Below are 57671 nucleotides of genomic sequence, written 5' to 3'. Positions count from 1 at the left end.
CAAAGCTTTTTGTAAACGGAAAACCCTTGTCCTCGTATGGCGATTCAGAAATATTAACGTCCAATATATCCTATACTAAAGAAATTACTTTAGATGCCAAAAAGAACACTATAGGTTTAGAGTTTGCTTCTTTGCATTTACCCTATTCGTACAACAATTTTTATAAATGTAAACTTTTAGGGGTTGATGATGATTGGATTGACCTTAAACACAAGCGATCGATAAATTATGCGAATTTACCCAAGGGACAATACACGTTTAAACTCATGGGAACCAATAACGATGAGGTATGGAATACGCCTGAGTTAAATTTTGGAATAGAAATTTTACCGGCATGGTATGAAACCTGGTGGATGAAAACTGTGTGGTTTTTAAGTGGGTTGCTTATTTTAAGTACGTTTATTTGGATGCTATTAAAAAATAAGGATAATATAAATGCTTTAAAAATTAAGGATATAGAGCAACAGACATTACACGAAATTTATGAATCTAAATTAGTATTCTTTACAAATTTATCGCACGAGTTTAGAACACCTCTATCCCTTATTTTTGATCCAATACATAGCTTAATCAAACAAAAGAGTGTATACAATGCCAATAAAGAGTTATTCGACATCATTAAGAATAATGTTGATAGATTACGAAGACTCATAGATCAAATACTGGATTTTAGAAAGTTTGAGTATGGTAAGTTTTCTTTAAATATTATCGAAAATGATATAGTAGCCACGCTTCTTACGATTAGTAAATCGTTTACATACCATTCTGAAATTAAAAATATTGATTTTAAGATACAACTTCCAGAAAAGAGTATCAAGATGTTTTATGATAAAGACAGCATCGAGAAAATTGTTTATAATATTTTATCTAATGCCTTTAAAGCATCTGCTAATGGTGGTGTTGTAAAAATATCGGTAAAAGAGATGGGGCCTAAGGATGAAACCCCTAACTATAAGAAATATAAATTCATATGTGGAGAAAAAAAATATACAAACTTTAATGATCATGTTAGTATTAAGGTAGATGATGACGGAGTTGGAATTACAGAAGAAAATCTGGAACGGATTTTCACTCGTTTTTATCAAACTAATTCTGTAGATTCAGGAACTGGGATCGGATTGTATATGGTGAAACAATTTACAGAAATGCATTCCGGATCCATATTAATAAAAAGCAAAAGAAATAAAGGATCATCACTCATTATAATTCTGCCTAAAAACAATGAGTTGTACAAGGCTTCAGAAGAACCTACATTTATTAAACCTTATGTAGAAGAAGATCTGCAAGCGCCCAAGGTAGCAGTAAAAAAACTAACCGCAAAAGAAACTAAAACACATACCGTTGTAATTGTAGAGGATAATGATGAGTTAAGAACCTATTTAGAATTACTTCTAAATAATTATTATAATGTCTTTACGGCCAATAACGGCGAAGCAGGGTTTGAGCTAATACAAGAAAAAGTGCCAGATTTGGTGATAAGCGATATTGTAATGCCAGAAATTAGTGGCTTACAGTTATGTGCGAGGGTCAAGGGAAATTTTGAAACAAGTCATATTCCAATCATTCTGTTAACAGCAAGAGCTTTCGATAATCAAGTTGTGGAAGGTATTAATGCAGGAGCAGACGATTATATTGTAAAACCATTCAATAAAGAAATATTGGTATCTAAAATCAATAACTTAATTCAAAATAGAGAGAAATTACGATTAATGTTCCAATCGGCGAAACTATTGGAACCATCTAAAGTTACTGTAACTTCTATAGATGAGAAGTTTCTATATAAACTAAAGGAAACCGTAGAGAATAATATTCAGGATCAAAACCTAACACTTCAATCATTAGCCGAAGAAGTAAATGTAAGTAGGGGGCAGTTGTTTAGAAAAATAAAGGCGTTAACAGGATTAACGCCAAACAATTTTATTAAATCGATCCGTTTAAAACATGCCGTTCAGCTTCTGGATAATAAAAATTTCCGGGTATCGGAAGTGGCATTTCTATCAGGGTTTAAAGAAGCGAGTTATTTTTCCAGATGTTTTAAAGAAGAATATGGTTGTAGCCCTAAGGAATATAAGACAAAGGGTTAATGTTTTCTAGTTGTTTTATTGAGGCTTTATTACTTGAAAAAGGGAACCTTCAATTTTATAACCTAACTTACGATAATAATCGTCAACATCAGACATGACATAGATATCCCGATTTGGAAAATCTTCTGTTATACATTCGAGCAGTTGTTGCCCGATTGCATTTCCTCGGTATTGTTTGTTAACAAGGAGGTCGCAAACATATATGGTAAATCCGAAGTCGTCTATAGAACGGGAGTACCCGCATAGCGTATGGGATAAGTAAGCAACATATGTTATTGATTTAGCTAAAGATATCTTATATTTTTCTCTATTGGGGCGAGAAGAATATTCGCTCCATGCTTCGCCTTCAGATTCAATGACTGCCATTAACCTATCGAAGTCTAGTGAAGGATTATATTTTCTAATTTCGATATTGCTGCTTCCCATATTTCGTTTTTACTTTCTTGAAATAAACACATATGGAATCTTGTATTACTATTAATTCTATACCGTAATTACAAATATATACTTTTCCATTTATGTCTTCTCATTCTCTAAGTCATTATATAGATTATGAATGATGTTTAGGTTCCTGGCTAAGAAATAGGGTTAATAGTCTTTTGATTGGTATTTGTATTTAACAATGTTAAAGACAAACGCCCGTTTAGGGCGTTAATGTCTTAAATATTTTCAATACCTAGTCTTTCGTTATTTGGTAGATATAAATGGCTAAACCAATTATTATCAATCCAGCTATAACGGCTAATGCTATTTTAATTGTACTGTAAGGTCTTTCACCTTGAACTTCGCCTGTTCTGCCATTTACCAAAAATTTATATAATTTATCTTTAAATTTATAAGAACTAACAAAAACTGGTAATAGCAGGTGTTTAAAAGTAATATCGGTATAATTAACATTCATCGAGATGATACGTTGTTCGTCACCACCAATATGTCTTTCAATTAAGCGGCGTATTTCTGGATCTGCAACCTCTTTAGCCATTTGAAATCCTTCATCCAGTTCAATTTGATATTTTTCTGTAACGAATCCACTTAAATAGTTTTTATTAAAAGGTACCAGGTTTTCTAAATCCCATGGCTCTAAATTAAAAGCATATTTTTCGGGTATCGATTTTGTAGCAACGATTAAAAGGTCGTCAAAAAACTTCTGCACATTACCAGCTGCGGGATGCCATCTTGTTTTTCTAACCTGGCGTGTTTTGGTAACCGATTTGCCATCTACGGTCTCTGTATAGGTCTCGGTTACATAATAATACTCGCCACGTTGACCAATATAATTTGTATCCGTTTCAGTATCATAAGTCCAGTAAGGGATATAAATGCCCTTAAAGAAATCGAAATTTAATGAAGCTTTTTTTAAATCGTTGGGCGCAAACCATAAGTCCTTAATCCACTTTTCAAGTTCATCTTTGGCCGCGTTTTTATCTAGCTTAAAAGGAAGTATCGATTTTGGTTGAATCATTTTTTCGTCATGTGCCTGCTCAAGTACTAGAGGAGTTGAGCAATAGGGGCAATGAGACGATGTTACATTAGGTTCGAGTGTTGATGAGGCACCACAGTTTCCGCATTTAACAAAACTTTCAACAAAGGTTTCTTCCGATTCCGATTTTTTTGCCAAAAATTCGTAATAATCAAGTTCTTCAATGTCTCCTTCAATCTGTGGGATGTCGTTGTTTGCTCCACAATATTCGCAATTAAGATGTTCTGTGCCTGGTTTGTATTTTAAATCGGCACCACAATCCGTACAAGGAAAAGTGCCAACGGCCAATTTCTTTTCTTCAATATTTGCCATAACTATTGTCCGGGTATTGGAGGGGGAACACTACCAAAAAGGCTATTTAATTCGGGCAGTTTGCCTGCAGCGGTCCAGTTGGCCATGCCCTCACGCCAAACTAAAGTCTCTTTTGTTAATTGATTTTGTGTTATTAATTGCTTAAGGGTACTTATATCGTATGGCCCGGCTTGTTGTCCATTAACTACTGCATGAAAAGTTAATGCAGGGGGCACTGGTGGAGGTGTTGGGGGTGTTGCTTGCTGATTTTGTGATTGCTGTTGCTGGCCTCCTGTGAAAGCTTGTCCCATTTGATTTGCCATGGCAAATCCCATGCCCATGCCCATGCCTGCTCCGGCAGTACCACTGTCGTTTTCAGCAGCTTTTTCTAAAGCTTTAGCAGCTTTCATTTGGGTGAGTTTGTTTAAATCTATGGCGTTTAAACGGCTTAATTCAAATATCTCTTTTTTAATTTCTTCTGGCATTGATACGTTTTCAATAAGAAATTTGGTAACCTCAATGCCGTATTGTTCAAATTCGGGGGCAATCACGCCATGAACATATTCTGATATTTCATTTATATTAGATGCATAATTTTCAACAGGAAGGTTTGCTTCTCCAATGGCATCTGTAAACCTGGTAACAATCATGCTTTTTAATTGGGCAGCAATTTTATCGGTTGTAAAGTGCCCATCGGTGCCCACTATTTCTTTAATAAAAAGAGGCGCATCTTTTACTTTAATAACATAAGTTCCAAATGCCCGTATTTCAAGCATTCCAAATCTTTGGTCGCTTAATGTAATCGGGTTATTTGTTCCCCATTTTTGGGCTGTAATGTTTCTTGTGCTTATAAAATAAACTTCGGCTTTAAAAGGGCTTTTAAAACCATGTTTCCAGCCTTGTATGGTAGAAAGAATAGGTAAATTGGCTGTAAATAAATCGTACATGCCTGGTTCGAATACGTCGGCAATTTGCCCTTCGTTAATAAAAACGGCCATCTGTCCTTCGCGAACTGTGAGTTTTGCACCATTTTTTATTTCGTTTTGGTACCGTTCAAAACGGTAAACCATAGTGTCGTTAGATTCGTCGAGCCATTCTATAATGTCGACCAATTCACCACGTAGTTTGTCAAACAATCCCATCCGTAGTTTTTATATTAAAAGGTTAAAATTTGTTGTTATATATCAGATTAAGATAAAGCAAGCATTTTTCATATAAACCGTAAACAATATGTTTCAATTTTTAAGAAATTTTAAGCTATAAGTATTGTCTATAATGATAAAATATATTCCTTTTGATAAACTCGATATATTTATTTTATCATAAATATTTTTAATTTCCTTAATTTTCTTCCCATTTATATTATTGATAACACCTCTTTGATGCTGTTTCTTTAAACCTTTTATTTCTATGTTTTCTGAGGATGGGTTAGGGCTAATTATTATTTGTTTGTCATCATGTGTTAAATTATTTGTTTTCAATGTGCTGGAGTATTCTAATATAAAAGTTCCATTACAAGAAGCACCAGTCCAGCCAGTTTTTGGTGGGGTTAAATCGGATGAGGTATTTAAATTATTAAAAGCTCTTGCACCGTTCATTTGACCAGTTTGATATAACATCCATTGGGAACCATTATAACCTAGTGATGTGCTTGCTCTTTCGGAATGTTGGTAATGGTTTTTTCCATTCACAATTCCATTAAATTGATATGTGCCGGAACGATTTGAACAATCGCCTGTAATAATTGCGGTTAAATTTTCTTGAGAAAATAAGCTTAAACTTAATAAAAGCGCTAAAAGTAAAATTTTTGATTTCATATAATATCGTATAAATGATTATTAAAAATAAAGCTAAGAGCATCTTTTTATAATCTTAATTTTTAGATTTTTTAATTGTAAAATGATCGTTATAGCTAACGATTTCTTTAATAAAATAGATACATCTTTTGCTTTGGTAGTATTGATTTCGAATTTACATATTTCTAATATGCAGAAGCTTCTTCGTAATAAGATGAAAATTTATAAGTAGTTAAAATTGTTGATGTTAATAAGTGGGTTTTCTTCATAATAAAGTATTTGAGTCATTTTATTTGGGTAAAATCACTATACATTAAACATATGTCTTTTTAATACGCTTAAATAAATATTTTGAGTATATGTTTATACATAATGGTTTTTGTAAAAGTAAAAAAATAATTGTTATAATTTTATAACCTAGTAGTTTATTTAATTCTTTTGGTGAAGATGTTTGTTGTGTTCGTAAATTAGAAGTTTAATCTATTGATATTTAGGGTTTATTTTTAAGAGATTTTATGGGAATTCAACTTTGGTTTTAGTATATGGGATACTAAAGCTAAAGCTGAAAAAGTATATGCGATTATTCTTTATCTTAAATAAAATTCTCGTTTCGAGCTTAAGAACTTTAACTTGTTTCTAAAGGTGTGTATTTTATCATATGGCGCATAATCATATGGGTATTTTATCATTCTTTTTCCGTTAATCAATAATTTGAAATCGGTTTTTTTAAAACCGATTTCCCAACTCTATTTTAAACGAGATGAAACCATAAATACAAAGGCCATGCTCTTTTAATTAATTTTTAGGTTTTGTGTTAAGAATATTATTTTCTTGTTAATTTAACTATTTGACTTTGATTGTTTTGGGTGATAATCTTCAGTATGTAAATTCCCTGAGATTGATCCCGAATGTCTATGCTTTTTTCCTGATTGTAAGCTTTAGACCATATTAATTGCCCGGTAATTGAATATAATTCTAGCGTTTCAATTTTTTCTAACCCAGTATTATTAATATTAATGTAGCGTTCGGTTGGATTAGGGTAGGTAGAGATCTTATTTGAAGTATTACCAGTATCTGCAGCAGAGAGTACGGTGTTGCTTTCTCCGAAGAACATTTTTGTAGCATCTATATAACCACTATATAAGTCGGCATTAAAGCCTAAAAAATGAATAGCTCCATTAGAACTTAACGCAATATTTGTTATAGATGAATAGTCGGTAGATGGAAAGACTTTAGTCGCTACCCAATTGCCATTGGTTTTTAAAATAGATATAAACGCATTAGAATTAGTACCACTAGAATACGCCTTGTCACCAAATTGCACGTTCGAACCTTTATAATCACCACTAAATACCAAATAGCCACCGCGTAGTTTAATAGTTCTTGATCGGCTAGAAATACCACCAGAAATAGTGTTTAACCACTTTAACTTACCATTTGTGTCGTATTTAGCAACAAAGCCAGACCCTTTGCTTGTTGAGGTTTTAATATCAAAACTGTGGTTGTGGTCAATATCAAAGTCCATATTGCCATTAAAGAAGCCTGTAACATAAATGTTCTCATTGGCATCGATAACAAAACCGGAAGCACGACTGTATAAAGGATTACCTATGGTTTTTACCCATTGAATAGCCCCGGTAGAACTGCATTTCATTAAAAAAATGTCTTCATTTTGAGGTGACCATTCGTAGGATCCGTCACTAGTTATAAGCAGAGGATTTGTGTCTTCTAAAAATAATTCGGTGTTTTTTCCATTAAAACTACCAGCTATGTATATATTTCCAGTTGCCCCAATTTGAATATTAATATCGGAGAAAAAACCATTTCCAATACCTTTTACAGATATAAAATCCCCGTTGTTGTTATAATGAGCAATAAATCCTAAGTGGAAAAATTGTCCAGGGAGTATATCCTCTCCGTTGGGATGTATGTGCTCCCTATCAAAATCTATATTATTGGTTGTAAAGCCAATCATAGTACCCGTTATCCAAATATCATTATTCTTATCTAAAACCATTTTTAATGAATTATCTGTATCACTATCTCCAATTATTTTTAGCCATAATAAGGTGCCGTCTGGGGCATATTTGGCAAAAATAATTTCCTCTTGAAGATCAAATCCCGTATTCAGAATAGAATTAGTGTTTGTATGTTCTGGGTCAAAGTCTACAATGTCCTTAGAATTCAAATTAGCCGTACCTAAGACATAAATATTGTTATTGGTATCAATTTTTACGGAAGTAATTACGTCGTTAGCTATAGTATTTGGAGATCCAAAATCCTGTTCGATTTCTTTACCTCCAATATTCTTTATCCATAAAATGGTGTTGTTACGATCATATTTTGCAATGAAAATGTTTTTATTATTGTCGGATGAAATCTGGTTTGATACATCAAACGCAACATTTTCGCCATCAAAACCACCAACTATTATTTTATTGCCATCATGATCCAATACAAAATCCGATCGAAAATAGGTTTCAGTTACGACTGTTGTAGCATCAAAGTTAACGGTATGGGTATTTTGAACACTTATTTTTTGTGCTATTAATAATGAATGGTTCACTATTAATACGGTAAAAAGGAGTAAGCTATTTTTTTTCATTTTGTTATTAGGGTTTAATTGTACAATAATTAATTTTAGACAAAACAAAATGCTCATTTATTAATGAACTAAGTGTTATTACCCCAATACTAGGCTATGGGGTTTAGATACAGATTACATTACTAGTATTGGTCAATTTTAAATAAACTGCAATAATGGAACGTTTTTATTTAAAAATTCCCTCTCTTTATCTTATCTTTTTAAGTTGAACATTGGTGCAGAAATACCAGAAAGAGTGTTTTGAGTTTATATCTAGTGATAGATACGAGCTATTTAAACAAGTATAAAAAGGCAATATGAACCAAGTAGTTCCTAGTATTTAACATTTTTGATTCCAAAATTTATGTTTTGTGTTAAAATTATTTGATTGATATCAAAATATGTATATATTTGGTAAACCAAACTGGTAAACCAATTTGAGTTATTCATGAATAAAACCAGAAGAGACTTTATAAGGCAAGCGGCTATTGCTGCTGGCGTCATTCCTTTTTTAGGTTTTCGCCTTCCCTTGGATCTGGTGGATATGGATGAAAAACTTGATGTAAGTATATTTTCTAAGCATTTACAATTTTTGGATTATAGAGAGACCGGAGAAATGGCAGCGACTATGGGGTTTTCTGGTGTCGATTTAACAGTAAGACCAAAAGGGCATGTGTTGCCAGAACGTGTTGGTAAAGATTTACCTAAGGCTATTGCAGAAATTACAGAAGGCGGATCTAGCTGCCATATGATTACTACCAATATTAAGAGCGTTAATAATCGATTGGATGTAGATGTATTGGAAGCTGCATCAAAGTTGGCGGTGAAGTATTATAGAGCGAATTGGTATAAGTTTACAAAGGAAGCCTCAATGCTTGATACTTTAAAGAAGTGTCAGCAAGAAATAAAAGCATTGGGCGATTTAAATAAAAAGCTGGGAATAATTGGCTGTTATCAAAATCATGCAGGAACAGGTGTTGGGTCTTCGTTTTGGGAGGTAAAAGAGATATTAGATGCGGTTAATCCAGATTATTTTGGTGTGCAGTACGATATACGCCATGCGGTAGTGGAAGGCGGATATTCATGGAAAAACGGATTAAAACTTTTGCAACCACACATTAAAACCATTGTGTTAAAAGACTTTAAATGGACTAAAACCAATGGTAAATGGAAAATTGTAAATACCCCAATAGGTGAAGGTATGGTAAATTTTGATGCTTATTTTAAACTATTGAAACAATATAGGTTAAAACCGCCAGTATCACTTCATTTAGAATATCCTTTAGGAGGAGCAGAACATGGGAAAACCAATATCGCTGTTGATAAAAAAGTGGTGTTTGATGCCATGAAAAAAGATTTAAATTCCATACAGAAATTATGGAAGGCAGCCTGATTTAGATCTGTTCGTTATTGAAAATAAGACAACTTAATTATAAAGAAAAACACTATTATATGAATACTATTTTTAAAATTTTAACACCCTACAAAAACCTTAAAAGTATATTGGCTTTTTCGATGTTATGTTTGTTTATAACATCTTGTAATACGTCAGTAGAACAAACAAAAACAATTGATGTATCTAACATTGATGAATTAAATCAAGCCATTGAAAATTGTAAAGCAGGTGACGAAATTGTACTGGCAGATGGTATTTGGAAAGATGCGAAGATTGAATTTAAAGGAAAAGGAACAAAGCAGAAGCCTATCGTTTTAAGAGCACAAACTCCTGGAAAGGTTTTTATAGAAGGTGAGTCGTATTTAAGATTGGGTGGCGACTATCTTGAAGTTCGCAATTTATATTTTAGAAATGGGTACACACCAAGAAACACGGTTATTGATTTTAGAATTGATAAGAAAACCTTTGCGAATCATTGTAAAATAACACATTGTGTTATTGAGGACTTTACACAACCCGATCGAGATAGAACAGATCATTGGGTAGAATTTTGGGGAAGACATAACGAATTAAGTAACTGTTACATTGCAGGGAAATCTAATTTTGGACCTACCGTAATGGTAATGCTTAAAGGAAACGAGCATATTAAAAATTATCATCAAATAGTAAATAATCATTTTGGTCCCAGGCCTCGTAAAGGAGGGCCGCATGGAGAGACGATGCAAATTGGAGATAGCGGAACTTCTATGACGCCATCGCACACCCATGTAGCTAACAATTTTTTTGAACGCTGTAATGGTGAAGTAGAGATTATTTCAAGTAAATCCAACTACAATGAGTTTAGAAATAATGTGTTTTTCGAAAGTGAAGGTTCCTTGGTGCTAAGACACGGAAATTATGCAACCATAGATGGAAACGTATTTATAGGTAACGACAATTCGGAGTTTATAGGAGGAATACGCGTTATTAATACCGGACATTGGATTACAAATAACTATTTCTATAAGTTAAAAGGTTCCATATTTAGAGCGCCTTTGGCGGTAATGAATGGTATACCAAAATCGCCACAAAACAGATACAACCAGGTAACAGATGCTGTGATAGCGCATAATACCTATATAGATTGTAAAACACCTTTTCATTTTGGTGTAGGGTCTAACGTTAGTCAAAAGGATGTGCTACCAGCTTCCGAAATACGTTCTGCACAACCCATACGAACAACAGTTGCCAATAATTTAATATTTAGCAGCGAAGGCGATGCATATCCAATTAAGAACTACGATAGGGTTGATGGCGTTTTATTTAAAAATAACATGACTAACAGTGAGAATAATGGCGATGTGAAACCAGATGGGTTAATGACTAAAACATTTGAAGTTAATAACGTGTCGGATCTACTCTATGTGCCGGCTAAAAATCATGAAGATGTATTTGCCGGTTTTGATTTTGAAACGATTACAACAGACCTTTTTGGAAATAAAAGAGCATCTAATAACAGTATAGGAGCAATTACATTACCACTAAAAAAGAACCCTTTATTAATAGATAAAAGCTTGTACGGAACAGATTGGTTTTCTGCCGAAAAACCAAAATACGAAGCTAAAACAATTAAAGTAGCAGGCGTTAAGGCATTAACAGAAGCGCTTAAAAGTGCAAACTCGGGAGATATTTTAGCATTGCAATCTGGAACTTATGCCATAGCTTCCTCGATGGTGATCGATAAAAGAATTACAATTACATCTCAAGATAAAACGAATAAGGCGACATTAGAGTTTTCGTCAAGTAGTCCGGCATTCGAAATGAATCCAAGTGCTAATTTGGTTATAGAAGATGTTATTCTAAACGGTAATAAAAGCCAGGATGCTTTTGCAACGTTAGATAAAAATATGACCAAGGCTTATAATTTATGGATAGAGAATTCCGAAATAAGCAATTTTAAAAATGTATTACGAGTTTCTAAAGGATCTTTTGCCGATACTGTTTCGGTTTCTAATTCTATAATCAAAGATTGTATAAACGGTATTCAATTAAATAAAGAAACCAACGATAAGGGCGATTATAACGCAGAGTTTGTTTATATAACCAATTCGGAATTTAATAATGTAGGAAACAATGTTTTAAATTATTACCGTGGTGGTTACGATGAGTCTACCATAGGAGGAAATTTAGTGCTTCAGCATAATACGTTTACAAATTGTGGTAAAACAGACCAAGACCATATTTTAATAAATAATCGAGGAATTGTAAATGTAAACTTCTCTAATAATACGTTTAAAAACAATCCAGTAAAGTTAATAGCTGTTTTATGGGGAGAAAAAGGACAAAAACCTGTAGACAATACTTTAGTAAACTCTGGTAAGATAGAAGTAGTACAAAATTTAAAGTTAAAACTCATGTATTAATATAGATAAACATGGAAGCCATTAAAAGATTACCGGTTTTAGTTTTTTTTTGGAGTGTATGTCTATGCGCACAAGACATTCCTTCAAAAGAAATTATTTCAACCGGTAATCTTGGCAACTTTTTAAAAGACGAGGTTAAAGAGATAATAAGTGATGACGCTTCTGTTTCAGAAGCAGATTTAGCACATTATTTAAGAGACGCTTTTTCAAAACGTTACTTCTACGATTGGAAGCATTTTGATGAACGTTTTAAAAACTATACCTCAATCTATAAAGGCATTGAAAATTCGCATACAGAAAGAGCGTTAGATCATTTGTCTAAATTTTCAGGAGAAACCACATGGAAGCTGCCATTTAATTATTTAAACGGTACGCCAGTTAATGCCTATGCGTTAAGACATTTGGCAAGGCAGCACAAAATGGTCGATATTGCGTTTTATTATAATTACCAGAACAAAAACGCCAAGCATTTAAACTATTTTAAAGACCAGTTAAAATCTCTAAATACAGCTTTAAGCCAAAACAAATATGAAAAAATAGAAGACGGTAATGGCGTCTACGAGGCGTTCCGTTCCGGATATCGTATTTTAAATTGGTTACAGATTCACAATATGTTTTTAGGTGAAGCAGCCTATTCGAACAAAGACCAGTTGATGACTATAGCCACCTTGCTACAACACGGTGCACATTTATATGAGCGTAACCAAAAATTTCGTGCAGGCAACCATCAAACAAGAGGATTGTCGGCTTTAGCCATGCTTTCTATATTGTTAAGAGATTTTAAAGGCACCGAGCAGTGGTACAAACATGCCATGCATTTGCTAGAAGAACATTTGGTAAAAGAAATTAACGATGATGGATTTCAATTTGAACGTACCGTACATTATCATATAAGCGACATAGGTAACTATTTTTATGTGTACCAATTAGCAAAAACAAGCAAATTAGAAGTCAATACCGTTTGGGAAAATAGGCTAAGATCCTTATTTACAACATTAACAAAGATTGCGTACCCCGATAAATCGGCTCCGGTTTTTTCTGATGATACAGACAATCCCTGGGCAGATAAAAATGACATCTCTGGTGCTTTAACATTAGGTTATTTGCTCTTTAAAGACCCCACCATGGGCTATTTTGCTGAAGATCGTGTTGAAGCAAAAATGTATTGGTATTTAAGTGATGCACAATTAAAATCGTTAAAAGCGATTAAAAAACAACAACCAGATTATGGGTCTTTAGAATTTCCAACCACAGGTTATTATGTTATGCGGCAAGGTTGGGGAGCTAAAGATAATATGATGGTAATTTCTGCTGGATTAGATGCACATAAACCTGATCACCAACATGGTGACATGCTTGGTGTTCAGGCTATGGCTAATGGTCGGGTTATACTTCCTAATTACCAAGTGCGGTATTCGTTAAAAGATCTGGAGCTATTTAAAAACTCTATGGTGAAAAATGTAGCATTGGTCGATGATGAGCTACAAGGAAAACAATACACGTCTAATAAAGGAGGTAGTGGCTTTGGGAAATTTAAGGTATTGCCACAACCAAAAACAATAGCCTGGAAAACGAATAAAAATTTGGATCTGTTTGTTGGTAGTCACAATGGCTTTGAAAATGTGGGTGTGCAATATAATAGGCAAGCTATATACATAAAAGATGATTTTTGGATAGTGAAGGACAACTTCAAATCAAACAAGCCGCATACCTATAAACAGATTTGGCAGGGGCATTACAGTCTAGAAGCATCTCCAGATTTAATAAGGGCAACATTCGAAAAAGCAGAAGGATTGGATATTTACCAATTAGTAGAAGCCGATACTGTTTTTAACTCCGGACAACGCGGGAAGGGGTGGTCTGTAGTATCAAAAAAAGACCGAACCAATTACAGTTTCATCACGGTTCTTTTTCCGTATAAAGGCTATGCCAATAGAATTAACGAAACACAAACAACACCAAACTTTAAGAACTGGAAGCTAAACCAATCTAAATGGAAGGCAGAAGGAGAACAGGTTATTTCTTTAACAAAAGAAGAAATGTCTCTATTTTTTTCAGCAAAACAATTGCGCTTAAATAAGGTGCAAATGGAGTTTTCCGAATTATCAGATGTATTTATAAAACAGAATAGCAATAAATTGGTCGTTCAGTCTTTAAGCGAAAAAGAATTGCTAATTTCTATAAAAGGTGTTACCAAAGCAGGGAGCATAAAGCTCCTACCGGGAAATCAGGTAGATTTTATAATAAAAGATTAATGGAAATTTAAAATAACTATTAAGCCTTTATAGGTTAAATAACATATTTTTAGTGTTAAAAGTCTTCAGAATTTTTGTTTAGTGATGAATTAAATTTATATTTGGTAAACCAAACTGGTAAACCAATTTAATTGATACCAAATGAAATACGATATTTTGTTAGGATTTTCTTTCTTTTTTACGGTTCTTATATCCTTTAAGAATAAAAACAATCAAGCTTTACATATACGATTTGAAAAGTCACCCTAAATAATAAGAATATCGTTCATTTAGATTTGGAAGTCATTACTAAAAAATAAGAGAGTTGAAAAAAAATATATTTAGAGTTTTAATAATTGCATTAGTGGTTTTGGTAAGTTCATGTAAAGAACAGGCTAATAATGTTCAAGCAGAGGAGGCGTTACAAAATGGACAAGAGCACCCAAGTTTAATACTTACCAAAAAAGGTGTAAAGGCTATTCGATTACAATTAGGGAAGCTTCCAATTTTCGATAAATCATTAGCAGCCGTAAAGGCAGAAATAGATGCCGAGATAACAACTGGGATCGATGTTCCCATACCAAAAGATTTATCTGGCGGCTACACACACGAAAAACATAAAAAGAACTTTTTGGTATTACAGAAAGCAGGTGTATTGTTTCAGATTTTAGAAGACGAAAAATATGCTGTTTATGTACGGGATATGCTCATGGCTTACGCCAAATTATACCCAACATTGCCAGTGCATCCTCAAACACGTTCTTATGCTAGAGGTAAGCTCTTTTGGCAATGCTTAAACGATTCTAACTGGTTGGTGTACACAAGTCAGGCTTACGATTGTATTTACAATTGGCTTAAAGAAGAAGAGAGAGCTACTTTAGAAAATGATTTGTTTATACCATTTGCCAATTTTATATCAGAAGGCAATCCGCAATTCTTTAATCGGGTGCATAATCATAGTACTTGGGGAAATGTTGCCGTTGGTATGATTGCATTGGTTATGGATAATGACGAATTATTACAGAAAGCATTATATGGATTGAAAACGGATAATTTAACCGAAGGGATGAAAGATAATGATGGCGGCTTTATAAAAGTAGAAGGACAAAAAGTTGGTTTTCTGGCAAATGTAGAAGAACCTTTTTCGCCAGATGGCTACTATACCGAAGGGCCGTATTATCAACGTTACGCTATGTATCCCTTTTTAATATTTGCAGAAGCGCTTAACAATGTAAAGCCCGAATTAAAGATTTTTGAGTATAAAGAAGGTGTTTTGCTTAAGGCGGTAGATGCCTTGATAAACTTATCTGATAAAGATGGGGAGTTTTTCCCATTAAATGATGGTCAAAAAGGCATGTCTTATTATTCTAGGGAGTTGGTAACAGCAGTAGATATAGCTTATCATTTTGGAGGTAATAATCCGGAACTGTTGAGTATCGCCCAAAAGCAAGATCGTGTGCTGTTGGATGATGCAGGTTTGTCTGTAGCTATGGGGATAAAGGAAGGAAAAGCGATGCCATTCGCAAAGAAATCAATTGAGTTTAGAGATGGACCAAATGGCGACCAAGGTGCTGTGGGGATATTGCGACAAGGTGATCTGGAATTGGTTTTTAAATACGCCGCGCAGGGTTTAAGCCACGGGCATTACGATAAGCTGTCCTTTTCGTTGTATGAAGATGGTTATGAAGTTATTCAAGATTATGGACTAGCCCGTTTTGTTAATATAGAGCAAAAAGGAGGCGGAAATTATTTAAAGGAAAACAAAACCTGGGCTAAGCAAACTATTGCGCATAATACCGTAACCCAAAATGAAACTTCCCATTTTAAAGGTAAATACGAAATTGGGAGCAAGCACCATTCCGAGAAGTATATTTTTAGCTCAGATAATGATACCGTTCAAGTTGCAAGTGCCAAAGAGTTAAATGCTTATCCGGGTACTGGGTTACACAGAACAATGGCTTTAATTCACGATCAGGATTATGACAATCCATATATTTTGGATGTTATGAAGGTGACGTCCAAAACTGCCAATCAATACGATGTTCCATTTTATTATTTGGGGCAATTAATGCAAACCAATTTTGAATATCAGGCTTTAAAAGAACCTGTGCCATTGGGCGCGAATAATGGATATCAGCATTTGTATAAAGAGGCCTTAGGAGTCGCAAAAGAAGGAAACGCTAAGTTTAATTGGTTGTTGAATAATAAGTTTTATTCTATTACATCCGTTACGTCAAATGGTGACGAATTAATCCTAGCAAGAATTGGTGCAAACGACCCAGAATACAATTTAAGAAGAGAGCCAACATTTATTATTAGAAAAAAGAACGCTAAAGATGTTGTTTTTGTTTCTATTATAGAATCTCATGGCAATTACAGTCCAGTTTCAGAATTTGCCATAAATGCCTACAGTCAAATTAAAAATATAGAAGTTGTGTACGATGATGCCAATTACACAGCCATACAAATTGAAACGGAAAAAGGAAAAAAGAGCCTTTTTGTAGTATCAAATACAAATAATATAAAAACAGAAAACCATAAATTAACTATAAATAATAAGGACGTTGTTTGGTCAGGGCCTTATTGTTTAAAATTATTAAACTAGAAAATAATGAAAACATTCGGAGCAAGTAAAGAGTTTATAGAAGACAAGGACATAGAATGGGAAGCCGTTGGAGAAGGCGTAAAAAGAAAAATAATGGGGTATGACGATAAAATCATGCTGGTAAAAGTTGCATTTGATGAAGGCGGCATAGGGTATAAACATGAGCATTATCATTCTCAAGTAACCTATGTGGAAAGTGGGGCGTTTGAATTTTCTATTGGCGACGTAACAAAAACTGTAGTAGGAGGTGATTCAGTATATATCCCACCTAATGTGCTTCATGGCGCTGTGTGTACTAAAGCAGGTATTTTAATTGATGTTTTCAGCCCTATACGAGAAGACTTCATGGAATAGCAATGTTAAAATTTTGATTTCCTTGGTTTTAACAAAAAATTAGCATATATTTGGAAAACCAATCTGGTAAACCAATTTGGTTTTCCAATAAAATCAACTAAGCTAATGTCTAACTATTCAAAAAACTCAAAACCAATATGATGAAACAATAAAAAAAAGGACAGGTGCACGCCTATCCTTTTCATAACTATTTACTTCTTTTAGGAGGGAAGTAAAGTAACACTTGTTAATACTTTATAAAAACATGTGATCTTCAAAATTACAAAAAATTGAAAGAAGATGATGTTTTTGTAGAGTTAATATTAATAATAGGATCTTACCTATTATTTATTGAGCATAAATTGCTAATTAAACTTTACTATTAAACATAAAAAACTAATTATGAATTTAAAAAACAAACTAACGCTAATTGTAATATTACTTTTTAGTATTACGGTTATTGCACAAGATAGGGTGATTAGTGGAACTGTTGTTTCTACCAAAGATAACGTCCCTATCCCAGGTGTAAATGTCATGCTATTAAATACTTCAAGAGGAACGACAACAGATTTTGATGGGAAATATCAAATAAGAGCTAACGAAGGAGAAAAGATACAGTTCTCTTATGTTGGTTATGTAAGTCAAACCGTTACTGTTGGTGCTCAAACTACTTTAGATGTTTCACTTGAAGAAGATTTGGCGCAATTGGAAGAGGTGGTTGTAGTAGGATATGGTGCTAGAAAAAAGAGCGATCTTACAGGAGCAGTGTCTTCGGTGAAATCTGAAGAATTAAATGCTTTCCCTGTTCTGGATGCCGCTCAAGCATTACAAGGACGAGCAGCTGGTGTAGTTATTCAATCTAACAATGGTGGTGAGCCAGGAGCTCCTATCAACATAAAAATTAGAGGAAATACATCTATTAATGCAAATAGCAATCCACTTATTGTTGTTGATGGTTTTGTGGGAGCAGTAATGCCACAGCCTAACGACATTGAGTCTATAGAGGTTTTAAAAGATGCATCATCAACTGCTATATATGGTTCGCAAGGTTCTAATGGAGTTATTATGGTTACTACCAAAAAAGGTAAAAACGGTAAAGTGTCTATTGAGCTTAATAGTACCTATGCTGTTCAAAATACATCAAATGAAATAGATTTATTAAATGCAAATGAATTTGCAGATTACCAAAACCAAGTAAGAACCAATGTTGCCATAACAAATGGAGGTACACCAGTACCTTATGTTCAAGGACCAGCAAATACAGATTGGCAAGACTTAATTTATAGAAGTGGTAATACCCAAAATCACCAACTTTCTTTTTCAGGAGGTTCAGATAAATTAAACTTTTATGCTTCTGGTAACTATTTTAAACAAGAAGGTATTTTAATTAATTCTGGTTTTGAAAGAGGCACTTTCTTAACAAACATAAATGCAGAAGCATCAGATAAATTAAAATTAGGACTTAATCTTTTTGGAAGCAGAGGTGTTAAAGATGGAGCTGCTACAAAATCTGATGGTTCAGTTTCTGCAGGTGGAGATGATGCCGTTACTTTAGCAATGAGATATTCGCCAGATTTACCTATATATGATGCAGACCTTAGCTATAATGCAGGAAATGGTGGTGTAGGAGATCCTATAGATAATCCGTTTGCAGTTGCTACAGAAAGAACGGATGAAACTAAGATAGATAATTTTAGAGCAAATTTTTATGCAAACTACGACATTCTTGAAAACCTAACCTTTAAAACAACCTTCGGATTAAGCACTGAAAATGAAAGAAGAGGGATTTATATGCCTTCAAGATTAAAGGTTACAGCAGGTCCTGTAGGTGGTAGAGCTATAGTTCAAAATAATACAAGTTCAACGCTGCTAAGTGAAAGTTACTTGACTTATAAAAAAGAAGTAGGAAAAGGAAATTTAACGTTATTGGCGGGATATTCTTATCAAAAAAAGATTTCAGAAAATATTTTTAATGAAGCTACTGGTTTTATTTCAGATAATTTTTCTTTCTATGATTTAGGATCTGCTACAACTATTTTACAGCCATCTTCTTCCATACAAAAAGTAGAAATTCAATCACAATTCGGAAGATTAAATTATGATTACGATGATAAATACTTACTAACAGCTACAGTAAGACGTGATGGAGCATCTAATTTTGCAGCTAATGAAAAATATGCCATTTTCCCTTCGGCGGCTTTAGGATGGAAAGTATCGAACGAAAGCTTTTTAGAAGATAGTGAAACTATTTCTAACTTAAAGTTAAGAGTAAGTTATGGTGTAACAGGTAACCCTTCAATTCCTGCTTACGGCTCTTTAGCAGTTAATAGAAGTCTTTATGCTTCTAGTAATGGACAGACTGTAAGTGCTATCACGCCAGATAGACCTGCTAATCCAAATTTAAAATGGGAATCATCTTACCAAACTAACTTTGGTATAGATTTAGGCTTACTGAAGAATAGAATTTCGCTTTCGTTAGATTATTATAATATAGATACTAAAGATTTAATTTTAATTAACAATGCTTTACCTGAATATTCAGGTTACTTAGATGATGAAATTCTAACAAACGTAGGGGAGATAAATAATAAAGGGTTTGAAGTTAATTTAAATACAAGAAATATAACGAACGACAATCTTAGCTGGACTACAGATTTTAATTTGTCTATAAATAAAAATGAAGTAGTGAGCTTAGTAAACGGAGCCGATTTATTTTTTAATGCAGCTCCAAGTTATTTTAGTCATGATAGATCTCTAGTTTTAAGAGAAGGAGAACAAGTTGGACTATTTTGGGGGTACGATTATCAAGGGGTATATCAAGGAGGCAGTTTACCAGAAGGCACCGCAACTTTAGCTAATGGTGTAGCAGGAGATCCATTGTTTAGAGATGTTGACGATAGTGGTGATATTACTGAAGCCGATAGAACAACTATAGGTAACCCTAATCCAGATTACACTTTTGGTATAAGCAATAACTTTACATACAAAAACTGGGATTTAAATATCTTTTTCCAAGGGTCTCAGGGTGGAGAGATTTTTAATATGACCAATGTACAGTTGTTTAATGGAGATGCAAATACGACCAAAGAATATTATAATGGCGCTTGGACACCTACAAATACCAACACAAACATGCCTCGTGTTGGAAATAATAGTAGTAGAGAAATTTCTTCTCGTTTTGTAGAAGATGGTAGCTATATTAGATTAAAAAACCTAGCGTTAGGTTATAATCTACCTGCAGAGCTAATTAACGGTCTAGGAATAGAAAGAATAAGGCTTTCCTTGAGTGCACAAAATCTATTGACTTTTACCGATTATTCTGGTTTAGATCCTGAAGTAAGCTTCTTTGGATCTGCGGGTCGCAAGAGTACTACTGCTAATTCTGCTGGATCTAATAACAACACAGCATCTAATACTGCTCAAGGGTTTGATTTTGGAAATTATCCGACGGTGCAAACTGTAAATTTTAGTGTTAATGTTAAATTCTAATCACAATTATTTAAAAAATATAAGTATGAAAATATATAAATATTTATTCCTATTGTTGGTAAGTTTATCAATAGTTGGATGTTCAGATTTAGAAGAAGAGCCTGTAGGTTTACTGGCCCCAGAAGGGTTTTTTCAAACTACTGATGATATACAAACAGCTGTAAATGGTGCTTTTACTGCTGGTATCAATGAAAAATTTTGGGGTAGAAAACTATCAATAGCATTAATGTTACGTTCTGATATGGTGGATCTTGCATCTAGCCAAACAAGACGGGTAGAGCATGACGAATTAACTACTTTAGCTAGTAATGGAATGATTAGTGAGTTTTGGCCAAAAACGTATCAAGGAATTGCTGCAGCTAATCAAGCTATAGCTGGAGCAGAGGATGTAGATACAGATGAAAATGTTAAAAACCCTATAACTGCCCAAGCTTATTTTGCAAGAGCATTTTACTATTTTCATTTAGTAAGACTGTTTGGAGATATTCCTTATATTGATGCACCAATAACTGATGCAGATGCAATAGCTTCTATTAGTAAAACATCAGCAGCAGAAGTCTATAATAATATTATTTCAGACTTACAATATGCGAAAACGTGGTTACCAAACACCACAGCATCAAGAGCTATACCTTCCAAGGGAGCTGCTAGTTCTTATTTAGCTTTGGTATATTTAACTCAAGGAGAATGGCAAAAAGCTTTTGATGAAGCTAAAGAGGTGATCGACAATGCAGGGACTTACCAGTATGAATTAGATTCGAATTTCCAAAACTTATTTAATGCAGAAGTCATAGACAGCTCTAAAGAACCCATATTCGCATTAGATTATAATAATGTTGAGGCCGATAATAATGCTTATGATCAAATAGCTCCAATGACAGGTATTAGAGGAGATGATAGAAATAGTGGTGGTGGATGGTCTGTAGCAGTTCCTACGCTTGCAGTGTATACTACATGGGATGCAGGAGATTACAGAAGAGCCGTTAGTATGGATGATGAAGCATCAATTAAAGGTGCGGTTGTAGATTATACTAACTTTACTGTAAGTGGACATGAGCATGCCAAAAACAACCCATACATTGCAAAATATACGCGTTATCCAGGGGCATTTGCTCGCGGGAATGCTAGGGCAACAAGTCATAATTATTCTATGATACGTTATGCTGAGGTATTGTTAATTGCAGCAGAAGCAGCTGTAGAGCTTGGAGATAATGCATCTGCTCTAAACTATATCAATCAGGTAAGAGCTAGAGCAAGAATGGGTGGTACAACTAAGACCGGAGCGGATGTTCCAGTAACGGTAGCTCCTAGTGCTGTACCAGCAGACCTTGCAGGAACCGTTACAGTTGAAGATGTATTGGAAGAGCGCAGATTAGAGCTAGCTTTTGAATGTAAAAGGTGGTATGACATAGCTAGAAGGAAAATGGGAGGTGCTCCTTATAATGTATTTAGTGCTTCTGGTTTAGAAGGGGAAAAACCCAATTTTACTCCAGACGATTATTTATTACCATTACCAGAAGATGAGTTAGAGAGAAACCCTAACTTGTTACCTCAAAATGATGGTTACTAAATAAACAATATTTAAGTTTAGTTTTTACTATTTATCCCTGGGTTTACACATCTAACATGTAAATTCAGGGATAAAAAATATGTACCCATTTCAAAAATCAAGGTATTGATGATAATTCTGTTTGAGCTCGAGCAATGTCATTAAGTTAAAGCATGGATGTCAGTTTGAGACATCCAATAAAAATTTTATCCAGTGTAAAATATTGACGTCATGTCTCCTCTAGTACTTCGGCTGTGCTCAGCATAAACTGAAGTCGAGAGGTCTTAAGGAGGTCTCGACTGCGCTCGACCAGACACAGGTCAATCATCAATTTAAGAGGTGTTTATAAAATGACGTCATCGGGTGTCATTCAGAAGCCTGCCTGTCGGCAGACAGGGAGGCTTCTGAATGACAAACTACTCTAAATTAAGCTTTTAACAAAATACGTTAATGGCAGCACAGTCGAAAGATCACGATAATCTACAAGTGTAATTAGGTTTCTACTTTAGTTTTTTTGGCGTAGACGGAGTACTCAACTTAGTTCAACTTTTTTGCCTGTCTGTCGGTAGCTATTGTTTACTCATAAATATGACTGCATATTAAATAATAATTTTACAAAGACAGACACTAATTTCACGAATTATCACAAATGGTTCTAAATACAAATTATTTACAAATAAGTAATCTGCATTTACTTATTTGTAAATTGAAGTATGGAAATATAATAGAGTTAAATCGGGTTTAGATTGTAAAAACAGACTGAAAGTCTGATTTGTGATTATGAATAATATAGAGAGCTATCCATCATATTGAGGTTTTATTCGTGTAAATCTGTGTAATTCGTAGCTTGATTAAAAAGATGCAGGTACACCGTAGCTGTCGGCAGACAAGTTTTCCAAACCTCTTCGATTGTAGTTTAAATCTTTCAATTAAAGGTTACTACTATGTTAATTTTCAGGCTTTAATGTTAAAAAATTTGGAAATTAATGAATTAAATCTATATTTGGTTTACCAATTTGGAAAACCAATTTGGAAAACCAGTCTAATTTAAACTTTTTAATACTAACCTAATGAAAAAAATTACCCTACATTGGCTATTACTATTCTCTATATCAGTAATAGGACAAACAACTTACAACATCACCGACCCCGAAGATCTAGAGAACAATGTATATGTAGCAGGAGATGAAATTATATTAGCAAATGGCGTTTATAGCACCGATGAACGCATAGACTTCGTTGGTATGGGTACAGCCGATAACCCAATTGTTTTTAGAGCAGAATCACCAGGCGGTGTAATTTTTACCGGAGGCCTTAGGATGAATGTAGGAGGTGAATATTTAGTTATAGATGGCTTTTACTGGAATGGAGGAGAGGGTGTTAATAACCATATCCAGTTTAGAAATGGTACCGATTATGCAAGATATTGTACAATACAAAATTGTACAATCAATGGGCTAGAACCCGAGCCAGACGATCCAACAACTATAGATGATGATGAATCTACCTCTAAACATAGATGGGTAGTCTTGTACGGGCAATATAATAACGTAATTAATTGTTCTTTTTTAAACAAGCGATCTCCCGGAGCCTTGGTATTGGTTGAGCTTTCGTATAATTTTGATAACGGAGAAGCTACCGCTGGACATCAAATAATAAACAATTATTTTTATAATTACGAAAAAAGAGATCCCGCCACTCAAAACGCTGGAGATAGTGAAACTATTAGGGTAGGAGCAAGTAACTATCAAGCATTTAATGCAAATGTAAATGTAGAGGGAAATTATTTTAATAAATCGGATGGAGAGAATGAAATAATAACAAACAAGAGTGCAAATAACATATATAAAAACAATACGTTTAGAGCATGTAGAGGCTCTTTAGTATTGAGGCATGGTGCAAACGCTACGGTTGAAGGAAATTATTTTTTAGGAGAAAATGTAGAAGGAACTGGTGGTGTTCGAATTTCCGATAGTGGTCACACCATATCAAATAATTACTTTCAAGATTTAATAAATGAAAATGAGCAAGCCCAATGGAACAATGGTATTACATTTTTAGGAGGGTCTGAGACTTCAGGAGGAAGCTCAAATGGTTATCAAAAAACAGAAAATGTTTTAATAACCCATAATTCATTTTACAACGTACATTCACCATTGTATTTTAATACAAGTAAAGGAAGTACCGATCCTATTGGCACATTCACTAACAATTTGTTTTATACTACGCTAACTACCATAATTACTGGGGATTTTAGCGATCTAGGTTCTGGATTAACTTTTGGAAATAATGTTTATCAAGGTACTACTTTAGGAGCAACGTTATCTGCTACCCAATTTAATTCAGGAACTATTGGATTTGCTGCAGATGGAGAAACGTTTTTACCTTCAGATTCAGGAGATGCTGCTAATAATGCTATCGTTACAACTCCAGAAATAGCATTCGATATCACAGGATTGAACAGACCAAGTACAGGCAAGGATATAGGTGCTAGCGAAGTATCTGGGGCAACAGGTACCGCTTCGTTTTCACCGCATGCTGATAGTGATGTGGGAGATTCTGTTGGAAGTTGTTTTATTGGGGCTCAAGGTGTTTTGCTAACTGTTACTACTTGTACCATAGCTTCTGTTGAGACTTTATATGTTTCCGATCTTTCCGAATTTGGTATAGATGGCGGTAGCCAGAACACAACAGTAACAGCTAATATAGATTGGAATGTTGAAACTAGCGATTCCTGGATAACAACCGATGTTAGCTCCGGATCGGGATCTGCAACAGTAGCTGTAACTGTAACTGAAAACACAAACGTAACCGAAAGAACGGGGCATGTTACTTTTACTAAAGTAGGAGGTACACTATCCAGGGTTTTAAGTGTAACACAAGCAGCTCCAGATATTACAGAATTATACGATCTTATTAACACGGGTTTAGCTGGAGATCCTGTAACAATTCATTCTTTTTCAAAAGAAGAAGTAAATGGTACAACTAAATTTAATTATGCAGCAAATACGCTAGACAAAGATAACGGAACTGTTTGGGCGGCAGATGATGGTTCTATTGTCTCGGGAGATTATAAGGGTGATGGCGAATATATAATTTATGATTTAGGTGATGAATACAATCTAGATTTAGTTCGATTCAGCACAACTAACAAATCAGATCCTTTCGGTTTCCAAGTATGGGTTTCAACAACTGGAACAGATTCTGGAGATTTTACTATGGCATTACCAACTACAGGAGATTTGTTATTAACGGCAACTAGTACAACAGATTTTAATCAATATGAAGTTACTGCAAATGCTCGTTATATAAAATTAATAGGCTACGGAAGATTTAATAGTGCTGGAGATACTAGAAAAAGTGTTTGGAATGCCGTGGGAGAAATAGAATTTTACGGTACCCAAAGCAGTTTATCAACTAAAGATATAGACCATACAGAAATATCAATATTTCCAGTACCCGCAAAAGATGTTATCAATATTAGAACTTCAGGACTTAATATAAATAAAATTAATGTTTATAGCTTAGATGGTAGACTCGTAATGAATAAGGATGTAACGACTCCTAAATCACAGATTATCCTCAATATTTCGTCTCTGTTAAACGGACCCTATCTTATTAATTTTTCTAATGATAGTGGTTTACGCGAATCTAAAATGATAATTATTTCACGTTAAACACTTGTAAAACAATCATTTTAACAAAATAAAATTTGGAAAACTCCTAATAATAACTATATTTGGTTAACCAAATTGGTTTTCCAGTTTGGTTTTCCAAAAATACATATACTTAACCTAGCACAGTTGTGATAATTTCAATTTACTATTAATTCATTAAAATTATATAATTATGAAAACACAATTACTTTTATTATTGCTTTGTGTGTCTGCTTTGGGGTATTCTCAAGTGCAACCAACTGTACATAATGCTACTTTTGACAAAATTCCTAAATCTGCAGGTACTGATTGTTCTTGTTCTGGATGGATCAATAAAGACATTGCTGACCAAGCAGAATCCTCTACGTCGAATAGTAACGATGTAGTGAAATTTGATGACTTTGAGTCTGATGGTATTTATCAAGAAGTTGCTGTTGTTGCTAATAGTGATTACACATTAGATTTAGATTACACCTACAAAATAGACCCAACGACAACAATGCATGTTGAAATTATAATACTAAAGGGTAGTGGGTATGAAGGAGGATATACACCTGCATATGATGTGCCAGCTGATGCTGCTCAGGAAGGATTTGGTTACAGTACCGTTGCAGCCGTTGAGATGGCTGCGAACCAGCTTGCAAGAACCCTTGTAACACCTCCAGGAAACACAAATACTAATGCGATCACGCAGTTAACATTCAATACTGGGTCTGAGACTAGTATAGCTATATTTATTAGAGCTGTAGGACCTTACGATGCTGGATCCCACGGAGATTCGGGTAAAGATAAAGGTTGGATGAATGGAGATTCAGAGATTAGAATGGATAATTTGGTTTTAGCTAATACAACAACGCTTTCAGCTGAAGATTTTCTTGCCTCAAAATTTAAAGTACACCCTAACCCAGTTGAAGAAGTATTAACAATAAACGCTGATAATATTGAAGTGTCATCTGTTAAAATTTACAACATATTAGGAAAAGAAGTTTACGGACAAAAAGGTTTATCAAATAGTAATATTAATGTTTCAAGCCTTAGTTCTGGAATGTATTTATTAAGAATAGCTACAGAAAATAGTAGTTTAACTCAAAAAATAGTTGTTAAGTAAGCTTACTCATTTTATATAAGAAAAGCCTTTTTGAAATAAAAGGCTTTTCTTATATTACATCTAAAGTTTTGTGACTAATATAAATAGACTTTTTTAGTTTTTAATGATTGCTTCTTGATGTTTGATTTCTGCTGATAGACAAGGAATGTTAGTGTCTAACAGAGATGCACTGCAAATAGAGCTAAAGAAGCCCCAATTGTACTTATTGTGCTTGTAAAAGTATACTAATCGATGTTTTTGGCCCAATTCTATAACGCCATATAGAATAGTAGTGTTAAAATTTCGATTTTTTTGGTTTTAACAAAAAAATTAACATATATTTGGAAAACCAATCTGGTAAACCAATTTGGTTTTCCAGTAAAAACAAGACAAACTCAATGTATAACCTTTCAAAAAATCCAAATCATATATGACGAAACAATAAAAAAGAACAGGTGCACGTCTATTCTTTTTATAACTAATTTACTTCTTTTAGGAGGGAGGTAAAATAAAACACAGGTAGCTGCTATATAAAAATATACATCTTTAGAAATTACAAAACTTATGGAAGATTATATTTTTTGTGTGGTGAGCTAAAAATTATGTAATTCTTAATGGGACGAAACTAATTGGCAAAGAATACAAATTTAAACTTACAATTTAAAAACATAAAATAAGTTAATTATGAATTTAAAAACTAAACTAACTCTAATAACAATATTGTTTTTCAATATTGTATTAATTGCACAGAGTGGAACGGTTATAAAAGGAACGGTTGTGTCTGCAACAGATAACCTTCCCATTCCCGGTGTAAATGTTGTTATAGTGAACACGTCCACAGGGACATCCACAGATTTTGATGGTAAATATCAATTAAGAGCGAGCAGTGGGGATGTGTTGCAATTCTCATATATAGGTTATGAAACTCAAAATGTTCCTGTAGGCGATCAAGAGACGATTAATATCTCTCTTGTAGAAGATATATCCAAACTGGAAGAGATTGTGGTTGTTGCCTATGGAGATCAAAAGCAAAAAAATGTTACCAGTGCATTAACAAAGGTTTCATCTAAAGATATTAAGGACTTTTCTGTATCGAGGGTGGAAGATGCACTTCAAGGAAAAGTAGCTGGTTTAAGAATTCAGGTGGTCGCATCTGAAGCAGGTGGTGATCCTAAAATTACATTAAGAGGTCCGGGATCTATTACTGGTTCATCATCACCTTTAATTGTTGTCGATGGGGTTGTATTAGGAACCGATCCTGATATTTTAGCTACTATTGATAATAACAACATTGAATCTTTAAGTGTTTTAAAAGATGCTTCATCGGTAGCAATATACGGTTCTCGTGGTGCTAACGGTGTCATTTTAGTTACACTTAAAAAAGGTGTTATTGGTAAAACAAAGTTTTCTTATAACTCATTTACAGGATACAAATACGCCAACAAAAACAAAAACTTTAATAGATCTATCGCTCAGGAAAGAGCCAGGTTAGATGGATTGCAGGGTACCGTTGATGCCATTTCACTTGATAGTCCAAACTACGATAGAGTAATCGGTGACTACAACACGGCTTATGCAGAGCTTGAAGCTATGGATTTTTTAGCTGGTTTAGGAGGCGGAGAAAAAAACTGGCAAGATGAAGTTTTCATTGGTGGTGTTATACAAAGTCACTCTTTTGCAGCAAGAGGAGGATCGGAGCTAACCAATTATACAGCGTCTTTAGGATATCTTGAAGATGAAGGTATTGCAATAAAAGATAATTTTAAAAAATATAATGCCAGAATAAAGGTTGACAGTAAATCGAAAAACAAGAAAATCAAGTTTGGAGCAAATTTACGTGTTAATTACAACGATCAAGATAGATTGCCTGCGAGATTTACTGATCCATTAAGACAATATGGGCATGTGCCGTTACGCTTAAACGAAGAGCACTTAAAATATGTAACTCAGTTTTCTACAGATGTTGGTACTTCAACAGATGCAGGAAAATTATTTGAAAACTTAGGTGTAGGTAGTTATGGATTTTCAAGAGCTTTCGATCATGTTTTTACAGTATCGCCAGACGATCAGAGAAGAATTGCCAGAGATCCAAGTACAGGGCTTCCATTAGTTAGCGATTTAACATCAGGCGGATTAACCTTATCTACTACTAAAAACGTTCATCCTTTAGTGCACTTTTTAGAAAGATCCAGAACCAAAAAGAAATTAGCTTTAAATGCATCTTCTTACTTTGATGTTGAATTGGCTAAAGGTCTTAATTTCAGACAGACTATTTCAGGTGTTTTTAGACATAATAAGACGAATGAGGCCGACTTTTTATTTGGTCAGGAAAATAGAGAACAAGAATCTTACCGTTTAGAACGAAGAGATGAAGTAAATCAGTATGCCTTTGAGTCTATTCTTAAATATAAGAAAGATTTTGGCAAACATAATTTTAATACTGTATTAGGGTTTGAGTATACGCAAAGAGATTTTTATAGACAAGAATCTGAAGCGGTAGGCTTTACAGACGATTTTAATAACAATATCTCCATTGCAGATGGGGGGACAACATTTACCAATAATGGAACAGATAAGCTAGTTTCATATTTTGGAAGACTAGATTATAATTATGATGAGAAATACCTGTTCCAGGTATCTGCTCGTACCGATGGTAGTACCAGATTTGGTTCAAATACAAGGTTCGGATTCTTTCCTGCAGCTTCTGTAGGTTGGGTTGTAACTAACGAAGATTTCTTACCAGCAAACGAAATTGTAACGTTTTTAAAATTAAGAGCTAGTTATGGTATCTCAGGTTCTAATGAGATCTCTAACAATATATTCGATTCACTTTACAGATTCGAAGAAACATTCAGTACCATTGGTTATAATGGAGGAACAGGAGTTAAAGGAGTAACCTTAGCGAATCAAAATTTAGGTTGGGAAAAATTAATAGAGTTTAACCCTGGTTTAGATGTTACATTTGGTAGAGGTGTTTTAAGCTTAAAAGCCGATTACTATACAAGAACAAGTGAAGACTTAATTCTTTTTGCCCCAGTAGCCGCCACTTATGGTACAGATAACTGGTTACAGAATATAGGAGAAGTTAAAAATGAGGGTATAGAACTGGAATTGAGCTCTAGAATTTTCGCTAACGAAAATGCTAGCTGGAGAGCGTCAGGTCAATTCTCTTTAAACAGGAATGAAGTGGTTAGTTTAGGAAATAACCAACAAATTATCTCTAGAATTGATCAGGATACCAGACCTACGGAATTTATAGCACGAGTAGGACAGCCGATAACTTCTTTTTACGGTTGGGTTTACGAAAAGGAGATTCCGTTAGAGTGGGTAGACAATCCATTTAATAGGTTTAACAATGATTTTGCTGATGTTTACGTAAAAGATTTGAATAATGATGGGGTTATTGATGATGAAGATAGAACAGAATTAGGTAGTCCATACCCTGATTTTGTATGGGGATTCAATTCAGATTTTACGTTTCGCGAGTTCGATTTTTCATTTCAATGGCAAGGATCTCATGGAGCCGAAGTTAGGGTTGCCGATTTAGATCAGTTGTACTTTGCCAGTGAATCGGCTGTAAATGAAGTTTCCAATTTCCCAGACAGAGATTTAACAGTTCATAGAAGATTTACAAACGATCATATACAAGATGCTTCTTATGTAACTTTAAGAAATGTAACATTAGGGTATACGTTGCCAGAGTTAGTTACTTCAAAGCTTAACATAGATAGACTAAGATTGTATATGACGGGTGAGAACTTACTCTTCTTTACCGCTAAAGGTTACGAAGGGTTTAACCCAGATGCTGCTGGTCAAACGTCAGATAATGCTAATACACCACTAACAGCAGGTTATCAAAGAGGTGATGGGCCAGTGGTTAGAACAATTTCAGCAGGGATTAACTTACAATTTTAATTGATTATGAAAAGAATATATTTATTAAATATAATAGTTTGTTTTTCTTTTGTAGCTTTATTTACAAGTTGTGAGGAAGAACTCGATCTTAGTAACCCTACAGCACTTTCCTTAGAGGAGTTACTACAAACCGATAATGGATTTAAACTATTGGCGAATGGTATTTTAGATGCCTACCAAAAAGTTCCGGCAAACGAATTTTTATTAACCGAGTTAAGATCGGATAATGTAAGAGCAAATACAGAAAACGGAAACTTTCCAGCAATTAATGCTTACAATGTAGACCCAAATAATGGCGATGTAGCTACCTATTATTCTAATAATATGGCTGCCATTAAGCATGCCAATACTATTATAGATAACCGATTTTTAGCTCCGGAAGCATTTCAATATACAGTAGGGGAAGCTTATTTTATGAGAGCGTTATGCCATTTCAACTTAGTAAGAGCATATCAAAATATTCCTTATGTAGATAAGGTTTTAGATATAACTAAGGAAGAAGCTTTAAACTATCCTCAATTACCTGAGGCTGAGGTTTACGAGAAAATTATTGATGATTTTAAAACATCAATTGCTTATTTAAATGGCGTGGCACAAAATAGATATCGACCTTCTGAGGGGGCAGCTATTTGTTTAGCAGCAAAAGCATATTTAAGTCAACCTACCCCTAATTATACAGAGGCAGAACTTTTATTGGCATCTGTTGTAGAAAACAGTAGCACTTATAAATATGAACTGATTTTTACAGAAAGAGCAAGTGCCAAACAATTGGAACTTAATCCGGATCCTATAAATAATATTGCGGACGTTTTAACAGATGAAGAATATACTGCTAATTTGATCATGAATTATGGTCATATATTTGGAAATGCAATTTCAGATGGGTATTCAAATGGTAGACTTACTGGTGCCTGGTCAAACAGTACGGCACTCGAAATTAACAATGAAGTCATTTTCTCGATTGCTTACGATCTTGTTAATAGCGATAACTATGCAACCAGCGATAGCGGTTTAGACGATCAGGTAGAAACCGATTCAGAATCACATAGTTTTGCCATGACTTTACAAGGGCCATCTAATGGTGTAAATATTGCTTCACTTGACTTTTTAGGGGTTATGACCCCAGAAGAGCAACCAGTGAGATTCTTTGCCAGTATAGATGAGTTGTCTTATAACCCAACAGTGTTAACAAACGATACTTTTAATGCTAAATTCCCAACAGATGGTGAGATTGGGGATAATGATTGGATTGTTTTAAGATATGCCGATGTCCTGTTGTTATATGCAGAAGCCATTTTGGCTGGTGCCGATAGCACTACAGACCCAAGAGCTGTTGAAGCTTTTAATCAAGTTAGAGCAAGAGCAGGACTTGAAGAAGTTGCTAATTTAACAAAACAAGGGTTGTTAGATGAGCGAAGAGTTGAGTTTGTATACGAAAATCAACGTTTGTACGATTTAATAAGATTTGGTGAAGCCGATGATGTTTTAAACCAGTTTTCGAACGCAAACAATTTGTTCTATACAAATGAAAAGAAATACCTTCCTTTTCCACAAAGGGAAATAGACAATTTACCTAATTTTTATAGACAGAACGACGGATACTAAAAACTTATAATTATGAATAAATATTTGACAAAAATAAAATATATAGTTTTAGGTACATGTGTAGCTATAGCTTCTTGTGTTAGTGATGATTTAGCAGAGGTTGGCGATTTAGAAGATATTACAGGCCCAACACCTTTTTATAATGTGACGGACGTGACTACTTCAAAATTTGACTGTAATGATGTTGAATTGTGGGCTAAATATGATTTTAAGTTTCAAGCAGGTTCAAATTTGGCTGTAAATGGTACAAAATATCAATGGGTCATTACACCTTCTGATGGCGTAACATTAATAAATAAAAACTTACCCGTTTTAAAGCAATCAATTGATGCTGAGTTGGCTACCATTGTAGCAATAGAGCAGCAAATTGCAAAACTGGAATTTAAAATACCTTGCGAATCTAACCCCGATAAGGTTACTGTGTTAGAGGCAGAAATTGATGCACTCGAAGTTCAATTAGATGCAGCAAGAGCAGGGCTTTCAGATGAAGTTTTACAAAAAGTAGCTGATTTAGAAAGTCAAATCTCTGCGTTAGAAGCAGCAACATTAGAAGATCGGGAATTAATCTTTTCTTTCCCTGGTCCAGGTGAATATAAAGTTGGTTTAACGGTAACAGATAACCTTGGTAAATCAGATTTTACAGAGAAAACAATTACTGTTAATCAGGCTATACCAACAATTCCAATACCTGAGATTGCAGAACCTGGTTTTGAAGACAACAGTTTGTTCGATGGAACAGGTGATGGTAGAGATTCCTGGAGAGCTCCAAGTAACAGTGCCTGGAGTCCACTAGGAGGAGGTACTACGGTAATACAGATTAATACAAAATCTGAAGAAGGTATTTTACCAGAAGGTACGCAAGCAGCAAAATTCCCATCAGATGGTGCTAGAGTTGCTTATCAGGAAATAAGTGTTACTCCTGGAGCAGAATATGTACTAACTTACTTTACTGCTTTTGAAAAGAATAGCTCTGGAGAAATGAAAGTATCTATATTAACTCCAAATACTTCTAGCTATGCAGAAGCTCAATTGGAGGAGAATATTATTGCTTCAAGAACAGATACCAATGCGGGAAGAGTAGACGATGTTTTCAAAAAACATGCTATTACATTCGAAGCAGGAGAAAATGAAACTGTAATAATCTTTGCAACAAATTCAGGTGTAGAGAGTAGATTGGATTCATTTGATATAACAGTAAAACAATAGTAAAGTTCTAAAATTTAATATTATGGTTTATAATAAATTAAATAAAAAAATCAATAGAAGCGTTTTCGCACTATTGTTTATAACTTTGAGCCTTATATCATGTTACGATAGTGGTCACGAAGATTTCGTACCACCAACTGGAAATGTGAACAATATACAACCAAATACACTATTTACTACTAGTGCAGGTGCTAATGATAATTTATCGGTAGTATTTAGAAGCTATTCAACAGATGCAGCTTCGTATTTATGGGATTTCGGAGATGGCAATACATCAACAGAAGCCAATCCAGATTATACCTATGCAACAGGTGGCCTATATACCGTGAAGCTAACCACAACAAGTTCTGATGGTTTAGTAGCGGAAGCTTCATCGGATGTGGCACCTATTTTTGTTGGTTTTAATCACACTGCTGTAGACTCCGAAGTAACTTTTGAAAACCTAACTTCTGGAGCCAGTAAACTGGTTTGGGATTTCGGTGATGGAGACACTGTAGAGTGGAATTCTGAAGAAGACACAGAAGATGATCCTAAGTTTAATCCCGTACACATATATGCTTCGGCAGAAACTTTTGTAGCAACGCTTACAGCCACTAACTTTTTAGGAGTTGAGGTTTCTGTTTCCAAAAACATAGAAGGATTGGTATTATCTACAGTTCCTAATTTTACGTTTACAACGTCATCTCTTACGGCAAACTTTACAGATGATTCAATTTTAGCAGTATCACATAGCTGGGATTTTGGAGATGGTAATACCTCTACAGAAGTTAACCCTTCGCACACTTATGCAGTTGCTGGTACATATAATGTAACATTAACAACAACAAACGCTGCTGGTGTATCAAAAAGTATTGTTAAAGCCGTTCCAGTTGGAGGTATTGAACCTACTTTTAAAGCTATAGTTCTAAATAGCGCATGTAATGATCACACATCTAATACGGGTGATAATGCAGATGCTTGGGATATGACACCTAATAGTAAGGTTATTGATGATGCTCTGGGAGAAATAGATAGCCCTTATAGAGCGCTTTGGAATAATACAGCTTTACAAGATTGGCTTGCAACTAATTGTGGTGATGCTGATGAGCAACCAGGTTCTACAAGTGATGGTAACAAATTTGGACCAGATGCCGGCGGCGGCAGAGGTGTAAAGATAAACGAAGCTTGTCGTCGACTTTATCAAGTTGTAGATGTAGAAGTTGGTGTAGAATATACTTTTACTATCGATTCGCGTTCAGAAGCTGCTGGTGTTAATTCAGAAGTATTCATTTTGAATAATGAAATTGCTAGCGAAGATGCTATTAATACAGAAGCTGCACGCGATACCAATGCAGATGCTTATTTTCTAATTGATAATGATTTTAATAGCTCTAAATCGTCTAGTACCAACGACACATTTACAACGACTACATTTACATTTACACCTTCAACAAATAAGGTTGTAATATATGTTAGAGCATCAAATGCCGTAGATAGTAGTAATGAAGTGTTCTATGACAATATAGATATTATTACCCCTGGATTTTAATTTTAAAACATAAAAAATATATTCAGTACGATAAGTTATAGTAAAGCAAAAAATTAAAAATGAAAAACTTCCGAATAGAAATATTAAGTATTGTATTAATAACATTTCTAGCTGTAAGCGCTGCTTGTAAAGCACAAACAGGTAGCGCTTCAGATTCGGATGTTAAAGTTGAAAAAAAGAAGAAGAGAAGAAAAAAGAAAAAAGTAAAACTTCCCAATATAGATTTAAGTCATTGGAAAGTTACTTTGCCGGCAGTTAAAGAAAACGGTAAGCCTTACGAAATTAGTCCGCCAGAGATTCTGGATTTTGCATCAAGCGACATAGCAAAACCTTACATGTATATAGATTCTACCAAAGGCGCAATTGTATTTCATGCCATGCCAACCAAATCGAAAACCAGGAATACCAAATACACGAGGTCGGAATTAAGAGAGCAGATGGAGCCTGGCAATAATAATGTGAATTGGACCTTTAAGCAAGGCGGTATCATGAAGGCTAAAATAGCAATGGATGAAACCTCCAGAGATTCTAATGGGAAGTACCATAGAACTATTATCATGCAAATCCATGGGCGTTTAACTAATGAACAGCGTGATTTGATTGGTGAAGATGATAATAATGCACCGCCAATATTAAAAATATATTGGGATAAGGGAAAAATTCGCGTAAAGACAAAAGTTCTTAAGAATTTAAATGCCTCAGAGACCGAAATACTTCATGAAGATGCCTGGGATAATGATGAAGGCTTTAACTTCGAACAAGAAGTAGGGTTTAATAAGTTTACTTTAGAAGTAAAAGTCTCCGATGGTAAAATGGTAATTATACTAAATGGAAACGAATATAAGGTGTACAAGAGTGTCCATATGAGAAGATGGGGCGTTTTTGAAAACTATTTTAAGGCTGGAAACTATTTTCAGTCTAGAGATGAAGGAGCTTATTCAAAAGTTAGATTTTACGAATTAGAAGTAAGTCATTAAATAATTAATTAAAAGTGATCATTTTAAAAAAACATAACATCATATTAAAAAAAGCATTCCTGGGAATCATGATACTTCTTATGGCTTTTGGTTGCCATAAAAGTAATGAGGATCCTCAACAAGAAGCTGACAAGGAACAAGTTGTAGATGAAGAAGAACCCAATGAAAAAGAAGAAACAAACGGCAATACATCATACAAATTACCAAATATAGATTTAAGTCACTGGAAAGTAACACTGCCTATAGGTAAGCCAACCGAGGTGAAACCTCCAGAAATTTTAGATTATGCTACCAATGAAACTTTGAAACCGTTTTTTTATAACGATTCTGTTAATGGAGCACTGGTGTTTTATACTTATCCGGGCGCTTCAACCGCCAATTCATCTTACTCAAGAACAGAGCTAAGAGAGCAAATGGTACCTGGTAGTAACAGTACAAACTGGACGTTTGCAGAGGGCGGAAACATGGAAGGTGTTTTACAAATGGATGATATTTCGAAAGATGCCGATGGTAAATACCATAGAACGATCATTATGCAAATTCACGGAAGGTTAACCAATGCGCAACGTGATTTAATAAGAGAAGATGACAACAATGCACCACCTATGTTAAAGATTTATTGGAACAATGGATACGTGAGGGTGAAAACGAAAGTATTAAAAGATTTGAATGCATCAAGTACAGAAATATTACATACCGATGCTTGGGGCGATGACAAAGGACATACCTTTTCGACACACGTAGGCTTTGATAAATTTAAATTGGAGGTTAAAGTTGAAAATGAGAGAATGGAAGTGATTTTAAATGATGAAGAATCTATAGTGTACGACGATATACATATTAAAAAATGGGGTGTTTTTGAAAACTATTTTAAAGCAGGAAATTATTTGGTAACAAAAGATAAAAACGCCTTTTCGAAAGTTAAATATTACGAATTAAAAGTAACCCATTAAAGAATTAATTTATAGCAAAATTAAATGAATTTAGTAATAGTTTGAGTTTGTTTTTGGTTGGATTATACTGGCTATTAAAGTCAGTATAATCTGACTCAAAAAATTAAAAAAAGAGTGATGTTTTTTTTAATTTTATCATTACGGTTAAACAATAGGCTCAAGAAGAATAATTTACGAGTGAAAATAATGTTTATAACTAAAAAATAAAGGCATAAATAACTAATCTATACGCGTTATATTAGCGCCAAGAAATTGAAGTATAAGGTAAATATAAGCACATGAAATTGGAAATACTTACAGTAGGAGATAACAGAGAAATACAAAACTCTATAATTAGTAAAATTAAAGAGTTAATAAACTATAAAAATCTGGAGCCGGGGGATAAATTACCTTCCGAGCGTATGTTATCTGAGAAATTTAAGGTGAGTAGAAGTAATGTTAGGGATGCCATTCAAAAATTAGAGTTTTACGGATTGTTAAAATCCATTCCTCAAAGTGGAACATTTGTCGCAAACATTGGTGTGGTTGCTATGAACGGAATGATAGAAGATATCTTGAGATTAGAATCTCAAGATTTTAAGTCGCTGGTAGAAACAAGAATTTTATTAGAGCTAAAAACTGTAAAATTAGCATCTTTAAGACGTACAGAAGAGGATTTAAAACATATTAAAGAAGCCTTAGATGCTTACGAGAAAAAAGCATTGTCGGGCGAAGATGCCGTACAAGAAGATTTGTTGTTTCATTTGGCCATAGCAAAAGCAAGTGGTAATAGTACTATGAATACATTTATGTTATCTATTACCCCACAGATCATTATCGATTTTGAAAAATATCATGTTTGCGATATAGATCAAGCCTTTGAGGGCATTAAGGAACATACAGAGATTTACGAAGCTATTAAAAGCAAAGATCCTAAATTGGCAAAACAAAAAATGAAAGACCATTTTAGAGCGTTGTATCAGTATTGTTATAATGTAGAATAAATATAAATCGTAGAAGCTAGGAGTGCACGCCTTGGTTTCTGTGTAAAAAAATAAAAATAAGGAGGGAAGTGAATACTTTAAGGTATTTCTTCACAAAAGTAAAATAGCTTTTATGGTAACTCGCTGTAGCCAATTAAAAAGCTATGATTTAGTAAATAGTTTATTTAAATCGAAGTACTGGTTTAATCAGTAGAGGAACACTATTGTCTAAATTTTAAGATAAATAATTAAAAAACATTTAAGTATATGAAACTAAAAGGTTTAAGATGGTGGGTAGTCGGATTAATTGCCCTTGCCACTATTATCAACTATATCGATCGCCAGTCGTTAAGTGTACTATGGCCAGAGATCGCAAAAGATCTCTACCCAGACAGTTCGGCTGATGAACATAAATCAATATACGCTTATATCTCAATCATTTTCGTGTTTTCCTATGCTTTTGGTCAAGCCATATTCGGGAAAATTTTTGATTGGGTTGGTACACGTATAGGGTTCGCGCTTTCTATAGGAATTTGGTCAATAGCAACGGCATTACATGCTTTAGCTAAAGGCTTATTGAGCTTCGGGATATTCCGTGGAATTTTAGGTATAGCAGAGGCAGGTAACTGGCCCGGAGCAACCAAAGGGAATGCCGAGTGGTTCCCCACTAAAGAAAGGGCCCTGGCTCAAGGAATTTTTAATTCGGGCGCAGCAATAGGTGGTATTATTTCTATTCCGCTAATTGCCGCTTTAACAATTTATTTTAGTTGGCAAGCCATATTTATACTGGTAGGTTTAGCAGGTTTATTGTGGCTAATTCCTTGGATGATATTAGTAAAAGCACCACCTAAATCGCACCCATGGATCACAGAGGCAGAACGGCAATATATCCTTACAGGTCAAAAAAATCAGGATGCCGATGCCGATGGCGATTTTGAAGAAGAAGAATATAATCCAACAGTAAAAGAGATGTTATCGCGAAAAGAAAGCTGGGGTGTCATTGTAGCTTCAGCAGTGATCGATCCTATTTGGTGGTTATTCGTATTCTGGATACCAATTTACCTTTTCGAGGTTTATGGTATGGATGTTAAAACCATTGGGATTTATGGATGGGTGCCTTATGTAGGAGCCATGATAGGTGCTTGGACTGGAGGTTTGTTAGCTCAAAATCGTATAAAAGCCGGTTGGACGGTCGATAAAACAAGAAAGTTAGTAATTACCTTAGGTTGTTTAATCATGTTACCAGCGCTATTGGGAATGGCTAGCCCTGGAGGACCAGTAATGGCTGTAATAATAATGGCGGTTATTTTATTTGGATTCCAAGTAGCTATAGGAAACGTACAAACCTTACCAAGCGATTATTTTGGAGGTAAGACAGTAGGTACATTGGCAGGGTTTTCGGGTATGGCTGCAAAATTAACGGCGGCAGGTTTAACATATTTGGTTCCCATATTAACAAAAGGAGGTCATTACACACCGGCTTTCATTATTGGAGCTGCCTTAGCTATTATTGCTCTTGCAAGCATTTGGATATTATGTGGAAAAATAGAGCCATTAAAAAGAAAAGTTTAAAGTATAAGAATTCAAAATAAAAATCATAAAATAATTAAAACAAGTTAAAAGATATGAGTAGTTTAAAAGGAAGCGTAGCAATAATTACAGGTGCTACAGGAGGTATTGGTTTTCAAGTGGCAAAGAGACTCGGTCAAGATGGATATACTGTAATTTTAAATGGTATTGAAGATGAAGTTGGGGCAGAAAAAGTTAAAGAACTTGAAGCTGAAGGAATCACAGCCGAATATTATGGATTTGACGTTACTAATGAAGAAGCAGTAACTTCAAATATTAAGAAAATTGGTGAGAAATACGGTAAAATAGATGTTCTTGTAAACAATGCAGGAGGCTTAGGCGGAAGATCTAGATTTGAAGATATGACCACCGAGTTTTACAGATTTGTAATGGCATTAAATTTAGATTCAACATTTTTTGCATCAAGAGCGGCCATACCATTTCTTAAAAAGAGTGATAATGCTTCAATAATTAATTATACATCAAATGCAGGATGGAATGCCGGAGGACCGGGAGCTGGAATTTACGGTACATCTAAGGCTGGCGTGCATACCATTACAAGAGCATTGGCAAAAGACCTTGCAGAATACGGAATTAGAGTAAACGCCGTGTCTCCAGGTACAATCGATACGCCATTTCACGCGCAAATTAAATCGACAAAACCAGAAGTTTTTGCTTCCTGGAAGAACAACATTATGTTAGGAAGATTAGGGCAGCCAGAAGAAGTGGCAGGCGTAGTATCATTTTTAGCAAGTAAAGATGCTTCTTTTATTACTGCAGAAACTGTTCAAATTGGTGGCGGACAAGGTCTAGGAATATAAGATTAAATAATGGGTAGCTTTTAACTAAGTTATCATAATAGTGAAAATCTCTTTGTCGCAAATTTATTTGTGGCAAAGAGATTTGTTTTTTATATCAAGATTTCAGGAAGAATAAAACGTAGAGACATTAATTTCACGAAATTGCTGATAGTTCCAATTATTGATAATTTACAAATTAGTAAATTGCATTTACTAATTTGTAAACGTACGTTAAAAAGATACAATAAGCCATGCTCTCCTCTTTATTTAAAGAGAATGAATTCCAATTTTGATAAAAATTGGAAGAAAGAGGAGTTTTATTAAAAATAACAAACAAATATAACCCTCCGAATCCCGATCACATCGGGATCCACCTCCCTTTTAAAAAGGGAGGAACACCTTGAATTCTTAAGCAAGATTCATGTTAAAGTTAGTACCAAATTAAACTTAGCTGAAAGTCTAATTCGTGAACAGGGTTAGTACGGAGATACGGCCATATTGAGAAGCCATTCGCGTAAACTAATGTCTTAAATACAGTTGAAGATCAGGTTAAGCAACTACGAATCTTTAATATTAGAAGAATCCCTAACAATTAATTCGGCATCCAATATTATCTTATTTAATGTTTGTTTAACTACAGACTTCTTGGAGTGTTCTAAAAATGTTTTGGCAGCCTGTTTTCCAATTTCGGAGCTATGCTGATTTATACTTGTAATAGTAGGCGTTACCATAGCAGTAAAAGGTTCATTGCCAAAGCCAACCAAAGCAATGTCTTCGGGGACTTTAATATGTTGTTCATTTAGCACTTGCAACGCCCCTAAGGCAGCATAATCACCAGCAACATAAACAGCATCCGGTCTGTTTTCTAAAGCCAATAACCGAATCATTTTTTCCCTTCCATCTTCTGTAGTAAGGCTACTTTCAATTAATAGTTCATTTTCTAAAGGAAGATCGTGTTTTTTTAGTGCATCAATGTAACCTCTAATCCTATTGTTAAAAATACGAGTACGCTTAAAACCGCCAATATGAGCAATGCGTTTACAACCCTGCTCTACTAAATGATTAACAATTAAATGACTGCTGTCATAATCGTTAATCCCAATATAATCGACATTTAAATCGTTTTCCCCACGATCGAACAAGATTAAAGGAATTCCTTTGGATTTAATTTTTTCGTAGTACTCTAGGTCGGTTGTTTCGTTAGCCATAGAAGCGATAATACCATCAACTTGAGTAAATAAAAGCGCATCAATATTATTGCATTCTTTTTTATACGATTCGTTGGATTGGGTTATAATAATATTGTAACCTTCTTTATTTAATTCCTCTTCCATATTTTGAATCACAGAAGAGAAAAAGTTGCTATTCGTTCTGGGTACAATAACGCCCACCAGATTACTTTTTCCTTTACGCAGGGCACTAGCGAGGTGGTTGGGCTGATAGTTTAAATTTTTCGCAACTTGCCTAACCGCTTTTTTGGTTTTTTCGCTAATACGGGAATCATTGTGAAGCGCTTTAGATACCGCAGCAGGAGAAATGTTTAAAACATTTGCTATATCTTTTATTGTTGATTTTTTTTTATTACTCAACTTTTTATATATATTTGCTTAATCGATTAAGCAAATATATTCTTTTAGTTTAAGAAATCAAAATATCTAAATTTATTATAAGGTTAAGAGGTTTTGATTTAGTTCTTTAAAATATTGCTTAAACGTTTAACTAAAACTAAGAATTATTTAAATAAGAATTAAAAGATGAGTAAAGTAGTAACGTTTGGAGAGATCATGTTAAGATTAGCTCCTCAAGGATTTTTAAGATTTTCGCAAGCAAATAGTTTTGATGCTATTTATGGAGGAGGAGAATCTAATGTAGCTGTTTCTTTGGCTAATTACGGAGTTTCTGTTGATTTTGTAACACGTTTACCAAAAAATGATATTGGGGAGTGTGCCATGATGGAAATGCGTAAAAGAGGTGTTGGTGTAGATAAAATTGTTTACGGTGGTGATCGTTTAGGAATTTATTTTTTAGAAACCGGAGCCGTTTCAAGAGGTAGTAAAGTGGTTTATGATAGAGCTCACTCTGCCATTTCTGAAATTGAATCTGGAATGATTGATTGGGATAGTGTTTTTGAAGGTGTAGAGTGGTTTCATTGGACAGGTATTACTCCTGCGATTTCTCAAGGTGCTGCCGATGTTTGTTTAGAAGCTGTAAAAGCTGCAAGCGCAAAAGGCATTACTATTTCTACCGATTTAAATTACCGTGCTAAATTATGGAAATACTGTGACGGTGCACATAGAGAAGCGGTTATGACTGAGCTTACATCTTATTGTGATATTGTATTAGGTAACGAAGAAGATGCCGAAATGCACTTTGGTATCAAACCAGAAGGTATTACAGTTCAAACTCAAGGACATGATGTAAAAGCTGAAGCTTTCCTTTCTGTTTGTCAACAAATGATGGAAAAATTCCCAAGAGCTAAAAAGGTAATTACAACCCTAAGAGGTTCTATATCTGCATCTCATAATACATGGGCTGGAGTTTTATATGATGGTAAGAAAATGTATGAAACACGTCAGTACCAAATTACGGATATCGTTGATAGAGTAGGTGGTGGTGATAGTTTTATGGGTGGTTTAATTTACGGATTGCTTAAATATCCAGAAGATGACCAAAATGCTTTAGACTTTGCTGTTGCAGCATCATGTTTAAAACACACAATAAAAGGTGATGCTAACTTAGTTACTGTTGCAGAAGTAGAAAAATTAATGGGTGGAGACGCTTCAGGTCGCGTTGCACGATAAATTATAAGATATGGCACAATATACAAGAATAGAAGTTGCAGAAGTTATGAAAAGCACAGGACTGGTTCCTTTGTTTTACAATAGCGATATAGAAGCAAGTAAAAAAGTATTAAAAGCTTGCTACGATGGCGGTGCTAGATTACTGGAATTTACAGCTCGAGGTGATTTTGCTCACGAAGTTTTTGGAGAGTTAGTAAAATATGCGATTAAAGCATTGCCCGGTATGATATTAGGTGTTGGTTCTGTAACCGATGCCGCAGCAGCCTCAAGATTTATGGCTTTAGGAGCAAACTTTATTGTAACACCTGTTTTAAGAGAAGACATTGCTATTGTTTGTAACAGAAGAAAGGTGCTATGGTCTCCTGGTTGTGGTACTTTAACCGAAATTACCAGAGCAGAAGAGTTGGGTTGCGAGATTGTTAAATTGTTCCCTGGCGATATTTACGGACCACAATTCGTAAAGGGTGTAAAAGCGCCTCAACCATGGACGAACATTATGCCTACAGGAGGTGTGTCTCCAACAAAAGAAAATTTAGAAGCCTGGTTTAGTGCTGGTGTAACCTGTGTTGGAATGGGATCTAAATTGATGGCTAAAGATGCTAACGGACAATTTGATTATGCTAAAATAGAAGAGAAAGTAAAATTTTCTATTGATCTTATTAAAGAAGTTCGAAGCTAAATGTTAAGAATATCATAATAATATTCCAATATTAAAAGCCTTCTTGAATACAAGAAGGCTTTTCTTTTTTTAATGCCTGTAAATTTGTTACTTTTGGCTGCAATTAGAAAAATAATTACCTAAGCAAACCGTTTGTAATTGAGATTCTAATTACTTATTTCGAATTGATTATATAAATTTTATAAACTAACAAAAACTGAAAAAAGAACATGAAAACAATAAAAATTTTAAGCCTATCAATTGCTACTTTGTTCGTAGTTTCTTGTAATAAAGGGAATTATAATAGTACATCGTTAAAAACAGAATTAGATTCTGTTAGTTATGCTGTTGGAATGGATATAGCAAGAGGTGTAGGAAGTAGCTTTGATGAGATTAATAAGGATTTACTTGTACAAGGATATTTAAATGCGTCAGATTCTTCTAAGCTTCTAATAGAAAAAGATAAGGTGCAACAGTTTCTTCAAACGTATATGATGAAGAAGCGTGAAGATATGATGAAGAAGCAAAAAGAAGAAGCGTTGAAGAAAGCCGAAGAACAGTTTGGAGCAAATAAAGCAGAAGGAGAAAAGTTTTTAGCAGAGAATATCTCAAAAGAAGGTATTGAAACTACAGAAAGTGGTTTGCAATACATTGTTTTAAAAGAAGGAACGGGTGATAATCCAGTAGCAACATCGAAAGTTAAAGTACATTATCATGGAACCAGAATTAATGGCGAAGTATTTGATAGTTCGGTAGAAAGAGGAAAACCAGAAGAATTTAAGTTAAATGCTGTTGTTTCAGGATGGACAGAAGGAATTCAGCTTATGAACCTTGGTGCTAAATACAAGTTCTTCATCCCACAAAATTTAGCATATGGTGCTTTTCCACGTCAAGGTGGTAAAATTAAACCATTTGATGTTTTAATATTTGAAGTAGAACTTTTAGAGATAGTTAAGTAATATAAATAAATTTAAAAATAGCCCGAAAAAACATTATATTTTCGGGCTATTTTTTTAGAACTAATAACTACTACTATTTTATTCTTTTTTTTATTTCTTTTTTATATAAATCATTTATTGATTTATGAATAGTTGGATTACCAATTAAAATCACTTTATTTTCACTATCTAATAAGAATGTTTTCAATAATCTATTATCAGGAAAATTATTTTCTTTAACTATTTTTTCCCCGTCATCTTGAAAATATGGGTATTGAAATTTTAATGTTGAATTATTCATATCGTTAAATTCCATTAATTTATTAAAAGTGTAAATTATAAAGACAAACCCAACTTGACTTGTGTCAGTTTCTTTAATATAACTTTTCCATGCTTTTAATTCATCATAACATATACTACAGTCACCATTAATTACTGTTAATATTTTTATTTTTTTCTTTAAAGGATTAGTTTTTTTTTTGATATAATTTCTTATTAAACTATCTTTAGGTAAAGTCAATTGTTTACCAACCCAATTATTAACTTCACTATTTATTTCTTTGTTTTTTACACAACTTAGGTTAATAAATAGTAACACTATTAAAATATAATATATATTTTTTTTTAAACTCATATGCTCATTCTAATTTATATTTAACTATATAAGGTGAGCCATCACCATAAGAAGATGCATATAATAAATTGTTTTTTTCATCTAGAGCAATTGAGGTAACATCTTGATCTAATCTGTATTTTTTTATGGCATTACCTTCCCAATCAAACACATAAATCATATCGCATAATCTAGCTTTATTATAAGATTCTTTAGTAGTTCCTACTGGTTTACCACTGTAAAGTATATAGATATAGTTTTCAGATGTGGTTGCACTCATAAAACTACGTCTATTATTACTTGAATATTTAGATTTAGCATGTGTTTTTCCGCCTTCAGTAACTTGTTCGTTGTTCTCTTTCCACCAGGATAATTCTTTTCTTTCTACATCATCATTTTTTATGGTGACAATTCCCATAATTTCAGAATTAGATTGAATATATATAACTTTAGGTTTTGATGGATGGCTAAAAAAGTTAGCTTGATTCCCCAATGACCCTCCTGTATCATATTCATATTTTTCTGTACTAGCTTTTGTTTTAATATTATATAAACCGATAGGGGTTTTATAAGTTCCACCTATTATATAATTTTTGCAATATGTATTTATTAAAAACTGTGTATCGCTTAATTTTATTTCAAATTTTGATAATGGTTTGTTAAGTTCTTTTCCTTTTTTTAAGCTATCTATGCTATATATATGATAATTAGAAGAATTTCTTATGTATATTTTTTTTGAAAATTTGTCTACAGAAACTTTTGAAAAGGGTATTTGGAATTCATTTGGACCTCTCCCTTTTTTTCCAAAGTTTTGGACTTTATTATTTTTTAAATTAATAATTTTCATAGTATAATCAGGATTTCGATCATTTATAATTAGTAAGCTATCTACAAAAATCATTTCTGGAATTTGACTAAAAAATGTTTCTGAATCATATTTCAACCTTACTTTATCCGATTTTAAGTCGACAGTTTTGACTTCTGTAAAATAAATTTCAAAATCTTTATTATAGGTTTTGGAGCAACTTATAAGAATTGAAACAAATATTAAATACTTTTTCATTTACTTGTAATAATTATTTAAAGAAGTAAATGTTATAGTACATTTACTTCTTTTATTGTAAACTAGTTATTTTTGTAAAATTAATTACATGGATTCCATGGGCTGGGATCGTATCTTACAAATTTGCCATAATATGTATCCCCAGCAATTGTCCTACCACATATAGCAACGATTTCATCAGTGCAAGTTAAACATCCTCCTCCCCAGAATTCAGCATTTGCAGAGTTTAATGCTAAAATATTATCTAAAGTCAAATCGTTTTGATTTAAATTACTCGTATTTGTATTAAAGGTTATTACAGCGAAAACAAATAGTCCTAATGGAGTTATAAGTTTGAAAAAAGTATTTTTCATATTATTAATTTTAATTCATAAAAAGAGAAATTCTCTTATACTTTGTTTTTAACTAAAAAGTCTATTTTAAGGATATGCTACTTTTGAAACATATATGATTACTTAAAACTTTAAATAATCATTAACCTATATTATAAATAAGGTTTCCTTTGGTGTTTTATTGAGAAGTTTGTGCCATATAACCTATTTTAAATTAAAGAATCGAACAAAGTAAAAATACTAGAAGGACAAAATTTGTCCTTTTGCTAATCTTTAATTGATCTAAATAAGGAGATTAAAAAAATAGAATTTGTATGCTTATGAAATATATTTTATTAATGTTGGCATAGGTTTTTGATAAAATTAATAGAATGACATATTGATTGAAATAGAGCAAATATTCCGTGTAAATAAGAATGGAACATTTCTTTTCTTAATATTAAAAAATATTTTAAATTATTAGTACGGATAAGAATAATAATCGTTCAGTAAATGAATGAGACCCATCATAGTTCGAGGCTAGTCAAGTTATAAAATAATGGACAGAATGTTTAAAAGTATAATTATAACAAAATAAACAATTCAAGATTGTAACTTTGCGATACCAATTTAGTTATAATGTTGTATAGAAAACAAAATTGTTTTTGTTCTATAATACGGAGATTGATTTGAACAGTTTTAATTACAGGAACTTCAAACGAGGAAATGGAATGAAAAATGAACGGATTTAATATGTTATTTTATAATTAAATTGTTATAACATATGGATAATTAAGATTATATGAGTCACAAAGCAGGTTTTGTAAATATTATTGGTAACCCTAATGTGGGTAAGTCTACATTGATGAATGCCTTTGTAGGGGAAAAGTTATCTATTATTACATCTAAGGCACAAACCACACGTCATAGAATTTTAGGTATAGTAAATGGAGACGATTTTCAAGTAGTGTTTAGTGATACACCAGGTATTATAAAACCAGCCTACGAGCTACAGGAATCTATGATGGGATTCGTAAAATCTGCCTTTGAAGATGCAGATGTATTGCTCTACATGGTGGAAATAGGAGAACAAACGTTAAAAGACGAAGCTTTTTTTAAAAAAATAACAAGTTCGAAGATTCCGGTGTTGTTGCTTTTAAATAAAATAGATCAATCAGATCAGGGACAATTAGAAGCTCAAGTGCAACTTTGGGCAGAAAAAGTTCCAAATGCAGAAATTATCCCTATTTCGGCATTAGAAGGCTTTCAGGTAAATGAAGTGTTCGATAGAATTGTAGAATTGCTCCCGGAGTCGCCACCATTTTATCCAAAGGACCAATTAACAGACAAACCAGAACGATTTTTTATAAATGAAAGCATCAGGGAAAAAATTCTGCTTCATTATAAAAAAGAAATACCCTATGCCGTTGAGGTAGATACCGAAGAATTTTTAGAAGAAGAAAACATTATAAGAATCCGTTCGGTTATCATGGTAGAACGCGAGACACAAAAAGGAATAATAATCGGGCATAAAGGAAGTGCATTAAAACGTGTAGGAGTAGAGGCCAGAAAGGATTTAGAAAAGTTCTTTGGCAAGCAAATCCATATAGAGCTTTATGTTAAAGTAAATAAAAATTGGAGAAGCAATCAAAACCAGTTGAAACGTTTTGGTTACAATCAATAGATAATCCTAATAGTATCTTCTTAATAGGATAACATTCAATTTAAATACAAGTTCCATATTTGGAATCTAAAAGATAACCAGGTATGAAACATTCTAATAAACTGTTTTTCGCAAGTTTAGCTCACCATGCCATGCTTAAAAGAGGCTTTGCACTAAGTGTAAAGTCCATCTGGGCTACTATAAATAGCATTTCAAATTTAAATTCGTCCTTTAATAGAGCTTCAATAAGATGCTTCTTTTTTGTGACTTCAAATAATATTCCTAAAGCTGTCTGCTTTTATAAAGACCTTCAATAATGTTAAGTTAGTTTATTTTATTGAGTTTTAGTTAGTTGTTAAGCACCTTAGTTTTAAGATTGAGGTGCTTTTTCATGTGTTATAACTCGACGCATGAAATCATTCAGCTCACGCATTTCATTTTTGCTTGAAGCTTTCCCGATACTACCGGCAAAGTATAAAACAACCCAAACAATAATCATTAAGAGCATTAAACTAACCTGTATAGCATAGGTTTTATCTAAAGACCAATTTGTGTAAGCCCATATACCAAAAGCTATAAATAAGCCAGCAACCACAAAATGAAGAAACATAAACATGGTCCAAACCGTTGGATTAGGACCAAATAACCCATAAAGTAAACTGGAATTTTCGTCAATAGAATCAATTTCCAAATGAAGTTGAGGCGACCAAAAATGCTGTTTTTCTTTCGGGAATTTAATAAAGACATGATTGTCTAATCGCGTTACAATAAATTCAGATTGCTGGGCTTTTAAGACTTCAAAATCTTTCAAAATAGACTCATTGTTTTTATTAAGTTCCATTTTAAAACGGGGTCTTAAAACAATATCATTGGCAGTTGGCATATTATTAGCGTTTTACGCTTATTAAATTACTATTTTTTTATTAACTGCAAATACTTTTAATCTTTATAAAAAAGAACACTAGGTAGACTATATTTCCTATTTTTGCAAAATATTTCCAGCAGGGAGTATAAACAAATCAGTTTTAGACTGTTGTATACCATTTATAGATTATGAGCAATATAGTAGCTATAGTAGGAAGACCCAATGTAGGGAAATCAACATTTTTTAATCGTTTAATACAACGAAGAGAAGCTATCGTTGATGCCGTGAGTGGTGTTACAAGAGACCGCCATTATGGTAAAAGCGACTGGAATGGTAAAGAGTTTTCGCTTATAGATACAGGTGGATACGTATTAGGAAGTGATGATGCTTTTGAAGCCGAAATAGACAAACAGGTTGAGTTGGCTATTGATGAAGCTGATGCTATTATTTTTATGGTAGATGTTGAAAATGGTGTAACAGGTATGGATGAGGATGTTGCCAATTTGCTCCGAAAAGTAGATAAACCAGTTTTTCTAGCAATTAATAAAGTTGATAACGCAAAGCGTTCTGAAGATGCTGTTGAGTTTTATTCTTTAGGGTTAGGAGAATATTATTGTATTGCAAGTATAAACGGAAGTGGTACAGGGGAATTGCTCGATGCTTTAGTTGAAGCATTGCCTGAAAAAGAAGAAGTAGTAGAGGAAGAGTTGCCTCGTTTTGCAGTAGTTGGTCGCCCTAATGCTGGAAAATCGTCATTTATAAATGCATTAATTGGTGAAGATAGATATATAGTAACAGACATAGCAGGAACAACAAGAGATGCTATAGATACCAAATACAACCGTTTTGGTTTTGAATTTAACTTAGTTGATACAGCCGGGATACGCAGAAAATCGAAAGTAAAAGAAGATTTAGAATTTTATTCTGTAATGCGTAGTGTTAGAGCCATTGAGCATGCAGATGTTTGCCTTTTGGTTTTAGATGCTACCCGTGGTTTCGATGGTCAGGTACAGAACATATTTTGGTTGGCCGAGCGTAACAGAAAGGGCATCGTTATTTTAGTTAACAAATGGGATTTAGTAGAGAAAGACCATAAGTCGGTAAAGGAATACGAGAAGGCCATTAAAAAGCAAATAGAGCCCTTTACAGACGTTCCGCTCATATTTATTTCTGCCTTGTCCAAACAACGTATTTTTAAAGCTATAGAAACAGCTGTCGAGGTTTATAAAAACCGTTCTAAAAAAATAAAAACAAGCCAGCTTAATGATGTTTTGCTTCCAATTATAGAAAATTACCCGCCACCGGCATACAAAGGCAAATTTGTAAAAATTAAATACATTATGCAGTTGCCAACACCACAGCCACAGTTTGCATTTTTCTGTAACTTACCACAGTATGTAAAAGACCCTTACAAACGCTTTTTAGAGAATAAACTTCGTGAACACTTTGATTTTAATGGTGTTCCGGTAAGTGTTTATATGCGTAAAAAGTAGTTTGATTCGTCTACTACTTGTTAAAATGAATACATATTCTAGGCTATTCTAACAAACCCCTCATTTTTTAATACTAAACCCTAATAAACGATCAAGTTTGTTTATTCAGTATATTATATTTGTTTAAAACTTATTAGATATTGAAAAGAAGTCTTTTAATTTTATTCATTATAATACTTTCTATAAATGCATATGGGCAGAAAATTATTCACAAGCCAGATTATATTTATGGTAATGTTTCCGGTAAAGTAGAAAAAGTAGAACTTACAGAAAAAGAAACGATACTTCATTTTCATTTAAAAAAGCCTAGAGGAGGATGGGTTTACATCCCTAGCGAAACTTATATTGAAAACAGCTTAACTAATGAAGGTCGTTTGTATGTTATTAAAGGAGAAGAGGTTGGAGTGGGCGAAAAGTATTATTTATCACGAACAAATGAGATAATATATAAACTATATTTCCCCGCCTTAGGAAAAGATGTTAAAAAGATAAATTATGGTGAATCTAACCTAAAAGGCAATAGGTTTATATATAAATTAGATGTTTCTAAAAATGGTTACCGCTTTAAGTCAGACAGATGGCATAATACGCGAGAATACATAAGTAGTAAAAAGAAATCTTCAATAAATAATAAAGACAAACAATTAAGAGAAGTTAAAACGGTGAAAACTGATGGAGACATCTTTCCCAAAGATCTACCCAAAGATTTTTTTGGTAATTGGTATGATAAATATGGTACACTTATATTAATTACAACACCGGATTACGTTGTTTCTGATTTTAGAATTCGATATTATGTTGATATTCAAAAAATTGGAAATAATAAATTTAAGATTGAAACTACTGCAAACACTTTTGAAATTTTAAGTCTTGATAATGAAAATATGATCATTAGAACAGACAAATTGACCAATTTAAAAAGGAAACCAGATACTAACGTACCCGAATTCATTAAAGGTCATTGGATTAATAAGAATGGAAAAGGGAAGCTTACCGTGTCTGAAAATTTATTTTTTTTCCACAAAACACCCGAAAATATATTGAGCAACGAAAAAAAATATATTGATCATGTGGCGGTGTCTAAATCAGACGATGCCATTTGGTTTATATTATATGACCAGGGAAAATTTAATATGTACATCGCAAATAAAATAAACGGCAACTATGTGTTGGGGCCCAGAGGACATATGGAAACTCAATACAAAAAGATAAAATAATAATAAACAAAGCATCCTTATTTGAAACTAAAAAGCATATTCTTTTTATCTGTACTTTTTCTTCCTATAGTATTATTTGGACAGAATTTAAGTCTGCTGCCTTCACAACTCCCAGAACATATTTTGGGAAGTTGGGTAGACGAGAAAAATGATATAGCGCTTATCGTTACTCAAGAATACATTGTTATTAAGACTGAATTATATTATTACAATGAAATAGTAAAAGAGGATGAGATTATAAACCTTACTTGTATTGATGATTTTAATGTGAAATATGTTAGTATAAAAGGAATTGATTCTACTAACATTTATTTAGACGAAGGGTATAAAATAACAAAACTATTTAAAGCTCAAGTGAATAGCACGAGTAAATTACCCAAATCGATTATGGGTAAATGGTATGCTTCTAAAAATGAAATAAAAATAATAGAAGATGAGGTGCTTTTTTTAGATGATTCATACAAATTAGATTATGCAATTTCAATAAACAACACTAAACATTATTTTGTTTTATATAAGGGTGGTGAATATTACTTTTCTTTTAATTATTTTAATGAAGATGGACACTTTTTGAGAACAAGTTTTTCAAAAGATATACCATTTAAGAAAGAATCCTTTTTTCAAAAATACTTTACAGGTTTTATTTCAATAATTATTATATCACTTTTTTTTACTGGCTATTATCTTTTTAAGTGGAAAATAGCCTTGACCAAGAAAAAAGAAGTAGCCAAACGTATGTTTATAGAAATGCAACTTAAAAGTATTCGTTCTCAAATGAACCCGCATTTTTTGTTTAATGCCTTAGGGGCTATCCAAAATTTGATAAATAAAGGAGATAGCGCTAATGCAAATCATTATTTAACTGAGTTTTCACAGCTTATGCGATTAACTCTGGATAAATCAGAAAAAGGTCTGGTACCGTTATTCGATGAAATAGAATCGATAAAAAAATACCTTGAATTAGAAAAATTACGCTTTACTTTTCATTACCTTATAAAAGTAGCCCCAGAAATAGATATACATTTAACAGAAGTTCCGGCAATGCTAATTCAGCCATTTGTTGAAAACGCCATTATACATGGGTTAAATGAAAAAAAGGGAGAAAAAAATCTGGACATTGAATTTAAAATCAAAGAAGATAATTTATTGTGTTTAATTACAGATAATGGTATTGGAATTAAAACAACCGAAACTAAAAAAGATACAGGTTTTAATAGAGAGAAATACGGATTAAAATTAGCTAAAAACCGTATTGATTTAATTAATGAAAGTTATAAAACCAATGCAAAAGTTGAGATTACAGATATTTCTGATGGTAAAGGTCGTACCGGAACAACTGTTGAAGTTTTAATGCCGTTAAGGTATTAATAAGAAAAGAAATTGCATTTAAAATGATTTAAAAATGGGCGTAAATGGTGATTAAAAGCATTATAATTGATGACGAAGTTCATAATCTGGAAAATTTAAATGGATTATTAAAAGAAAACTGTCCAGATGTAGAAGTTTTAGCCATGGAGTCATCTGTCGAAGCAGGTATAGAAGCGATAAAGAAGTTGCAACCCGACTTAGTATTCTTAGATATTGAAATGCCAACAAAGAACGGTTTCGATTTGTTAGAGTCTATAGGTGAAGTTAATTTTGAAGTCATTTTTGTTACCGCTTACAGCAAATATTTTCTTCAGGCTATTAAATCCTGTGCGCTAGATTATATAATGAAACCAGTGTCTATAAAAGAATTAAAAGATGCAGTATCTAGAGTAGCCAGGGTCGTTTCAGATAAAAAAGAAAATCAGAAATTAAAAGTTTTAGTTGAAAACTTAAGCAGTATAAACCAACCTAAAAAAATAGCATTACCAACTGCAGAAGAACTTTATTTTGTATTGATTGATGATATTGTGAGATGCAAAGGAGAAAACAATTATACAATGTTTTATTTAACAAATGGAGACTCTATATTAGTATCAAGAACATTGAAGGAGTGGGATGATATGCTATCTTCACATCAATTTATCAGAACACACCAATCGCATTTAATAAATAGTATTCATGTAAAATCTTTTGTAAAAAAAGATGGAGGATATATTTTAATGAATGATGGTAGTATAGTTAATGTTTCCAAACACAAAAAAGAGCAAACGCTAAGCAAGTTGGCTTACCTAAAATAAAATTCCGAATTCTAGTCGAAGAAGTAGTAATACTAATTTAATGATACTAATGGCTCATTGTTAAACAAGAAGTACCCTCTTGTGTTATAAGTTTGTTTTGTGACAAATTAAGAAATAAACAAAGTCATTAACAATTAAATCTATTAGCAACTAGCATGAAGAAAAACATTGTTTTCCTATTTTTAGGAATGTTATGCGCCTCAGGTTTCGCACAGGGAACCATAGAGAAAACCGAATTCCAATTTTTAACTTTTAATCAAAGTAAAGATAGTTCCATGCTTCCAAAAGAATTGGAGGGGAGCTGGATGTTGGCAGATGGAAGCAATCGATGGGATTATGGTTTTTACCCCGAAAATGCTATCGTTGATAAAGCAGTTTGGAACTACAATTCTGTTGATATAAGTGAAAAAAAGTATACCATTACTTTAGAGAGAAAGGGACAATTAAAGGTAGTTCATGCTGTACTTAATAAAAATGGTCAGGTAGATTTTGATCTTGATCCAAGGGTGTTAAAAACATACAGCACAGAAAGAATATACAACCCCGAATACAAATCTTTAAACAACGATAGATATACCGAAGCAGATATAAAACATGGTTTTACTACGTATTCTGGCTATATAAAGAACTTTGCAAAAGAGAATAAAAGCAATAGGAAAACCGGATCGATCAAGGTTTCTAATGTCTTTACCGGTAGTTCAAAGTCTCATGTCATTGAAATAAAAAAGGACGGTAGTTTTTCGATTAAATTTCCTGTACCCTGCCCAACACATATTCTGGTTGAAATACCATATAACGGATACCATCTTGTGTTTGTTGAACCAGGAAAAGAAGTCTTTCATTTAATTCATAAAAATAATTCAAAATTTATGGAGGATGGAGCACAGGTAAATTCAGGTTTAAATTTAATGAAATCGATCATGCCGTTTTCAGGAATAAGGGGTATAGGAGAAATGCCTCCAGAAGATTATAAAAGAAAGTGTTTTGAAAACGCTAAGAAGTTAACCAAACAGATGGATTCTATAACTCAAAAACAATTTATCTGTAATAAGGCTTTACAATTAAAGAGGTTGCATATTGAATTTACGCCCCTATTTTGGGTTACAAACTATGAAATTAAGAGATTTGGTTTTGGTAAAAGAAATGAGTTGATTATAAAAGATGAAGCAAAAAAAATACCCATAAAGGAGTTTAAAGTAGACGATACTTATTATCATGATATCTTGGAAAATGTATTAGATAATAAAATAGCTGTATTGTCCAGAGTATATTATGATCTAATTTTTAGACTTAAATTTTGTAAAGCTATTAGAGAACATAGAAGTAAGCCATTTGAAGAACTGTTGCAAATGGCAGAAGCAAGACAAGATAATATGGCAGAGTTTTTAAACGTAAAGGACTGTTTTATGTTAGATTTAATTACGTGTCAAGGTCATACCAGAAATCCTTTAAAACTTAATCCATATACAAATGCAGAGTTAAAAAATATAAAAAGAGAGATCAAGACACCTTTTTTGTCAAATTATTTAACTTTTTTAAATGATAATATAAAAGAAGAAATTGAAGTTGCCAAATCTAAAAATAGGCAGACTGAGTATGCAGTAAACAAAGTGCATGATGATGAAGTATTTCAAGCAACGTTTGGAAAATATAAAGGTAAAGTAGTTTATGTTGGTTTTTGGAGAACCTATTGCGGTCCTTGTTTAACCGGAATGGAAAGAATTAAACCTTTAAAAGAAACTTTGAAGAACGAAGATGTGGTGTTTTTGTATATAGTAGAATCAGGATCTGACGAAAAAACATGGAAGAAATTAATAGCAGATATTGATGGAGAGCATTTAAGGGTTTCTCATGATGAATGGGCTTATCTGGCATCAAGGTTTGGTGTTGCATACTTCCCGCACTATGCGCTTATTAACAAAAAAGGCGAAATTGTAAACCCTCAAATGAAGTTCAATCCTACCAACGATGAATTAATGAAAATTTTTAAAAGCGAAATGTAGGAGTAGCTTTTTCTTTTAGAAATAATATAACTAACGTCAATTCGATTTAAAACAAGCACATTTAAACGATAAATCCACTAATAATGTTACTTGTCATCTTGCAGACGAAAGGATCAACCTGACACTTAGATGTCATATTTTGATATTCAGCATAATAATTTTACACTTACATCGAACTCAATTTAATATAGAATGTGTTAAAGATATTATAAAACATGAAAAATCAGCCTTAAAAGATAGGGGTAAAGAGGCTGTGGTGAATATTACTGTATACGTAAGAAATTTAAGAATAAAGCATAAGGAAGAAAATAAGTTCAAAATAAAGTCAAGTAATTACTAATAAATTCATCAATCATGAAAAAAAGCCTCATAATCAATCTGCTACTACTATTGGTATGCCTTAATGCGTTTTCGCAAAAAGTAATTGAAAATCCAGATTATGGATATAGTACAGTTCCTGGAAAATTAACCAAAATAGAGATTTTAGAAGATACCACAGTACTCCATTTTCACATTAAATACAGACCGGGGCATTGGATTTTTATACCAAAAGAAACTTTTATAAAAAATGTGGATTCTGATGAAAAACTCTTCGTCACAAAAACAGAAGGCATTCCTTTCGCCGAACGCTATTATATGCCAGAGTCCGGTGAGGTAAATTATAAATTATACTTTCCAAAACTGGACAAGTCAATTAACGAAATTGATTTTGGAGAAGCCAATGAAGGAGGAACGTGGTTTACTTACAGTATAGTAATTAATGAAAACGATGGTGTTTTAAGAATGCCCAAACCACTTAGGGGAAATTGGATGTTAACCGATGGAAGTAATGACTGGCATTATGGATTCTATTCGAAAAAAGCCATTATAGATAAACAGGTTTGGTATTATAAGTCGATAAAAAAGAAAGGAAAAAAGTATACTATAATTTTAGAAAAAGGAGATCAAGCTAAAACAGTTTATGCAAAAGGCCAAAAAAATGGAAGAGTTGCATTTGGTGAAAGTCCAAAAACCTTACAGAATTATAGTCTTGAAAAAATCTACAACCCAGATTACAAATTGGCTAATAATAGCGAGTATGAGGCACCAGTATTAGATTTGAAAACAACAAAGTATTCGGGAATTATTAAAAATTTTACGGCAGACGCCGGGCAAAAAACAGCGACTTTATATGTTAATAATACCTTTTTTGGACGTCAGGATTCTCATTTAATCAAAATTGCAGATGATGGTAGTTTTTCAGTAGAGTTTCCAATTACACATGCGCTAAGCATATTTGTACGCATGCCAAGTGGTGCTTTTACGGTTTTTGTAGAACCAGGTAAGGAAACATTCCATTGTATTGATGGTAAAGAATCCTTTTTTACGGGCGATTGTGCC

At 33.4% G+C, this 57671-nt stretch carries 39 protein-coding genes (2 of these 39 cut by a window edge); 29 read left to right on the top strand and 10 right to left on the bottom strand.

Translation table 11 applies throughout. The features are described from left to right. A protein-coding gene (locus C1H87_RS08230; protein WP_102755348.1) for a hybrid sensor histidine kinase/response regulator transcription factor crosses the window boundary here: on the top strand, nt 1-2084 show its 3' end. The gene continues 2308 nt to the left of window position 1, outside the view; 2084 of the gene's 4392 nt are visible here — the last part of the coding sequence; the start codon falls outside the window, past its left edge; the stop codon is at nt 2082-2084. Nucleotides 2085-2099: 15 nt separating this feature from the next. Here C1H87_RS08230 and C1H87_RS08225 read toward each other — a convergent pair whose 3' ends face one another. From C1H87_RS08225 to C1H87_RS08205, 5 genes are all read right to left on the bottom strand, one after another. After that, nucleotides 2100-2510, bottom strand: a complete 411-nt coding sequence (locus C1H87_RS08225) for a GNAT family N-acetyltransferase (RefSeq protein WP_199769343.1) — start codon at nt 2508-2510, stop codon at nt 2100-2102. 250 nt (nt 2511-2760) lie between these two features. Continuing rightward, nucleotides 2761-3876 carry a DNA helicase PriA gene (locus C1H87_RS08220; protein ID WP_199769342.1) on the bottom strand — a complete coding sequence of 372 codons (1116 nt, stop codon included), beginning with the start codon at nt 3874-3876 and terminating at the stop codon, nt 2761-2763. A 2-nt stretch (nt 3877-3878) separates the two neighbouring features. Beyond that, the gene (locus tag C1H87_RS08215; protein ID WP_102755347.1) at nt 3879-4997 is read right to left on the bottom strand and encodes an SPFH domain-containing protein; all 1119 of its coding nucleotides are present in this window, start codon (nt 4995-4997) and stop codon (nt 3879-3881) included. Between the two features lie 93 nt (nt 4998-5090). After that, complete coding sequence (locus C1H87_RS08210) at nt 5091-5672, bottom strand: T9SS type A sorting domain-containing protein (RefSeq protein ID WP_102755346.1); 582 nt, start codon at nt 5670-5672, stop codon at nt 5091-5093. An 802-nt stretch (nt 5673-6474) separates the two neighbouring features. Further along, nucleotides 6475-8256 carry a T9SS type A sorting domain-containing protein gene (locus tag C1H87_RS08205; protein WP_158655159.1) on the bottom strand — a complete coding sequence of 594 codons (1782 nt, stop codon included), beginning with the start codon at nt 8254-8256 and terminating at the stop codon, nt 6475-6477. Between the two features lie 427 nt (nt 8257-8683). Here C1H87_RS08205 and C1H87_RS08200 point away from each other — a divergent pair, with 427 nt between their 5' ends. The 18 genes from C1H87_RS08200 to C1H87_RS08115 all read left to right on the top strand — a co-directional run bounded on the left by C1H87_RS08200 (nt 8684) and on the right by C1H87_RS08115 (nt 40522). Continuing rightward, a complete protein-coding gene (locus tag C1H87_RS08200) occupies nt 8684-9628 on the top strand; it encodes a sugar phosphate isomerase/epimerase family protein (protein ID WP_102755344.1) in 945 nt (314 codons plus the stop codon). Between the two features lie 59 nt (nt 9629-9687). Further along, a complete protein-coding gene (locus C1H87_RS08195; protein ID WP_233783398.1) occupies nt 9688-12033 on the top strand; it encodes a chondroitinase-B domain-containing protein in 2346 nt (781 codons plus the stop codon). Nucleotides 12034-12044: 11 nt separating this feature from the next. Further along, nucleotides 12045-14288 (top strand): heparinase II/III family protein, encoded by a 2244-nt coding sequence (locus tag C1H87_RS08190; protein ID WP_102755343.1) that lies wholly within the window; start codon nt 12045-12047, stop codon nt 14286-14288. Between the two features lie 295 nt (nt 14289-14583). Then, nucleotides 14584-16872, top strand: coding sequence for an alginate lyase family protein (locus tag C1H87_RS08185; protein WP_102755342.1), 2289 nt, complete (start codon nt 14584-14586; stop codon nt 16870-16872). A gap of 6 nt (nt 16873-16878) precedes the next feature. Beyond that, nucleotides 16879-17226 carry a cupin domain-containing protein gene (locus C1H87_RS08180; protein WP_102755341.1) on the top strand — a complete coding sequence of 116 codons (348 nt, stop codon included), beginning with the start codon at nt 16879-16881 and terminating at the stop codon, nt 17224-17226. Nucleotides 17227-17607: 381 nt separating this feature from the next. Beyond that, complete coding sequence (locus tag C1H87_RS08175; protein ID WP_102755340.1) at nt 17608-20694, top strand: SusC/RagA family TonB-linked outer membrane protein; 3087 nt, start codon at nt 17608-17610, stop codon at nt 20692-20694. Nucleotides 20695-20719: 25 nt separating this feature from the next. Beyond that, nucleotides 20720-22264 (top strand): RagB/SusD family nutrient uptake outer membrane protein, encoded by a 1545-nt coding sequence (locus tag C1H87_RS08170; RefSeq protein ID WP_102758210.1) that lies wholly within the window; start codon nt 20720-20722, stop codon nt 22262-22264. A gap of 1049 nt (nt 22265-23313) precedes the next feature. Beyond that, the gene (locus tag C1H87_RS08165) at nt 23314-25920 is read left to right on the top strand and encodes a chondroitinase-B domain-containing protein (RefSeq protein ID WP_102755339.1); all 2607 of its coding nucleotides are present in this window, start codon (nt 23314-23316) and stop codon (nt 25918-25920) included. Nucleotides 25921-26092: 172 nt separating this feature from the next. Continuing rightward, entirely contained in the window at nt 26093-27007 is a 915-nt protein-coding gene (locus C1H87_RS08160) for a T9SS type A sorting domain-containing protein (RefSeq protein WP_102755338.1), read from the top strand. Between the two features lie 663 nt (nt 27008-27670). Further along, entirely contained in the window at nt 27671-30901 is a 3231-nt protein-coding gene (locus C1H87_RS08155) for a SusC/RagA family TonB-linked outer membrane protein (RefSeq protein ID WP_102755337.1), read from the top strand. Between the two features lie 6 nt (nt 30902-30907). Further along, nucleotides 30908-32506 carry a RagB/SusD family nutrient uptake outer membrane protein gene (locus C1H87_RS08150; RefSeq protein ID WP_102755336.1) on the top strand — a complete coding sequence of 533 codons (1599 nt, stop codon included), beginning with the start codon at nt 30908-30910 and terminating at the stop codon, nt 32504-32506. Between the two features lie 12 nt (nt 32507-32518). Continuing rightward, nucleotides 32519-33712, top strand: coding sequence for a PspA/IM30 family protein (locus C1H87_RS08145; protein WP_102755335.1), 1194 nt, complete (start codon nt 32519-32521; stop codon nt 33710-33712). 22 nt (nt 33713-33734) lie between these two features. Next, nucleotides 33735-35240 (top strand): PKD domain-containing protein, encoded by a 1506-nt coding sequence (locus C1H87_RS23645; RefSeq protein WP_102755334.1) that lies wholly within the window; start codon nt 33735-33737, stop codon nt 35238-35240. A 59-nt stretch (nt 35241-35299) separates the two neighbouring features. Next, nucleotides 35300-36217, top strand: coding sequence for a polysaccharide lyase family 7 protein (locus C1H87_RS08135; RefSeq protein ID WP_102755333.1), 918 nt, complete (start codon nt 35300-35302; stop codon nt 36215-36217). Nucleotides 36218-36231: 14 nt separating this feature from the next. After that, complete coding sequence (locus C1H87_RS08130) at nt 36232-37170, top strand: polysaccharide lyase family 7 protein (RefSeq protein WP_233783396.1); 939 nt, start codon at nt 36232-36234, stop codon at nt 37168-37170. Nucleotides 37171-37448: 278 nt separating this feature from the next. Continuing rightward, the gene (locus C1H87_RS08125; RefSeq protein ID WP_102755331.1) at nt 37449-38153 is read left to right on the top strand and encodes a FadR/GntR family transcriptional regulator; all 705 of its coding nucleotides are present in this window, start codon (nt 37449-37451) and stop codon (nt 38151-38153) included. A 246-nt stretch (nt 38154-38399) separates the two neighbouring features. Beyond that, on the top strand, nt 38400-39704 hold the full coding sequence (locus C1H87_RS08120) for an MFS transporter (protein WP_102755330.1): 1305 nt from the start codon (nt 38400-38402) through the stop codon (nt 39702-39704). 53 nt (nt 39705-39757) lie between these two features. Next, nucleotides 39758-40522, top strand: coding sequence for an SDR family NAD(P)-dependent oxidoreductase (locus C1H87_RS08115; RefSeq protein ID WP_102755329.1), 765 nt, complete (start codon nt 39758-39760; stop codon nt 40520-40522). A gap of 536 nt (nt 40523-41058) precedes the next feature. Here C1H87_RS08115 and C1H87_RS08110 read toward each other — a convergent pair. Next, a complete protein-coding gene (locus tag C1H87_RS08110; RefSeq protein WP_102755328.1) occupies nt 41059-42090 on the bottom strand; it encodes a LacI family DNA-binding transcriptional regulator in 1032 nt (343 codons plus the stop codon). Between the two features lie 165 nt (nt 42091-42255). On the opposite strand from C1H87_RS08110, the gene C1H87_RS08105 reads away from it, so the two are divergent. The 3 genes from C1H87_RS08105 (at nt 42256) to C1H87_RS08095 (ending at nt 44919) form a co-directional block, all read left to right on the top strand. Next, complete coding sequence (locus tag C1H87_RS08105) at nt 42256-43302, top strand: sugar kinase (protein ID WP_102755327.1); 1047 nt, start codon at nt 42256-42258, stop codon at nt 43300-43302. A gap of 10 nt (nt 43303-43312) precedes the next feature. Beyond that, nucleotides 43313-43981 (top strand): bifunctional 4-hydroxy-2-oxoglutarate aldolase/2-dehydro-3-deoxy-phosphogluconate aldolase, encoded by a 669-nt coding sequence (locus C1H87_RS08100; protein ID WP_102755326.1) that lies wholly within the window; start codon nt 43313-43315, stop codon nt 43979-43981. 209 nt (nt 43982-44190) lie between these two features. Next, on the top strand, nt 44191-44919 hold the full coding sequence (locus C1H87_RS08095; RefSeq protein WP_102755325.1) for an FKBP-type peptidyl-prolyl cis-trans isomerase: 729 nt from the start codon (nt 44191-44193) through the stop codon (nt 44917-44919). A gap of 73 nt (nt 44920-44992) precedes the next feature. Here C1H87_RS08095 and C1H87_RS08090 read toward each other — a convergent pair whose 3' ends face one another. From C1H87_RS08090 to C1H87_RS08080, 3 genes are all read right to left on the bottom strand, one after another. Next, complete coding sequence (locus C1H87_RS08090) at nt 44993-45532, bottom strand: redoxin domain-containing protein (protein ID WP_102755324.1); 540 nt, start codon at nt 45530-45532, stop codon at nt 44993-44995. 4 nt (nt 45533-45536) lie between these two features. Continuing rightward, nucleotides 45537-46574 carry a BF3164 family lipoprotein gene (locus tag C1H87_RS08085; protein WP_102755323.1) on the bottom strand — a complete coding sequence of 346 codons (1038 nt, stop codon included), beginning with the start codon at nt 46572-46574 and terminating at the stop codon, nt 45537-45539. An 80-nt stretch (nt 46575-46654) separates the two neighbouring features. Continuing rightward, on the bottom strand, nt 46655-46927 hold the full coding sequence (locus C1H87_RS08080) for a hypothetical protein (RefSeq protein WP_102755322.1): 273 nt from the start codon (nt 46925-46927) through the stop codon (nt 46655-46657). A 760-nt stretch (nt 46928-47687) separates the two neighbouring features. Here C1H87_RS08080 and era point away from each other — a divergent pair. Then, nucleotides 47688-48569 (top strand): GTPase Era, encoded by an 882-nt coding sequence (gene era, locus C1H87_RS08075; RefSeq protein WP_102755321.1) that lies wholly within the window; start codon nt 47688-47690, stop codon nt 48567-48569. 349 nt (nt 48570-48918) lie between these two features. On the opposite strand, the gene C1H87_RS08070 is transcribed toward era, so the two are convergent. Beyond that, nucleotides 48919-49431: a GTP-binding protein gene (locus tag C1H87_RS08070; RefSeq protein WP_102755320.1), complete on the bottom strand. Its 513-nt coding sequence runs from the start codon at nt 49429-49431 to the stop codon at nt 48919-48921. A gap of 170 nt (nt 49432-49601) precedes the next feature. Here C1H87_RS08070 and der point away from each other — a divergent pair, with 170 nt between their 5' ends. The 6 genes from der to C1H87_RS08040 all read left to right on the top strand — a co-directional run. Continuing rightward, nucleotides 49602-50906, top strand: a complete 1305-nt coding sequence (gene der / locus C1H87_RS08065; RefSeq protein ID WP_102755319.1) for a ribosome biogenesis GTPase Der — start codon at nt 49602-49604, stop codon at nt 50904-50906. A gap of 140 nt (nt 50907-51046) precedes the next feature. After that, a complete protein-coding gene (locus tag C1H87_RS08060; RefSeq protein WP_102755318.1) occupies nt 51047-52123 on the top strand; it encodes a hypothetical protein in 1077 nt (358 codons plus the stop codon). 21 nt (nt 52124-52144) lie between these two features. Then, nucleotides 52145-53491, top strand: coding sequence for a sensor histidine kinase (locus C1H87_RS08055; protein ID WP_158655158.1), 1347 nt, complete (start codon nt 52145-52147; stop codon nt 53489-53491). Between the two features lie 44 nt (nt 53492-53535). Beyond that, a complete protein-coding gene (locus C1H87_RS08050; RefSeq protein WP_102755316.1) occupies nt 53536-54288 on the top strand; it encodes a LytR/AlgR family response regulator transcription factor in 753 nt (250 codons plus the stop codon). 155 nt (nt 54289-54443) lie between these two features. Then, the gene (locus C1H87_RS08045; protein WP_102755315.1) at nt 54444-56291 is read left to right on the top strand and encodes a TlpA family protein disulfide reductase; all 1848 of its coding nucleotides are present in this window, start codon (nt 54444-54446) and stop codon (nt 56289-56291) included. Nucleotides 56292-56645: 354 nt separating this feature from the next. After that, nucleotides 56646-57671 carry the 5' portion of a TlpA family protein disulfide reductase gene (locus C1H87_RS08040; protein WP_102755314.1) on the top strand. Its footprint extends 1557 nt past the window's final position, so only the first 1026 of its 2583 coding nucleotides appear in the window; it begins with the start codon at nt 56646-56648; its stop codon lies beyond the right edge, outside the window.

The organism is Flavivirga eckloniae, assembly GCF_002886045.1.
GTDB classification, from domain to species: Bacteria; Bacteroidota; Bacteroidia; order Flavobacteriales; family Flavobacteriaceae; genus Flavivirga; species Flavivirga eckloniae.
The sequence above is the reverse complement of the archived record's forward strand: the minus strand, read 5'-3'. Positions and strand labels throughout refer to the sequence as shown.

Coding starts and splice junctions, on each gene's coding strand:
- C1H87_RS08150 (WP_102755336.1), top strand. CDS start 30,908: ATGAAAAGAATATATTTATTAAATATAATAGTTTGTTTTTCTTTTGTA.
- C1H87_RS08220 (WP_199769342.1), bottom strand. CDS start 3,876: ATGGCAAATATTGAAGAAAAGAAATTGGCCGTTGGCACTTTTCCTTGT.
- C1H87_RS08090 (WP_102755324.1), bottom strand. CDS start 45,532: ATGAGTTTAAAAAAAAATATATATTATATTTTAATAGTGTTACTATTT.
- C1H87_RS08165 (WP_102755339.1), top strand. CDS start 23,314: ATGAAAAAAATTACCCTACATTGGCTATTACTATTCTCTATATCAGTA.
- C1H87_RS08175 (WP_102755340.1), top strand. CDS start 17,608: ATGAATTTAAAAAACAAACTAACGCTAATTGTAATATTACTTTTTAGT.
- C1H87_RS08225 (WP_199769343.1), bottom strand. CDS start 2,510: ATGGGAAGCAGCAATATCGAAATTAGAAAATATAATCCTTCACTAGAC.
- C1H87_RS08200 (WP_102755344.1), top strand. CDS start 8,684: ATGAATAAAACCAGAAGAGACTTTATAAGGCAAGCGGCTATTGCTGCT.
- C1H87_RS08105 (WP_102755327.1), top strand. CDS start 42,256: ATGAGTAAAGTAGTAACGTTTGGAGAGATCATGTTAAGATTAGCTCCT.
- C1H87_RS08125 (WP_102755331.1), top strand. CDS start 37,449: ATGAAATTGGAAATACTTACAGTAGGAGATAACAGAGAAATACAAAAC.
- era (WP_102755321.1), top strand. CDS start 47,688: ATGAGTCACAAAGCAGGTTTTGTAAATATTATTGGTAACCCTAATGTG.
- C1H87_RS08070 (WP_102755320.1), bottom strand. CDS start 49,431: ATGCCAACTGCCAATGATATTGTTTTAAGACCCCGTTTTAAAATGGAA.
- C1H87_RS08080 (WP_102755322.1), bottom strand. CDS start 46,927: ATGAAAAATACTTTTTTCAAACTTATAACTCCATTAGGACTATTTGTT.
- C1H87_RS08050 (WP_102755316.1), top strand. CDS start 53,536: ATGGTGATTAAAAGCATTATAATTGATGACGAAGTTCATAATCTGGAA.
- C1H87_RS08135 (WP_102755333.1), top strand. CDS start 35,300: ATGAAAAACTTCCGAATAGAAATATTAAGTATTGTATTAATAACATTT.
- C1H87_RS08210 (WP_102755346.1), bottom strand. CDS start 5,672: ATGAAATCAAAAATTTTACTTTTAGCGCTTTTATTAAGTTTAAGCTTA.
- C1H87_RS08205 (WP_158655159.1), bottom strand. CDS start 8,256: ATGAAAAAAAATAGCTTACTCCTTTTTACCGTATTAATAGTGAACCAT.
- C1H87_RS08215 (WP_102755347.1), bottom strand. CDS start 4,997: ATGGGATTGTTTGACAAACTACGTGGTGAATTGGTCGACATTATAGAA.
- C1H87_RS08170 (WP_102758210.1), top strand. CDS start 20,720: ATGAAAATATATAAATATTTATTCCTATTGTTGGTAAGTTTATCAATA.
- C1H87_RS08190 (WP_102755343.1), top strand. CDS start 12,045: ATGGAAGCCATTAAAAGATTACCGGTTTTAGTTTTTTTTTGGAGTGTA.
- C1H87_RS08095 (WP_102755325.1), top strand. CDS start 44,191: ATGAAAACAATAAAAATTTTAAGCCTATCAATTGCTACTTTGTTCGTA.
- C1H87_RS08160 (WP_102755338.1), top strand. CDS start 26,093: ATGAAAACACAATTACTTTTATTATTGCTTTGTGTGTCTGCTTTGGGG.
- der (WP_102755319.1), top strand. CDS start 49,602: ATGAGCAATATAGTAGCTATAGTAGGAAGACCCAATGTAGGGAAATCA.
- C1H87_RS08145 (WP_102755335.1), top strand. CDS start 32,519: ATGAATAAATATTTGACAAAAATAAAATATATAGTTTTAGGTACATGT.
- C1H87_RS23645 (WP_102755334.1), top strand. CDS start 33,735: ATGGTTTATAATAAATTAAATAAAAAAATCAATAGAAGCGTTTTCGCA.
- C1H87_RS08100 (WP_102755326.1), top strand. CDS start 43,313: ATGGCACAATATACAAGAATAGAAGTTGCAGAAGTTATGAAAAGCACA.
- C1H87_RS08195 (WP_233783398.1), top strand. CDS start 9,688: ATGAATACTATTTTTAAAATTTTAACACCCTACAAAAACCTTAAAAGT.
- C1H87_RS08045 (WP_102755315.1), top strand. CDS start 54,444: ATGAAGAAAAACATTGTTTTCCTATTTTTAGGAATGTTATGCGCCTCA.
- C1H87_RS08085 (WP_102755323.1), bottom strand. CDS start 46,574: ATGAAAAAGTATTTAATATTTGTTTCAATTCTTATAAGTTGCTCCAAA.
- C1H87_RS08115 (WP_102755329.1), top strand. CDS start 39,758: ATGAGTAGTTTAAAAGGAAGCGTAGCAATAATTACAGGTGCTACAGGA.
- C1H87_RS08155 (WP_102755337.1), top strand. CDS start 27,671: ATGAATTTAAAAACTAAACTAACTCTAATAACAATATTGTTTTTCAAT.
- C1H87_RS08180 (WP_102755341.1), top strand. CDS start 16,879: ATGAAAACATTCGGAGCAAGTAAAGAGTTTATAGAAGACAAGGACATA.
- C1H87_RS08120 (WP_102755330.1), top strand. CDS start 38,400: ATGAAACTAAAAGGTTTAAGATGGTGGGTAGTCGGATTAATTGCCCTT.